Origin of the sequence: Oculatella sp. LEGE 06141, assembly GCF_015207605.1 — a bacterium.
GTDB lineage: Bacteria > Cyanobacteriota > Cyanobacteriia > Elainellales > Elainellaceae > Oculatella.
In genome coordinates, this window is the sequence record NZ_JADEWO010000008.1 from 115,343 (window position 1) to 168,257 (window position 52,915).

Genomic DNA, 52,915 nt, shown 5'->3' on the forward strand with positions numbered 1-52,915 from the left:
CAGCGCTCTGGGTACAAGAGCCTATGAATACATTTTCGTGCCGCTATTAGATGCAGATGGCGCAGTCGAAGCCGTGGCAGGTACGGGACGTGATATCAGCGATCGCAAACAGGTAGAAATTGCCCTGCGCGAAAGTGAGCAACGGTTCCGTACGCTGACCGCCACAATGCCACAGTTGATTTGGACGGCAATGCCCGACGGCAATGTAGATTACCTCAGCCAACAATGGGCAGATTACATTGGTTTGCCGCCCGAACAGCTTTATAACTGGCGGTGGCAGGATGTCGTTCATCCAGCGGATCTGCCCACCACTCTGCGTGATTGGGGACACAGCCTGGAAGTGGGCGAACCCGTGGATATTAAACATCGTTTTCGCTTCCGCACCGGAGAATGGCGCTGGCAGTTGGTACGCGGCACTCCCATTAAGGATGAGGCTGGACAGATCACGAAATGGGTGGGAACCTGCACCGACATTCAAAGTGAAATTGATGCTCAGGCAGCGTTACATCAACGAGAACAACGCCTGACCCTTGCCACCGAAGCGGCTCAACTGGGTGTGTTTGAGTGGCTCGTGTCAGAGGATGTTGCCTTTTGGGAAAACGATCGCGTATACGACATTTTTGGGCATACCCGTGCTGATGGCACCATCTCCCGGCAAGCCTTTGTTGAGAACTATCTGCACCCAGATGATGCCGCAACCTTTGCCACAAACCTTTCAGAGGGAATGCAGACGGGCAAATTACATCAAACGATTTGCCGGATACACCGTAAAGACGGGGAAATGAGATGGCTTGAATTTAACGGACAGTTTGAATTTGCCACCGATGGCTCACCATTGAGACTGGTGGGTGTGATTGCTGATATTACGGAGCGCAAACTCAGCGAGCAGGCAGCAGCGGATGATTTAACCGACACGCGAAGACTGCATGACTTGAGTACGCGATTAATCTTTGAGAGCGATATTCAGGTGCTGTATGACGAAATTCTGGCTGCCGCGATCGCCATCATGCGAGCAGATGCCGGAACCATTCAACTGCTCGATCCCCATACCAACCATCTAATTTCCCTTGTTGCGCAGGGCTTGGAACCAACATTAACGCATCATTTCCAGTCCGTAAGTGCAAGTTCTAACACCTCTTGCGGCATTGCCCTGACCAATGGTGTACGAACCTTCGTTGACTTTGATGCCCCCGACGTTCCTGATCCAGACGGCTCTCTCAAACGACACCTTGATGCCGGGTTGCGATCGGCGCAGTCTACGCCTCTGATCACGCGTTCAGGCAGAGCGATCGGCATGCTATCAACCCACTGGCGCGATCGCCACAAACCCAGCGATCGCGAACTGCGGTTTCTGGATCTCCTTACTCGGCAGGCGGCTGACCTGATGGAACGTCGGCAAACCGAAGCCGCCTTGCGAGACAGTGAGGAGCTAAAGCAACGCATTTTAGAGAGCAGTAAGGATTGCATCAAACTGTTAACGCTCAACAGCGAAATTGCCTATATCAGCACAGGCGGGTTAGGTCTGCTGGAAGTTGATGATCCAACGTCCGTTCTCAACACCTGCTGGCTTGATTTCTGGCAAGGCGAAGATTATGAAAATGCTAAACAGGCGATCGCGGCTGCCAAAGCGGGCAACATAGGACAGTTTCAAGGCTATGTTTCCACCCATAAGGGCACACCAAAATGGTGGGATTGTATCATTACGCCCGTGCGGAACGGTGCAGGGCAGATCACGCAACTGGTTGCCGTCTCCCGCGATATTACCCGGCAAAAGCAGGCGGAGGCTGAACGGGAACAACTGCTGGCACAGGAACAGGCTGCACGGGAAGCGGCTGAAACCGCTAACCGCAGCAAAGATGAGTTTTTAGCTGTACTGTCCCACGAGTTGCGATCGCCCCTCAATCCCATCCTGGGTTGGACTCAATTACTCCAGAACGGCAAACTCGATGCTACCCGTCAACGAGAAGCTTTGAACACGATCGAACGGAATGCCAAACTCCAGACGCAACTCATTGAAGACTTGCTCGACATCTCCCGCATCATGCGAGGCAAACTCTCTCTAACAGTAGCTCCTGTGAGTTTAACCTTTGTGATTTCTGCTGCCCTGGAAACCGTGCAATTGGCAGCCGCCGCAAAAAATATTCAGATCATTCTAAATCTGGCTTCAGAGGTTGCCTCTGTGTCTGGGGATGCTGCCCGTTTGCAGCAGGTGGTGTGGAATTTGCTCACCAATGCCGTCAAGTTCACACCGAATGGTGGACAAGTAACGGTTGAACTGCGGCAACTCGCGCAACTCGCGCAAATTCGAGTCATTGATACAGGTAAAGGCATCAATCCGCAGTTTTTGCCGCATGTGTTTGAGTATTTTCGGCAGGAAGATGGCTCAACCACTCGCAAGTTTGGCGGATTAGGATTAGGGCTGGCAATCACCCGTCAAATTGTCGAAATGCACGGAGGAACCGTATGGGCAGAGAGCCAGGGTGAAGGGCAAGGCGCAACCTTCATCCTGCAATTGCCAACGATACAACAAACAGTATCGATCATCCCTAAGCCAACTCGAACTCAACCAGACATAGAATTGCCGCTAGAAGGCATCCAGGTTTTGCTCGTAGACGATGATCCAGATACTCGTGAAGTTCAAGCATTTGTGCTGCAACAAAGTGGTGCAACTGTAACAGCGGTTGCGTCAGGGTTCGAGGCATTACAAACGTTGGCTCAGTTCACTCCTGATATCTTGGTGAGCGACATTGGCATGGCGGAGATGGATGGCTATATGCTGATGCAGCAGATTCGATCGCGCCTACCTAACCCAGGGAAAACAACTCCAGAGGGAGGTTCACTGTTGAAGGCGATCGCCCTGACCGCTTATGCCACAGAGCTTGATCAGCAGCGGGCGCTTCAAGCAGGATTTCAGGCTCACATCACAAAGCCTGTAGAGCCAGAGGTGTTGGTGCAAACGATCGCCCGTCTATGTGGCCGGAATACATGGGGAAGGGCATAATTCAAGATCATCAGAATCATCACGATTATTCAGCGGCAGAGCAACTTTTTGGGTTGTGTTGCAAAAATGACCAACGGTACGTGGGAAGGCTTACAGCCATTTTCATTTGCATTCACCACACTCCAAAGCCTACACCCCACACCCATCTTGGCCAAACTGTGCTTACTCGATTGAGACCTGCTGTAACTCCTTGCTCCTAACTCTTCATGTCCACTCCTTCCCTATTCAAATGGCGGCTTTTTGACCAGAGATTATGTTGAATGTGCGGTGGTACTGCCCTTATGCTTCGGGTTTGCGAGATGGGGATATTGCATCAAGACTGGCGTTTATTCTCGACGATCGCCCGGAGAGCCTGATCCCCATCTTTTGGTTTACGCTTTTTTGGGGCTTAATCTTCTTTGAGAAAATCCAGCAGCACAGGGTTGACCTGATCAGCATGAGTCCAGTTAATGGCGTGCGGTCCGCCAGGAATGACCACAAGTTGACTGTTTTTAATCAGCTTTGGGAGTCTTGCTGCGGTAGACTCAAGCGGCAACATACGATCGGCATCGCCATGAATGATCAAGGTTGGCACGTCAATGCGGGGCAGATCGTCGCGGAAGTCAGTCACCCAAGACGGTACACAATCCAGTGTTGCTTTAGCAGAAGCTCCTGCTGCCACATTCCAACTCATCTGGATAGCCTCATTACTGATGCGATCGCCGAGAAACACATCCGCGTTGAAGAAGTCTTTGAGGAACATGGATAGGTAAGCTGGACGGTCTTCAGCAATTGCTTTCATAACGCCGTCAAAAACATTCTGAGGAACTCCCTCTGGGTTATCATCGGTTTCCAGCAGAAAGGGAGGCACTGGCCCCATTAGCACTGCTTTACTGACACGCTCTGAGCCATATTTGCCAAGATAGCGAGTGACTTCACCTGTTCCCATTGAAAAGCCGACCAGAACGGCATTACGCAAATCAAGTTTGGTCATCAGCGTGTCTAAATCTGCCGCAAAGGTGTCGTAGTCATAGCCAAACGAAGGCTGACTGGAATCACCAAATCCACGGCGATCGTAAGTGATGACTCGGTAGCCTTCCTTTAGCAACACTCCAACCTGTTTCTCCCAGGAATGACCACTGAGTGGAAAACCATGAATCAACACCACAGGTTGACCCACTCCGAAGTCTTCGTAGTAAATATCAATGCTGGCAGAGTTTTCTTGACCGACAGTAACGTAAGGCATGAGAGTTTCCTCTTTGTGAATTTGAATTGGTTTATTGGTTGATTTCGATCAGCACAAGAACAATCTCAGTCTTTATAAGAATTGGTTGCACGCCGGTTTCGACCTCCCATAGGAAACGTTCGCTACAGTGGGCGGCTCAGCCAGTCGCTTCCACAACCTGGTAGGACGTCATCCGGTGTGCCTGCTTGAGGATATCTGCTGCTCGTTCGCCGATGACGACGCAGGGAGCCATCGTATTTCCACTGGTGATCTCAGGCATGATAGAAGCATCCGCCACGCGCAGCTTATTGATGCCATAGACCTTCAGATTGCCATCGACTACAGACATGGAATCTTGCCCCATCTTGGCAGTACACGACTGATGCCAGTATGTAACCGCCGCGTTGCGGGCGAAGGTCTCCATTTCGCTGCGACCGAGTTTGCCTGGCAGCGCTTCACGTTTCACCAGCTTCTCGAAGACACTACTATTGCCGAGGTCACGGCAAAGTTCAATGTTGCTGAATGCAGCTTTCAGGTCATCGGGATGCGACAGCGTGTTTGCATTGATTAGCACTGGATCGTTTACGTCAGGGCCGGAAAGCCTCACCGTGCCCCGGCTTTTAGGGTGCGACAGACCCGCAAACATCGTCCAACCGTGCTCTGGAACCCCAAGGTGAGCCGTCTCCGCGCTGGGCACCGGAAACTCAACCTGGCAGTGAAACATATCGGGCTGCTTCAGGTTGGGATCACTCGTCCAATAAAGAGTAGCTTCCGAGCCGCCATTGCTAATCTTCTGAGGCTCATGGTATTCAAAGATGCAGCCAAACGAAACGTGATCCTGATGATTTTGGCCAACCCCAGGAAGGTGCTGAACAACGGGTATTCCGTGCCTGCGAAGTTCCTCTTCCGGTCCGATGCCAGATTGGAGGAGAACCTTTGGCGTATTGATTGCGCCGAGAGAGAGGATGACTTCCTCCGAAGCGTAGTACTGATTGCGTCTGCCATCCTGGATCACCTCAACTCCGATGACCGACCTGCCATCGAAGATCAGTTTGCTGACCATCGTGTGCGTCAAGACCGATAAGTTCGGCTGATTCAGGAGAGGATAGACATACGATCGAAAGATGGAAGAGCGACGTCCGTTTTGGATAATGAGATCGTTGATCGCAGCGCCGCCGCGCCCTTCCATCATTTCGCCGTTGGGACTCTCGAAACGCGGAATACCCATGCTGTTTGCGGCCTCAACCATAGCCTGTGCAATGGGCTGGGGATTGGCGGCGGATTCCACGTGAACGGGGCCACCTGTTCCCCGACGCACAGGGTCACTCGCGCCCTGCCAGTTTTCGATGCGGCGATAGATCTCCAGAACGGATTCATACCCCCACGCCGGATCGCCGGAAGCCTCAGCGAAGTAGTTCCAATCATTCTTGTGGCCTCGTGCCCACACCATGACGTTGATACTTGAGCCGCCTCCCAGTACCTTGCCCATATTCAGTGGGATTGAGCGTCCATTCAAATGCGCGTTGGGCTGTGCAACGAAGGCCCAGTCACGTTCTGATCCAAGATTCAACGGCCATTGTGCTGGAGTCATCACCTCTGGCACGTCATCCGTTCCACCTGCTTCGATTAGCAGCACATTAACTTGTTTGTCTTCGGCAAGCCTTGCTGCTATGACTGAACCCGCAGGGCCTGCGCCGCAGACGATGAAATCGTAGTGTTGGTTCACCATGAGAGAAGTACCTCCAAATTTCGTAATGTTGATTGGTTCTCGCTTGTGCGTCAGACGGTCGGGATCGTGCCGCCGTCAATGACATATTCAACGCCTGTGATGTAAGAGGCGCGATCGGACACCAGAAAAGCGACTAGCTCCGCGACCTCTTCGGGGCGACCCGGTCGTCCCATCGGGATTCCTCCGAGGGAGTCCATCAGCCCTTGACGTTGAGTATCAAGATCAGTACCAGACTGCTGAGCTAACCTCTCGATCAATCTCTCAGCCGCCTTCGTTTCAATGAAGCCAGGTGCGACGGCATTGACACGCACCCCCTGAGGCGCAACTTCGTTTGACAGCCCTTTGCTGTAGGTTGCCAGTGCCGCTTTTGCCGCCGCATACGCTAATGTCGCGTCGTAAAGCGGGAGCCGACTCTGGATCGACGAGATATGGATGATGACACCTGACTTCTGTTCAAGCATCCGGGGCAGAAACGCCCGATCCAAACGGACGGCGGCAAATAAGTTGTCATTGATTGTCTGCTGCCAATCCCCATCTGTCAGAGCAAGCGCGCCGCCGCTTGGCGCAGAGGAGCCGCCGACATTGTTAATCAGGATATCCACACCACCGAAACGAGCGAAGACTTCCTGCACCACTTTGTTCACCCCATCGGGCGTGCTGAGGTCAGTCCCGATGAACAGGTCAGGCGATTGCAGGTTTTCGGGCATTGAACGAGCGGTCGTCATGACCGTTGCACCGGCTTGCCTCAGTCGTGAAGCGATCGCTTCACCGATGCCTTTTGTCCCGCCTGTCACCAAAACTTTTTTGCCGAGCAGCTCGGTGGAATCAGTTCGTATGTTTGTAGTTGTAGTTGTGTTCATGTTGAATGTGTTTGTAGTTGTGTTCATGTTGAAATCATCAAGCAGTGGTAACAGGAAAATACTGATAATGAAGTCCAAAGGAGATGAAATTATCCCTATGACAACTTGATACAATGAGTTTTGTTTAAGGACTTCTGAGAAGCATCAACTATCACTCATGTATTAGTACCTCAGCCCCCCCCGCAGAGTTGGGGAACTCCCTCAGTACGGGGCTGAACCAGAAAAGTAGTTAGAGGCTAGTAAGTACCCATTCTCAATACGTAGCCAACACTTCGCACTGTATGAATTAATTGTTTTGCACCTTGTGCTTCTAGCTTGATTCGCAAATATCGAATATAGACCTCAATCACATTTGAAATGCCGGAAGCGTCGTGACTCCAGACATTAGCTAAAATCTGCTCACGGGTTAATACCTGTTGGGGATGTCGCATCAAATATTCCAGCAAATCGAACTCTTTAGCAGTCAGTTCAATCTCCCGATTGTTGTAGTGAACCTGTCGTGCTTTTTGATTGAGTACAAGCTGCTCAAATTGTAGAAGATGAGCTTCTTTCGTTCCTTGCCTTAAATGTGCTCGAACTCTGGCGGTCAGCTCTTCTACCGCAAAAGGTTTACTCAGGCAATCATTCGCACCTGCATCTAAACCCATAATTCGTTCAAAAATTTGCCCTTCGTGGGTTAATACAATAATGGGTACATCATTGTAGGTTGAACGCAGACGATGGCAAAACTCTACACACGAAACTCCGGAAAGCGCCCAACCCACAATAATTAAATGGGGGTTCGTTTGCCGAGCCGCTAGCAATCCACTAATGCCATCCTCTGCCAAGCTGACCTGATATCCTTCACAGCTCAATTCCTGCGCGATTAGCTGAGAAATCTGATTGTCATTTTCGACTAATAGAACATGTGATGTGACTGTTTTCATCACAACTTTGTTGGCACGATCTTTAGCACTAAATTGAGGAGTAGTTTGTAGCATCTTGAAGCTCTGTTTAGAGTGCGTCTATGAACTGATTTCTGAATTAACCAGGGGCATATAGAGCCATAAAGCATCTGAGCAATGATGGAAATTTATCGTCCCTGACAATGAGAGACTTCTTCGGGGTAAATATCCAAGAGCTTTAATAAATGGCAGCATCAATAGCTGCCATTATTTGTTCCACAGTCCAGCGATCGCTATAGCGAATCCCATTAATGAACAGTGCTGGGGCAACTGTTACTCCACTTTGGTATCCACTCTCGATATCTTGATTGATGCGACCAATGTGAGCTTGTGTCGATATAGCTTGCAGGAACTGAGAAATATCAAGTCCTAAACTATCGGCATACTCTACAAGGAAGCCATTTTCCAGTGCTTGTTGATGCGTAAACAGTAGGTCATGCATTGCCCAAAATTGACCCTGTGAGGCGGCAGATTCTACGACCTCCGCCGCCTTCCGCGCATGGGGATGGAGTGTATTCTCGATAAAATGACGGAATACGACACAAATCCAATTCTCCCCAGGAAAAACCGAAGCGAAATGCTGTTGAATGACCTGAATTGATCGATGCAGTTCTCCGCACTGTGGACATTGGTAGTTCCCGTATTTCACAAGTACCACTGGAGCATCGAGCCTTCCCTGGTAGTGATCACGCTGTGAAGGTAAAACAAGAAGTTGGTTGGAATAGCTATCTTGGTTCATCGGATATTCTGACAAAAGAGTTTCTCATGGCATGAGTGCTGCCATGACTGATATTTATTTCCTCCTACAATCGTTGCGCCTTCTAATACATCCTGATCAAGGAGAAAAGAGGAAAAAGGATGAAAAGCAATTTGTCTTATTTTTACTCTTGACCCTTTGTTCTTTCCAAAATATTGGAATTTCGCTCCTTCATTTCGATAGCTCTAGCTTACAGAGTTGACAATACTTTGTCGCCAACTCAGCGTTGAGTCTTGAAAGGAACGAAAGGATGGGCACTATCTATCTCTGCGGCTAATCCGCAACCGAACTTAAGTTCAGTCACAACTTAGCAAGCCCTCGTTTCAATGCTGTAACCACCGCCTGAGTGCGATCGCTCACGCCCAATTTGCTCAAGATGCGATTGATGTGGAATTTGACCGTACTTTCAGTAATGTTCAAAGCCACACCAATGTCATGATTGCTTAAACCATCGACCATGAGATGAATGACTTCTCGCTCGCGATCGCTCAACTCTGGGTTGTTCATGCGTTGCACCAGCTTGGCAGCAACTTCGGAAGGGATATATTGTTGCCCGCTATGAACGATATGGATGGCGTGGAGAAGCGCATCGGGTTCAGCATCCTTAAGTAGATAGCCTTTAGCACCCGCGCGTAAGGCACGATAAATATCTTCATCACCATCGTAAGTGGTGAGCACAATGATCCGAGCCTGGGCAAATTCAGCGCAAATGGCGATGGTCGCATCTACACCGCTCATGTGGGGCATACGTAAGTCCATTAAGGTGATATCGGGTTGTAGCTGTCGATAACAGGCGATCGCCTCCTGCCCGTTGCCCGCCTGTCCCATCACGGTCATATCTGGCTCATTTTCAATCATGGCAGCGAGTCCCTGCCGGACGATCGCGTGATCATCCACAAGTAAAACGCGAATGGTTGTGGACTGGCTCATACTGCTGCCTCCCGGTTCACCGTGACAAGCACTTCTGTTCCCTGCCCCAGTTGACTTTCAATTGAGAGCTGTGCCCCAATGTGCTCGGCTCGTTCAGTCATCCCCAGTAAGCCAAATCCCTGGCTGAGCGTGGTAGTGGTGACTTCAAACCCTTGTCCATTGTCTTTAATTCGTAAACAGCATAAGGTTGGCTCATAAACCAACTCCACTCGAATTTCGCTTGCATGAGCGTACTTGATTGCATTCGTAAAGGCTTCCTGTGCAATTCTCAGGAGATGATTCTCAGTTTCAGGCGGTAGCACATAGGGTATGCCAATAATGTCATAAATCAGGCGGGTTTCGGTTGAGGATGACATGGTGGCGATAAATTGCTCCAATGCCGTCCATAGGTCGCCATCTTCTAGTAATTGGGGACGCAGTGCCGCAACCGATCGTCGAGCCTCTGTTAGCCCACTACGAGCCAAATCTCGAACCGTATCAATATGGGTCTGCACGGCATCTGGATTGGTCGCGACTAAGCGAGAGACGGCTCCCATATGAACCAGAATTCCTGTGAATGCTTGCGCCAGCGTGTCGTGAATTTCTCGCGCCATGCGGTTGCGTTCCTCCAGAATGGAGGCTGCTTCGGCACGTTTTTGTTCTCGCAGTGCAGCGTTTCGCTGTTCGCTAATGTCGAACGTTACACCCAACATTCGCACAGGCTGTCCGGCTTCGTTATAGATCCCTCGACCTCGACTCACAAGCCAGTGAATACTCCCATCTGGGTAAATCACTCGATGTTCACCTTCATAATCAGTACGAGTTTCCAGAGCGGTTTTAAGCGCTTGCTCAGCCCGATCGACATCTTCTGGATGAACCCGATCGCGCCACGCTCGATAGCTAACCTCAACTTCACCAGGTTCTACCCCCAGCAGTCGAATGTTATTATCATCCCAATGCACGGTATTGTCTAAGATGTTCCAACTCCAACTGCCGATATAGGCGAAATTCAGTGTCAACCTACGTTGCTCTTCACTCTGGCGCAGGGCGTTTTCAACGTGTTGACGCTGTTCAATCTCTTGTGAAAGCCGCAACGTTCGCTCAGTCACTTGTTGTTCTAACGCTTGGTTGTAGTCGGCTAGCAGTTTCTCTGATTGCTTACGCTCGGTAATGTCTTGAAAGGCCACGATCGCATAAACCACCTTACCCTGTTCGTCAAAAACTGGAGTGCCCCACCCTTCAACGGGAATAATGGCGTTGTTTTGGTGAATATCTACATCGTCAACTCTGGTGCATTCGCCGCTCAACGCTCGGATAATTGGCAGTCTCTCACTCGGATAAATTTGATCGGTTCCCGTTACATAGAATTGATACACCTCTGAAAGTTGCTCCGATGTAGCGGCAGGATCAACGCCTTTACCCATCAGCTCAATGCCCCGCTGATTGACATAGTAAGGGCGACCCACCGCGTCAATAATGCCAATGCCTACGGGAATCGCTTCGAGAAATTGAGTCATCTGACTTTCGCTAGCGCGGAGCCTGGAGTAGAGTTTGGTATTTTCGATCGCGATCGCTGCCTGCGTAGAGAGTAGATTTAGAACTTGGGTTCGATCGGGTGTAAAGGCTCCAGCCGCTAATTGATTTTCTAGATACAACACGCCAACCAGCTTGTTCTGATTCAGCAGCGGCAAACAGAGCAGCGACTGAGTTTGATGATTCTGAATATAGGGATCATGGATGAAATGACCTTCACGCGTTGCGTCATTTAAGAGAACGATTTCATGGGTTCGGATCACATATTGAATGATTGACTCAGGTAAACGATTCGTAATTGGAGCCGATTGCAGTACCTGGGTTGTGCGGACGCTTTCACCTTCAACCAGTTCACAAGCAGCGTCGATTCTCCATTCGCCTGCGTTCTCTAACAGCAAACATCCGGTTTGCGCCCCGGCATTCTCGATCAGGATCTGCATCAACGAACTGAGCAACTGCTCCAGTTCAATCTCGCTTGAAATGGCTTGAGCTGCTTTCATCACTGTTGCTAAATCGAAAGCAAACTGCGAGGTATTAGAGGTGGTTCCAGTGGTGGTGAGGATTGAAGGAGCGTTCACACCCGACGACTGAGCAAAGAACTGGGGATAGCGCGTTTCTAAATTCTTGACTTTTGCGGTTGCACCCCAGCGTTCGTAGCAATAATGAGCTTCTTTCATGTAGAGTTGAGCAATCTTGTCTCGACCTCGCCCTAGATAGAACTTGGCAGCCAATTCATAGGCTAACGCTTCTTCTTGGATATATGCGTTTTCTCTCGCCCCTTGAATCGCTTGCTCGTAGAACTCCTCTGCCTCAAGCAATTGACCTGAGACTCGTGCTTTTTCTGCTTCAACTAAATGATATTTATGTAAGTAATTCATGGGTGCATAATGTGCCCATTGCTTCATCTTGTCCTGACTAACTGCAACTTTCTTGAGAATTTCCTCCTGCACCTGGGTACTGCTATCAAGATAGGTTGCGAGTCTTGCCAGAGAATCATAGAGATAGTACAAAGGCTGAAGGAAGGCACCTGTTAGTCGGATCAAATGAGTTTCTGCTAGGGCTGCATTTTTAACGGCTTGAGCATAGTCAGAAAAGAGGTAGCATAGGCAAAGTTTGTTGAAATGGACAGTAAAGATAGTACTTCCATCATTTGCTGCTTCATATTTTGGCAGTTCATTTTCCTCATTGTAGAATTCGCCAATGAGTTGAGTTGGGCTAGTCGAGCGTCCCATTAAGTTTACGACAACCTGCCGAAAGATTTGATTCCAAGTTAGTGCCGTTTTCTGTTTGATTTGATGGATGGCGTCGCCATAGATCGCCATATCGCGTTCAACCTCTGCGAGTTCCTTTCCATTGGCGTAGGATTGAAAACAGTGGGTATAAGCACAGTAGGCGGCAGACTCTAAATCTCCATTTTCTAGCCCAATGTGATAGCCTTCCAGTAATGGCTGCAATAATTCTCTAGCATGTTCTTTCCGATGAATGATGAAGTTATTGACGCTCAGCAATGTTCTAGCCCTCAGTGTGTGGGTACGAGGCTGTGATAATAGCCGTAGAGCAAGCTGTCCAAATTGGTAGCCAGCCTCGATGTTTCCGATCGTTCCACAAAGGACTAACCCAAAGGTGGCGTAGGCAAAGGGAGATACAACAGCATTACCGTACTGAATGGATAAACTTACTTGTTTCGTCACAAGCAGAGGCATTAAATTAGGAACCGTAACATAGGCAGCGATCGTAATGCTTGATAGGATTTTCATCGCCGCTAGCTTGTCCGGTTCAGTCATCTCTGGCAAATGGAGCAAGCTCTCAATCTCTTTGTCATGGAGGAGAGCAGTGATTGTATTTAGTTCAAGGTGAATATCGGATTGACTGGGCGTTTTTGGGAAATTGATTTCCAATTGTTGCAGAACTTGAAATGCCGTATTGATTGCTTTTAGGGGTTGGTTCTGTGCAACATCGGTTTGAATTTTGACTTCGTAGGTTTTCACGCTATCAAGAATCGTCTTAGCTTCTTGTAGAACGATCGCTACCCAGTATTCCACCTGCTCAAAATTGCCACACAGGTACGCGACTTCAATTGTTTCTTGATATAACTCTAAGGTCAGGTCATAGTTTGTTTGCCAGCTAGAAGCGGTTAGCCATGCCCTGCCTGTAGCGAGATAGTCTTGTGCCGTACTGTAGGCGATCGCCCCTTTTGCTTTCTGCCCTGCCATCAAATTCAATTTAGCAATCTCATCTCGTTCTACTTGGTCAGTAACAAGCTCAATTCCATGATTGAAATGATCGACAGTTTCAAATAATCGATCCGATTGGCGCTCTGGTAACGTCTTTTCAAGCAATGTCTTTTCAAGCAATGTCCGACCAATTTGAAGATGAACAATTTGCTTTTGCGACTCATCAATTAAGGCATAGGCCGCTTGCTGCACACGATCGTGCAAGAATTTGTACTCTTGAACCAACAAGTTCTCATCTAATTCAGAAACAGGCTGAATCAATTCCGCTTGAATCGCTGCTAGCAAATCTAGAGAAATCGCTTGAGGAGCCTGCTTACAAACGATCGCCAACGTCTCTAGATCAAATTCTGCCCCAACACAGGCAGCTAAACGAAGTACCTGCTGAGTACCCGCTGGTAGTTTCTGCAACTTGAGCAGCAGCAGCTCCACCACATTATCAGTGATGGTCCGAGCTTGGATCTGTTCCATGTTCCATTGCCAGCTTAAGCGGGTTGCATCAAAGGTCAATAGGTTTTCGCGATGCAGCATTCGCAAAAATTCGTTGACAAAAAAAGGATTTCCCTTCGTTTTACGCAATACCAATTCAGCTAAGGAATGCACAGTGTCAGTGGTTTGATGCAGCGTTCCAGCGAGCAACTGGCTTAATGGCTCTAGTGTTAAGGGTGCCAGATTGATTTCTTGAAGCACGGTTCCTTGTTTTCGCAATCGCTCCAACAGGACTGTCAATGGATGGGATGAACTCACTTCATGATCGCGATAGGCTCCAATCAGAAACAGGGATTGGGTTTGCTCGTCAAGCATGATTAGCTCAACTAATCTGAGTGTGGCTGAATCTGCCCACTGTAAGTCATCAAGAAAGATCACGAGTGGATGCTCTGCTGAGCAGAATACTCGGATGAACTGCTGGAAGATGCGATTGAAGCGATTTTGAGCTTCCGTGGCTCCCACCTCTGGAACGGGTGACTGCTTGCCGATAATCAGTTCTACTTCAGGAACGACATCAATGATGAGCTGTCCGTTGTTGCCTAAGGCTGTGAGTAGGCGCGATCGCCATTGCTGCAATTGTTCTTCTGGTTCACCCAGCAGTTGTTGTAACAGTTTTTGTAGAGCATGGGCGATCGCGCTGTAGGGAGTATTGCGCTGAAACTGATCAAACTTACCAGAGATAAAGTAACCACGCTTTGCCGTGATGGGTTTGTAGAGTTCCTGTACCAGGGCTGACTTCCCAACTCCAGCGTAGCCAGAGACGAGCATGAGTTGACTATGGGTAAACGGGTGAATGGGTGGCTGGGCAGCTGAGGAAATGGTTTCTCCTGCCATCCCCCTCTCCCCCTCTCCCACTCCCGCTACGCTCTCAAATGCTGCCCACAAGGTTGCAATCTCTGCTTCCCGTCCATATAGTTTTTGGGGAATGTGAAACCGATCGGAAATATCATGCAGCGCGAGTGGGATGGTGTTGATTTGCCTGGTTGTGTTGAATTGTGCTGCCAAGTTTGCTAAATCTGCTTTGATGCCCCAGGCACTCTGGTAGCGATCTTCGACATTCTTCGCCATCAGTTTCATGACAATGTCTGAAACGGGCTTGGGAATGGTTGCATTCAGTTCGTGTGGCGGCACAGGTTGTTTAGCAATATGACAGTGAACTAATTCCAGGACATCGGTTGTTACAAACGGCAACTGTCCAGTCAGTAATTGGTAAAAGGTTACTCCAAGTGAATAGAAATCGGTGCGGTAATCGAGCAGCCGATTCATCCGCCCGGTTTGTTCTGGAGACAGGTAAGCAAGCGTACCCTCTAAAACATGTGGGCTTTTGAATGTGGGATTGGTGCGGTTAAATCGGGTGGCAATCCCAAAGTCAATGATTTTAACAACACCAGTCTCTAAATTGAGGACGATGTTTCCAGGATTAATATCTTTGTGAATGATAGTGGCGGCATGGATTTTGTTCAGAATGTCGGTGAGAGCGATCGCCAGCCGCAGAAATGTAGCTAAGGGCATGGGGCAGAAATCTGAGCGCTGGCGCATCCATCGTTCCATGGACTCTCCACCAAAGTCTTCTAAGAGAATAAAAAGCGTGCGCTGATAGTCTTGCTGACTATATGCCTTGACCACGCCTTCCAGCTTGAGGGAGCGGGTGATTTCATATTCCTGCCGATAGCGCGTTAGTTCCTGGGCAGAGGGATAATCTTGCTTGAGCAGTTTGACTACGATCGCCACCCCATCATCTCGAATGCCCCGATACACCAGAGAATTAGAGCTTTCGTAAATTTTGCTTTGGATAGCAATCCCTGGCAAAGCAACCATGCAGCTTTTTTAGAGGAGGACGAGGGTATACCTCAAACTATAAAAGACTCATCACAATTTTTGGCGATCATACCCATCCAAAATACATCCTTTCCATTTTTAATCTCAGCATTGCATGTAGAAAGTATTACAGTGCAAGTTGGACCGGTCAGGCTCGATCGCCCCTCCTCCTCATCCTCCGTATTGACTCTGCCAGACAAATCCCGTACCGTGATGAGCTACTATTCTTTGGGGGTTTTAAAACAGACCCTAGTTTTTCTCTCAAGAAGGTGACACGCACCCGGATTAAAGAGGGGTAAATCAAACTTATTAGACAACCTTAAAAACAGGAGATTTTTGTCGTTGGTTATGGCTTACAGCTTCGCTTCAATTATCCCTTCAAGGGCATCACAAAACAAGGGCGATGTATCACACCGCCCCTACAATCGCCCCTACAGTTAATGAACCGGAGCAGGAAGCCGATCTGCTGGTGAGAATGACGCTAGGCGATCGCATCACCGTATGGACGGGCATAGTGTTGAACGTAGCTCGGTGTTGCAATAGTGGGGGGTAGCTGTGGATCGGCGATCGCCTCTCCTGCCTTGAGATGCAGCGGCAAAACGCCTGCCCACACTGGCAAAGAATAATCATCCTCATCATCCACGGGTGGCCCCATTCGCACTTTGGCAGACGCTTCAGTAAGCGGCAGCGACAGTACCAGGGTTCCAGCCAACTCCTGCCGATTGGGATGCCGAACCTCATCCCAGCGCTGCGGCACAACCTGTTCAGTGAAGGCGCGCAACGCTTCCAGTTTTTGCTCTGGGTTCTGAACCGTGGTTGCGGTGCCAAATACCACGACTGAGCGGTAATTCATTGAATGATGAAAGGCAGAACGAGCCAGAACTAAGCCATCGAGCAGCGTTACAGTGACGCAAACATCAATGCCCTTTTGCAGCGATCGCAACATGCGGCTGGCGGGGGAACCGTGAATATAAAGGCGATCGGCAACTCTGCCATAGGCCGTTGGGATCACAAACGGCTGGTTTTCAATGGCAAATCCCACATGGCACACCAACCCTTCATCCAGAATTTGATAAATCAAGTCCCGTTCATAATGTCCGCGTTGGGCAACTCGCTTAACCTGCGTCCGGGGTGTTATTGGGAGTTGATCTGGATTCTCATCAAGGCTGGTGCTGTTTGTTTCTGGTTGCAGGGTCATAGGGCAAAACAGAGTGGAGTGGAGTGGATAATATATGCTGCGAAGCTCGGTCGATTTAATTGATTTCAACGTCATTGGTGGGTTAAGTCAAGCTGCATTTCATTGCTTTCTAAAAAGCCAAGCTTTGAGGGAAATACGCTCGTTTAATACGTTTAAAACAACCTCTAAAGTTAGACTATTAACTAAACTGGACTTGCACAATAGCCAATTTTGATGCATTTAACCAGTCCACTTTGGTACAAGGCAGCCACAACGTATGGATTTTGTGATTACGCTCAACCGTGCTGCGGCAACGCCATTACATCGACAGCTTTATGAAGAACTGCGGCAGGCGATTCTCAATGGACGACTGTTGCCGCAGCAGCGGTTGCCATCCACGCGATCGCTAGCCACCTCATTAGCCGTCTCCCGTACCACCGTCACCCAGGGATATGACCAACTGCTGAGCGAGGGATACTTAGAAACCGTTGTCGGTTCAGGCACATTTGTTTGCGCTCGCCTGCCAGATGATTTGCTGCCCACGGCTCCAGTTCTGTCATCACCTGCCATCGCTGATTCATCGCCTCCACTCTCTGCCTACGGGTTGGGGCTGGCAGATATCGAACTTCCAGGAGCCACAGAGCCAACTGCTGCGATTAATTTTCGCTATGGCCGACCTGCCCTCGATCGCTTTCCGATTAAACTATGGCGCAAGTTACTGTCTCGTCACTGTCGTGCTGAACTGGACTGGTTAGACTATGCCACTGACCCGCTAGACGATCGACGGCTACGAGAGGCGATCGCTCGTTATCTGGCTAAAGCCCGAGCGATTCAGTGCACAGCAGAACAGGTCATGATTACAAACGGCACCCAACAATCGCTCGATCTCATTACGCGGCTGTTTATTAATGTGGGAGAGGCGATCGCCCTGGAGGAACCGAGCTATTTGGGCGCAAGGCGGACGTTTTTGGCCAACGGGGCGCGGCTGGTTCCAATCCCGGTCGATACGGCTGGGCTGGCTGTGGATCAACTCACCGTCCATGCATCAGCCCCAATCAAACTCGTCTATGTCACACCGTCGCATCAGTTTCCCACAGGCGCTATATTGTCGTTGCCGCGTCGGCTTGAACTGCTGGCCTGGGCACAGCAGGCCAGGGCGCTCATTATTGAAGACGATTACGACAGTGAATATCGCTACGGTAGCCAGCCCATTCCAGCATTGCAAGGATTAGACCGCAACCATACTGTCCTTTATATCGGCACCTTTTCAAAGGTATTGTTTCCGTCATTGCGAATGGGTTATTTAGTCCTGCCCGATCGTTTAGTTTCAACGTTTGCCCGCGCTAAGTGGCTGAGCGATCGCCAATTGCCGCTATTAGAACAAGCCGTTCTCGCCGATTTTATTGATGAAGGGCATCTAGAGCGACATATCCGGCAAATGAGACTGCACTACGATCAGCGACGGCAAACATTAGTCCGTGCTTTAACCCAGCAGTTTGGTCAGCAGGTCACCATCCTGGGAGAAAATGCTGGCATTCATTTAATGGTACGGCTGCACAGCCCCTTGAGCGATGCGGAAATTTTGCAGCGAGCGGCTGCGGTCAACGTTGGCATGATGAGCGCTCAGCCTCACTATTTATTAACCAAGCCGCCAGGTGAATTCATTTTTGGCTACGGAGAACTCAGCGATCGCCAGATTCAAGACGGCATTATCCGTTTAGCAACAGCGCTTCATCCCAAATCCAGGCTAGAAAATTAGCGCTCTGGGAACCAGTTGGATGACTGAGATTTCACTTCATCCGTTGCATGTCCACCGTCACCCGCACCATACAGTAACGTCGGATACCGAAAGGTGTTGTAGCTTGATTTATTCCGTAGGATCACTGGCAATTTGAACTACATGCCTTACTGAACAAGCTGTTGTAAGTGGTATCACTCTTGGAGTTGAAGCCTTGAATACACTGGAACTTTATAAAAGGTTGAACTAGTTCAAAGATTAGGCAAACACACGCAATTTCACTACCCACCTCTAGGAGTTGCCCCGTATATTTGCAGAAGAACAACGGATTCAACCCAACACCTGAGATTGACTTACCTGTAGAGGAGTAAACGGCGAGCTGTGATTACCACTTCCAATTTCCCAAATCTCTCTGTCTCGACTGCCCAGTCTATGACATTTATCCCAGAAATTGCTGCACCTGCACCTGCACAGGAAGTGCATCCATCTGTCACCAGCAAAGCAAAGCGTTTAATCGACATCGCAGGTTCGCTGGTTGGTCTAGCGATTACCGCCTTGATTTTTGTACCGCTGGCGATCGCCATTCAACTAGATAACCCTGGTCCAATTCTCTACAGCCAAGTTCGCTGCGGACAAAACGGTCGCACGTTCCGAATTTGGAAATTCCGCTCAATGGTGGTTGATGCTGACCGCCTGAAGCATCTGGTGCATAACGAAGCCAAGGGCAGCATCTTCAAGAACCGCAACGATCCAAGAATTACAAAAGTGGGCCGCTTCTTGCGCCGCACCAGCCTGGACGAGTTACCTCAGTTTTGGAATGTACTCCAGGGTGATATGAGCCTGGTTGGGACTCGTCCTCCTACTGTTGACGAAGTGATGAAGTACGAGCGCCACCATTTCCAGCGTCTCCTTGTGAAACCTGGCATCACCGGCGAATGGCAGGCAAACGGTCGCTCTGAAGTAGAAGACTTCGAAGATATCGTCAAGATGGATGTGGCTTACCAACACAAATGGTCTGTAACTTACGACATCATCCTAATCTTGAGAACGATTAAAGCGGTTTTTGGCAAGAGCGGAGCCTACTAATAAAGTTTGGTTGGGGTAAAGTGCCTAGTGGCGCGTCCTGTAATGGGGCGCGCCTTTAATCATTTGTGCCTCATCTTCAGTTGTTTTTGGGAGGTTGCCGCACGAAAAGAAGTAGGGTCAATCTATGATGTAAAGTCTAATACTCAAAAGCTCATGCGTACCTCGCCCGAAGATATATAGAAAAATTCTAGCGATCCACCCAGCCGAGAGTTGATAGTGATATTGCAACGGTTATCGGCGGCGGGTAATGGGGCAACGTTACAAATTAAACGCGATCGCCCCCATCACCTTTGCCAATAGGCAACGTAAAGTAAAATGTACTGCCTTCCTCTAACGTACTCTCAACCCAAATGTGTCCTCCATGCTGTTGCACAATATTGCGGCAGATCGCCAAGCCTAAACCAGTGCCGTCCTGATTACGAGAGTCGGAGGCATCGACTTGCTGAAAGCGTTCAAAGATAGTTTCCAGTTTGTCGGTTGGAATGCCTCGTCCCTGGTCTTTGACCTGCAATAAAACATGATCTTTTTGATGAGTTGCCGATAGCCAAACGGTTGTACCTTGAAGCGAAAACTTAATCGCATTACTCAACAGATTAGTAATGGTTTGAATGATGCGATCGCTATCTGCCCATACTTCAATTGCTAAAGGCATTACAGATAGGGTCACGCCAAACTTTTCTGCCATTGCCTGCATTACATTTGCGGCGTTCGTCATCAAATTAGCAACATTGCAGGTATGTTTGTCCATCGTGACTTTGCCTGATTCAATGCGTTCGACGTCCAGAACGTCATTGAGCAATCGAATCAGCCGCTCGGTGCTATCAACCGCGATTTCCAGCAAGCGTTTTCCAGTTTCGGGTTCGGCCTCCAGTAATCCGCTCGCCAGCATTCCCAGTGAACCGTGAATCGAAGTTAAAGGCGTACGGAGTTCATGGCTGACGATGGATATAAATTCATCTTTCATCCGTTCAATTACTTTGCGATCGCTCGTGTCTCGTAAGATCACCGTAAAGATTGTTTCTCCTCTCAATTGCAGCTTAGAAATCGAGGCTTCCGCCGGGAACTCTTCCCCATTTTTGCGGCGAGCAAAGATTTCTCGGCGTTCCCCCATACGGCGCGCTTCACTAGACGATTGACCAAAGTCATTCACATGTTTCCGATGCACGTCTGCAAAGCGTCTCGGCAACAGCAAATCCAGCGGTTGACCGATCGCCTCCTGTGCGGTGTAGCCAAAAATCTTTTCTGCTCCTTGATTGAATAGAGTGATCTGTTGCTTTCTATCCACCGAAATTACGGCATCATCAGCAATATCGAGAATGCTGGAAAAGCGTACCTGCGATATTCTCAGCGCTTCTTCAATTTGCTTACGCTCGTTAAGTTCAGAGCGTAACTGCTGATTGACATTGACCAATTCAGCCGTTCGTTCTGCCACCCGAATTTCCAGTTCATCTTTTACTTTTCGTAAGGTCGCTTCGGCTTTCTTTCGCTCTGCCACTTCAGTTTGATGCAGCGTGGCGACATTCTTCAGCAGTTTAATGCGCTCTAGGCGATTGATGATGCGAGTTATCAGTTCTGGACCCACGATCGGCTTGCTGATAAAGTCATCAGCACCCGCCGCAAACACCTGATTAACGGTATGAGCATCGGTGTAAGCCGTTAAAACAACAATGGGTAAACCGCTCCAGCGCACATCATTACGCACCACCTGACATAGCTCAATGCCGTTGATATCAGGCATTTTGACGTCTAAAATTAATAGGTCTGGTGCAGCGGCTTCCAGCGTTTCCCAAAACTGATTGGCGTTGCTGAGCGTGGTGACGTGAAGCCCCCAGGGTTGTAGTAACGTTCTCACCGTTGATAACAATTGAGAATCGTCGTCTACTACCATCACTCTGGCATTTACCGGATCGGTTTGATGCAGAATGCGAGTTACCTCTTTGAGCACTTGAGTTGCAGGCAGCGGTTTTTGTAGAAATGCTCGTCCACCTAAACGGGCAGCCTCCAAACGATGCTGTAAATCTTCCTTGGATGTGAACACCAGCATCGGCAAGGAAGGAGTTTGCTGCAATTCAGCGAACAGATTGAAACGGTCTGTTGTGTGTTGAGAAACTGTTAGATCCAGCAGAATAACGTTTGGTTGTTCCTGCTGAATCAACTGTTTAGCGATCGCCAAATCCACGGCTAACTCGGCTCTAAGCCCCCAATTTGAGGCTTCAGCCTTAATGGATTCAGCCGTTGTGCGATCGCAATCAATAATTAACAGCAACGGAAGTTTTTCTGGTTGAGCAGGCAATTGCTCCTGTGTTTCAGACCCTGCGATCGCCTGTCGCAAGCTTACGATAAGCTGTTGCAACTGATGAATCTGGTTAGACTTCAAGCGATTGCTGGACAGAAATTGCTGTTCAAGCGATCGAGCCAATTGGGAAGCCTGTTCAAAGCCAAACGTTCCTAGAGAACCCGCTAACGTGTGTGCCTCTTGCTCTGCCTGCTGCCGCAACTCATGGCTTAGCGTTTGGTGGCTCAATGCCGTAACCGCCTGCTCCAACACAGCGATCTGTTCATGAACTCTGGGTTGAAATCGTTGCCACACCTCGGCGATCGCTGCCCAAGTTTGCTGCCCAACCTCTTCGGCACTCACATCAGCAGATTCAGATGACGAGTGCTCCAAGGATTGTTTCTGGCCTGTCTGTTTCTCTTCTGTCCTTTGCCTTCTGTCTTCCGCCTTCTCCAACGGTTTAAGCCGATAGCCAATGCCATAGACCGTTTCAATTAAATTAGTTGGAGCACCGGCAGTTTTGAGCTTCTGGCGCAATCCTTTGATATGCGTTCTCACCGCCTCATCACTGGGGATATCCTCAAACGACCAGAGGTTTTCCAGGATGGCCCCACAGCTAAATACCCGCTGATGGTTTCGTAAAAACAGTTCCAGTAGGGCATATTCTTTAGCCGTCAATGCCAGAAGCCGCGTTGCGTAGGTTACTTCGCAACTCCTTGGGTCAAGGCGTAAGTCGCCCCATTCCAGCACCGATTGAACTGTTGCCTGATTGCGGCGCAAAAGTGCCCGAATTCGAGCGGCTAACTCCTCTGGATCGAAGGGTTTCACAACATAATCATCGGCACCTGCATCTAGTCCGATCGCTTTGTCGTGGCTACTGTCACGAGCGGTCAGCAGTAGAATGGGCATCTGATACCCGTACGATCGCAACCGTTGACAGAGGCTAATGCCATCCAGCTTAGGCAGGGTCACATCCAGCAGAATTAAATCGTAAGCAAACGTCTCTGCCAGTGCCCATGCTGCCTCTCCATCCGGGGCAACCTCAACGGTATAGTTTTGATGGCTTAACGTGGCAATCAGTGCTTCAGCAGTCAATCCATCGTCTTCTACGACTAGAATCTTCATTGTTACTGGCTTACAGCAATCTCAGGCTTACAGCAATCTTACAGCAGTTCTCAACCGAGTCAGCCACAGTCTCGCCAAGATAGATGTGGGGTGTATGGTTTGAGGCGTGGTGAATGCAAATAAAAATGGCTGTATTATGACTCTTGAGTATAAAGTGGTAAGTTTCAATGCTGGATTGCTTTCAGCTTCCTGTGGCAGTGCTGCTGGTTTCATCCTCAACTCCGGTTTTTGATGACGAAAGCCCTTAATTCGACCATCTTACCGCCGCGAAAGCGCCAGACATCGCAGTACGAGTAATGAGCCGCCTTCCCGTCTTCGTCCTTCATGGTTATATCGCCAACTGCCGTGACGAAATCACCTTCAGCGATTAAGTGAGTAACCACAAACGTTGGTGGCTCTACGTAGGTCGTTGCCATCCACTGGCGAACGGCTGCTTTTCCGTTCAGGGTTCTGTCACCTACAAATGTCCAGTGCGTGTCGTCGGCGCAGAATGACAAGAATCCTTCGTAGTTGCCTTGGGCGATCGCCGCGTTTGCCGCTTCTAAGACGGTTTTATTGTTCTCTGACATCTGAATCTCTCCCCTGGTTAATTCGTAAACCGCTTCTTCTCAACCATTTCGCGGGTATTACCAGTTCATAGTCGATCCGCCTGTAAAGATCGCAGATCCGCCGCAGATAAGTGCTGAAATCTGCTGGATTTTGCTATCTCAATTATTCACTTTCATCGTAGAATTGCCCTTCGTCAACTGCCGATGCAATACTTGCCTCGCCCTCAACGTTCAGCCGATCGCGTGCTGAGAACATCGCTCCGCGTGCCGCTTTGACCGGAGCAAAACGAAGAAAGCCGACTGACGTTTTCATGTCGTCATAGACCGCTTCCATCCCTCCGCGCATGAAATATGTTTCATGCCAAAAACCCGTGCCGCCTGAATCCCGCAAAAAATCCAGCCACCATTGCTTGTGCGGATCACTACGTGCCCAGGCTTCTAAAGTCTCAAAATCACGCCAGTACTGTCGCATACCAACGTGCGGCGGAAACAGCGAAAACAAAATAGTTTCGTGTAACAACAAGCCGTCAGGCTGCGCTTCAACAGATTTGGCAATTTTAGGTCCAAAACCAAGCAATGTTTTCAGTCCTGTTAAGATATTGACCCGCATACCAAGATAAATGACAACCAAATCGGGATATGCAGAAAGGTCAACGGTACGACGCTCGACTTTATCTTTCATCTTGCTCCTTTACCCGGTTTATCATTGTGCACCTCTAAATGTTACATGGGCGATCGCACGGCTTACAGCAGTTCTCAACCGAGTCAGCCACAGTCTCGCCAAGAGGGGTGTGGGGTGTAGAGTTTGAGACGTGGTGAATGCAAATGAAAATGGCTGTAAATCAGCAGACAACTAGCTAATTTGAGTGGAGTAGTTTCAACACTGGACTTCTTTCAAATTCCTGGGCTGTTAGCGAATCTGCTTTGGTTTCATTCCAGTGAGGCGTTTGAACTAGTGCGTCAGATGGCTTTGACTGGAGAAGCCGACTTGTAGAGCAGCGTCTGCGATCGCTAATGATTAATCTACTCCTTTCGAAAGATAGGAAAGGTTCTGCTAATCAAACTTAATGTGGTATTTGGTTTCTCAGAAGTCGGAAAAAGAAAACATGATAAAAAACAGGAAATCACGACATGCTGAACCGCTGGAGGCATATTGCACCTGCGATCGGACTGTTCTTTCTCTCACCTTGGATTGGGGAATTTCTGCTGGGTAATTTATCAATCGATGCCCTGCTCAGCGGGCTATTTGCTGCGCCACTATACGGCGGTGGGGCACTTTTGATCCGCGAAGTGACTCGTCGTACGAAGCGGGGTTGGGCAACGATGATCTTACTTGGATTGGCATATGCTGTGGTGGAAGAAGGACTCGTTACCCAAAGCCTATTTAACCCCTCGTTTGTCGGCTTGAATCTGCTAGATGTTGCCTACATTCCAGTAATCGGGATGGGAGCCTGGTGGACGCTGTATGTCCTAACTTTACACACAGTTTGGAGTACCAGTGTAGTGATCGCATTGGTAGAAGCATTAGTGCCCAACCGAAGAACTACACCCTGGTTAGGCAAAGCTGGTTTAGCTATCACAACTATTCTGTTTATCTTTGGTGCAGCAATCATTTTCTTTGGTATTTATTCTCAGGAAGGTTTTCTAGCCTCTCCCCCTCAGTTGATTGGAACCCTGGTCACGATCGCAGCACTAATTGCTTTTGCCTTTAAAGTACGTCAATCGCCGCGATCGCAGACCACAACCAAAGCACCTATTCCGAGGGTTGTAGGTTTTGTTTCGTTGCTTGCGTCAAGTTTATTCATGGCACTAAGTCTGGTTATTGATGTTGTAGCGGGCTGGGTGATTGTCGGTGTTTACCTTGCACTCTACGTCCTGATGACCAAACTCCTTTTCAAGTGGTTGCAATCGGCAGGGTGGGGAGATGCTCATCGACTAGCGCTCGCAGGAGGGGCACTGTTGACCTATGCGTGGTATGGGTTTCCTCAACCTCCAACTGCTGATTCCAGTGGCATCGTTGATCTGATCGGCAACGGAATCTTCGCGATCGGAGCGATCGCTCTGCTGGCGATCGCTCATCATAGTGTTCGACAAGCTTCTCAGAACGCCTGACTTTTTCAAAGCGTCAGATTTTGAAGTGTTAGCGCACTTGTTTCAGTGTCATTCCAGTGAGGTGCTTAAACGGTTGCGTTAGATAGCTTTGACTGGAGAAGCCGACTTGTAGGGTGATGTCTGCGATCGCCAAATTCGTTTTCGACAGCATCAATTTCGCCTGTTCCACGCGCTGTTGAATCACGTACTGATGAGGCGAAATCCCCATCGCTTGTTTGAAGAAACCAGCAAATAAGTTGGGCTGATGTTAACCACGTTTGCCAGTTCAACCAGGGATAAAGCTCGATTCAGATGAGCCTGGATGTAATCGATCGCTGCTCCTAAACCGCGTGAACTGCCCGTAACCAGTGCAACTTTGCCTGCAAGTGTGGTCGTCATGGTGGACTCCTTTATGAGTGAAATTTTTGATTCAATCTTGTGCTTCGATCAGTTTGCCGACGGCATCTGCAATCATCGTTTGCCCCCTCACTGTTTGAACGTGACTTCCCCCTTCAAAAACAATGTGACCAGAATTAAAGCCGCGCATCATCTCGCTATAACTGTTGACGGCTTCAGGCGAAAAGCCGAATCTGGAAATCGTTGCCTGCCACTCGCTCTCGGGTACAGCAACGGCCTGCACGTCGCGTCCGAGAGCGGCGGCAAAAGCGGCAGCAACATCGTTTGGCGAATAATCTGCTGCGCCGTGCAGTTCGATGATGCGCTTGCCCGTCCAAGCTTCGGTCATCGCTTGGGCAGCGGCACGTCCGATATCGGCGGCGCAAACCATCGGAATTTTGCGCTCAAGCGGCGTGTAGAAGCTCGGCAAAATGCCTTGCTCAGCGGCAACCTGCACCACGCTGCCCCAATTTTCCATAAACGCCGATGCTCGCAAAAAAGCGACGGGGATTTCCAAATCGCCGAATATCGTCTCCAAAATGTGCGTCGTCAAGATGTTTCCTGTACCTGAAGCGTGTTGCGAGCCGACCGAAGACAGCAACACGACTTTATGCGCGCCGGATTTTTCAATGGCAGCCACGTAACGATCACCAATTCCTCTTGCAACTGCGAACATATCGGCGACGTTATACGCAGGCGGGTTCATTGCGTAAACAGCGTCCGCATTCCGCATCGCGTTGGTCATCGCTTCTAAATCGCTGAGATCCGCAAAAGCAACGTCTGCGCCTTTTTCCCGCCAAGCAGCGGCAGTTTTGTCCGATCGCAAAACGACCCGCACCAACTGATTTCTCTCAAGCAAAGCGTCAGCAACCGCAGAACCCGTTTGTCCCGTTGCACCGAAAACTACATACACAAGATTTCCCCTTGGCTCCATAATGTGGTTACATCATCGTCTGGCTGATCGGGCGGACAATCACTTCATTAACATCAACATCGTCTGGTTGGGAGACAGCGTATAAAACGGCTCTGGCGATCGCCTCTGGGGCAAGGGCAGTTTTGCGAAATTCTTTTAGCAAGCCCTTGGATGACTCATCGGTGATATCAGAGCCAAGTTCGGTGGCAACGACACCCGGAGATATGATGGTGACGCGAATAGTTTGTGATTCCTGCCGCAGTCCTTCAGAAATTGCCCAAACCGCATACTTAGTTGCACAGTAAACTGCCGCAGTGGGTACTACCACATGGGCACCAATGGACGCAGTATTGATGATTTGCCCGCCCCCTTGCGCTTCCATAATTGGCAGCACCGCCGCGATACCATTCAACACGCCCTGAATATTTACATTAATCATGTTGTCCCATTCCTCGACTTTCAAAGCATTCATCGGAGATAGGGGCATCACGCCTGCATTGTTAAAGATGACATCGACGCGACCAAATTTGTCTTTGGCAAACTCAACAAATGCTTTCACGTTTTCGCGATCGGTGACATCGACTGCTTTAAATTCTGCTGTACCGCCGGATGCGTGAATTTCCTCAACTAGCTTCTCTAACTTGTCTGTCCGGCGTGCTCCCAAAACGACTTTTGCACCATTTTGGGCGAGCAGCTTCGCGGTAGCTTCCCCGATACCGCTACTGGCTCCAGTAATAACAATCACTTTGTTTTCTACATTCAACATGGTGAGTTTTCCTTTTGGTTTAGTTTTCTTGTGCTTTAGTCAGTCTGAATTAAAGAAACATACCGCCAGAGACTTCAATTCTCTGAGCATTTACCCAGCGGTTGTCTTCTGAAAGTAAAGATGCGATCGCCCCGCCAATATCATCAGGAACACCCACTCGACCTAACGCGGTTTGCGAAGCGAGGAAGTTGTTAATTTCTGAATTGTCCCGCACTGAACCGCCCGCAAAATCGGTTTCGATCGCGCCTGGAGCCACAACATTTACGGCAATCTGTCGGTGTCCCAATTCCTTTGCCATATATCGAGTCAAAACCTCGATCGCCCCCTTCATTGCTCCATAAGCGGCATAACCTGGTAGAGCAAACCGGGCAAGACCAGAGGAAATGTTGACAATCCGCCCGCCATCTTTAAGTAAAGGCAGAAGTTTCTGCGTCAAGAAGAATACTCCCTTCACATGGATATTCATTAAGCGATCGAATTCTTCCTCAGTTGTCTCGGCAAAAGGGGCATAAACGCCAATTCCGGCATTGTTGACGAGGAAGTCAATCTGCTCGGTCTGCCATTTATCCTGGAGTGATTGTTTGACTTGTTCTACAAAACTCTCAAACGTTTTGGTGTTAGAAGTATCCAGTTGTAGAGCAACCGCTTTACTGCCCATTGCTTCGATCTCAGATACTACACTGCTCGCTTCTGCCTCACTACTGCGATACGTCACGATTACATCAATTCCCTTTTTAGCAAGTGCCAAAGCCGTATTTTTTCCCAGTCCTCGGCTCGATCCTGTGACCAATGCGATCTTTGTATTGTTTGTCATGATTATTCTCCTTGCTAAAGTTAGTAATTCACTTTCCTGTACTATTCAATGGGCTGAAGGGATCATCTTTCTCGGTAAAAAATATAGCCGCCGTGATAAAGTACGTCGTCACGAAACTCGCCATCGGCAGTAAATCCAGTATCGTCCCAGTAATTAATGCGATTTCCTGTGATTTCATAGCGTCCCTGATACGCGCTCTCTCGGTCGCCGCGAGCTTCGTCGTAACGGTTGTTTGGCAGAAGTTCATGGCGGATATAACCATCTTCCGTCACCCACATTCCGACATAAAGATTGCTGGTTTGGGAGGCTTCCGTGTTAGCTTGATTTGGATTCATAGTTTCGCGATTACTAGAGGTTTGAGCAGATGAATCAACTGAAGATTCAGTCGCAGAAGCTTCCACAGAGGATTCTGGCGCAGGTGCTTCTGCCGTAGATTGAGAAGTACAGCTTATTAATGCAAAAGCTCCCAAACTGATCGTCACTGCCAATGTTTTAGGCATCGATTGTGTTTTCATACAAGACCTAAGTTTGTATCAATAGTGCAGGGGCACGATCTGATTGCCGAACCGGAGTTAGAGACTGCTGTACTCGAATGGTTTTATCCTATAAGCAAAAATTAGGAGGTTAAATACACAAATCTTGCAGATGATTGCCTAATCCTCTCAAAATCCGCAGACAGAGAAGAAAGATTTCCTATAATGACTGCATGAGCAGGGTCGATATCAATCAGGAATCCAATATGACGATCAATACACTGAGCCATGAAAGCGCGATCGATAAATGTGAAGAACTGGCGGCATTGGTTGATCGGCATACCGATAGCCAGGGAAACGGTATCCATGCAACTGCGATCGATTCCTTAGAGTTCACGCGAGAATGTAATCCTGCCGCAACAATGCCCGGTGTCAGCGAACCGCTTCTCGCGATTGTGGTACAGGGACAAAAAGAATTGTGGTTAAACGAAGAAACGTTTCGGTATGGTGTCGCTCAGTATCTAGTTTTGTCGGTGGATTTGCCGGTGAGTGCATGTGTGACCCAGGCGACTCCTACTCAACCTTATCTCGGATTCAAGCTGAAACTAGACCCAGCCCAATTTTGTGAAATCATTGCTCATACACAGCCATGCGTTAGTCAAAAAGAACCTGTGAAAGGCTGGTTTGTCAGCGATGCTGAGCCATCTTTGATTGACTGCGCTCTGCGGCTCACAAAACTTTTAGATACACCGCAACATGTTTCATTTCTGGCACCGATGATCATTCGCGAAATTTATTACCGTCTTTTGATGGGTGAACAAAGTGAAGCCGTTCGCCAAATTGCTGCTGCTGGCAGCAATATGCAGCGCATTGCTGAGGTAATCAAAGACATCAAAGCAGATCTTACGAAGCCGTTGCGGGTTCAGGCTTTCGCTGAGCAGGTGAACATGTCCGTTTCCTCTTTTCACCGCCACTTCAAGACAGTCACCTCAATGAGTCCGCTGCAATATCAAAAACAATTGCGACTCTTGGCTGCGCGACAGATAATGCTTGCTGAAAACGCTGATGCCGTGCAGGCGGCTTATCAAGTTGGGTATGAGAGTAATTCGCAGTTCAGCCGCGAATATGCCCGCATGTTTGGTGCGCCTCCTATCCGGGATGTTGAACGTTTACGAACAGCCGAAATAGTAATAAGGTAACTTCTGGAAAATAGTTTTTCCTTAGCGATCAATGTTTCTCTCATTGGAGAGACTTTGCTCACTCAGCGAGGGATCGATCATTCAGTAGAACTCTCCCCGGCTATTAATTTTCTGCTATCAATTTCATTTGCTTGCACCAAATAGGATTGTTTCAGTAACTCAGCGACTTCTTGTGCGATCGCAATTAGAGCATGACTAACTGAAGAATTATGGAGAGAACCAGTCTCGTTTGAGACAAGACCAACAACGATCTTTACTTGGGCAACCCCGGACGCGAGACCTTACTCAACCGAGTCGAGGACACCGCAGAGGACTTTCCCGGCTCCTGCGGGGAAGTAGAAGACACTTCAAACATGGGCATTAGCTCCTGGATTTTCCTTGTCTTAGCTAACTTGAGTGTAGTAAGTTCCGACACTCAGCTTCTTTCAAATTCTTACGGTTAGTTATCAGATTTTTATTGTGTTAGCGAACCTGTTTCGGTGTTACTCCAGTAAGTCGCTTAAAATGCTGTGTCAAATGGCTTTGGCTGGAAAAGCCGACTTGTAGAGCGATGTCTGCGATCGCCAAATCCGTTCCCTTTAGCATCATTTTCGCCCGTTCCACCCGCTGTTGAATTACATACTGGTGGGGTGAAGTTCCGATCGCTTGTTTGAATAAACTGGCAAAGTAAGTTGGGCTGATATTGATGATGCTGGCCAGTTCGGTCAGCGATAAATCTCGATCGAGGTGAGTGTGAATGTAATCGATCGCCTGCTGCAATTGACTGTGAGTTAAGCCTCTATTTTCAGGCGTGATAAGTTGTACAACCTCAGAATAGTGGCGCAAGAGATGAATCACCAACGCTTGAGACAATGATTCAACATACAATTTCCCCATCATGCTATCTGAGCGCAATTCATCTAACAGCAGCATGGCGATATACTGAAGCTGCAAGTCTTGCTTGGCGAAATGGTTCACCAGATTGAGTCGTCCTGTATCCATTTCAGCGGCTTCAGCAACTTGTTTAACGAGCCTCGGCTGTAGGTGAATATAGAGTTCTGTTTGGCATATCTCGCTTCCTGGACAACGCCAGCAGCTTGCTTGCCCAGCCGGAACCAAAAGGCTATCCCCCTGCTGAAAGATGGATTCATGTAAACGATAGTCTGATTGCTGACTGAGATAAACAGGATGCCCCAAAGGTAAGATCAGCCAATGATCGGACAGGGCAGGAAGTTCCTTTTCTTCTGTTTTTCCCAGAGAAGAATATTGATGCTGCTCAACCAAGATGCCATTCCAGCCCATTTTCTGACTGGATAGCACCGTAGTTCGATTCAACCGTCGGCTGAGTTCGCTCGGTCTAAGCAGGGTACTTGCCATCAGCTTTGTCCTCAGAACTTAACTCGTTGATTTGCAGAACCCTGTCCAGGGTTAGCGTGTGAGCCTGACTCAACGAATGAATCACAGCGTTTTTTCATCAGCCAGAAATGTAGCAGGTTATTGATTATTCCTGTTGAAGAAAGTCCATTAACACGGGATTGACTTGGTCAGCGTGAGTCCAGTTGATGGCGTGCGGCCCACCAGGAATGACCACAAGTTGACTGTTTTTAATCAGCTTTGGCAGTCTTGCTGCGGTGGACTCTAGTGGCAGAATGCGATCGGCATCACCATGAATAATCAGGGTGGGTACATCAATGCGGGGTAGATCATCGCGAAAATCGGTGAGCCAGGACGGTACACAATCTAAAGTTCCTTTAGCAGAAGCCCCCGCTGCCACGTTCCAACTGGCTTGAATGGCATAGTTGCTAATGCGTTCACCCAGCAGCACATCCACATTGAAGAAGTCTCTGAAAAATGTAGAAAAGTAGGCTGGACGATCTTTAACGATCGCGTTCATAATGCCATCGAAAACGCTCTGATCAACGCCTTCAGGGTTATCATCGGTTTTCAGTAAGAAGGGCGGCACGGGAGCCATCAGCACGGCTTTCTGTATCCGCTCTGAGCCATATTTGCCAAGATAGCGCGTGACTTCGCCCGTTCCCATTGAGAAGCCGACCAGCACAGCATCCTGCAAGTCAAGCTTGGTCATAAGGGCGTTGAGATCGTCTGCGAATGTGTCGTAGTCATAGCCGATTGAGGGTTGGCTGGAGTCTCCAAAGCCTCGGCGATCGTAGGTGATCACTCGATACCCTGCGTTTAGCAGCACTAAGACCTGTTTTTCCCAGGAATGACCGTTGAGGGGAAATCCATGAATGAGAACAATGGGTTGACCTGTCCCAAAATCTTCGTAGTAGAGATCAATGGTTGCAGAATTTTCTTGACCGACAGTAACGTAAGGCATTGAAATCTCCTATGGATACCGCATTGGATTATCGTCAGATTTAACCGAAGTGTAATGAGTTCTAATGCTCGGTTTCCTTCAGATTCTTAGGGCAGCTTGTTAGATTCTTATGGTGTTACTGTGCGATTGATGAAGCTTTCCATGACATTGCTCTGAATGCCCACAACGTTCTTAGAAATCTGGTTTACAGCAACTCAAGTTCACTCTGATGACGACCCGTGGTAAAGACATCGGCACCTTTAGCGACAACTCACTTGGTTGTGGCAAGATCAATGCTGCTAGTGCCGCCAGTGACAAGTGCAACTTTTCCTGAGAGTTTTTGTGCCATTGTGCTTTCCGGGTCGGGTTCAGGGATTATAAATTTGATTACGTCTCGTTTAAGCGGTAAAACCGCCATCAATTTTGAGGTTTGCGCCCGTGACAAATGCGGCTTCAGGACTGGCCAGATAAGAGACCATGCCAGCCACCTCGTCGCCCTGTCCGTAGCGACCGAGGGCAGTCACCCTGGTCATGACTGCAGCCAGGTCTCCATCGGCGGGATTCATATCGGTGTCAATTGGGCCAGGTTGGATGTTGTTGACCGTGATACCGCGAGATCCCAGATCGCGGGCAAGACCACGGGTAAAGCTGGCGATCGCCCCCTTCGTCAACGCATAGACCGAGAGACCGGCAAAGGGGCTGATGAGATCACTATTGACGCTGCCAATCATGATGATCCGTCCCCCCTCACCCATGTGGCGAATGGCCTCTTGAGTGGCGACGAAAACGCCTTTGACATTAATGGCGACGAGTCGGTCAAACTCCTCGATCGAGAACTGGTCGATCGGGGTGACGACAGCAACTCCTGCGTTATTGACGAGAATATCAAGACGACCGAGGGTATTGACGGTTTCAGCGACGGCATGTTTTACCGCTTCTACATCGGCACTGTCAGCCCGGATGGCCAGAGCTTTTCCCCCTGCTGCTTCGATATCTCGAACCACCTCATCCGCTTTTTGGGGCGAACTGGTGTACGTGAGGGCAACGGTTGCCCCATCGCGGGCGAGACGCTTGGCGATCGCCGCTCCCAAACCACGTGAACCGCCCGTAACCAGTGCAACTTTGCCTGCAAGCGTTGTCGTCATGATCTATTCCTTTGGGGTGTCATTTTTGGGTTGTCATCGCCGAATCAGTATTTATTTACTGATTGGTACAGAATAGCGCAGGGCTTCTCAGACTGTCAAGGAAGTTTTATACTGAATGGTATGGAAACGAAATCTCATAGTGTGCAGGGTCGTCCTCGCGCTTTTGACATCGATGTCGCTTTAGACCAGGCTTTGCTTTTGTTCTGGCGCAAGGGCTATTTGGGTACATCGCTCACCGATCTGACTGAGGCGATGAGCATTAACCGTCCCAGCCTTTATGCCGCCTTTGGCAACAAGGAGACTTTATTCCGTAAGGCACTCGATCGCTATCGCGATCGGCATACTCCATACCTGCGAGATGCCCTTGAAGAACCAACGGCTCGGAGAGTGATTGAGCGGATGATGCAGGGCGTTGTGGACTTAGTGACCCAACCAGACACCCCTTCCACCTGTCTGGTTGCACAGAGTTTGCTCGCCTGTGCCGATCCAGATGATCCGCTCCATCAGAAGTTGGTAGAATACCGAGCGGCAGACGAGATTGCCATCCGCGATCGCTTCGAGCGGGCGGTATCTGAGGGAGACTTGCCGCCTGATGCTGACACTGCTGCCCTTGCCCGCTTTGTGCTCACGTTTAACTTTGGCTTGTCCGGGCAAGCAGCAAGTGGAGCCAGTCGCACGGAACTCCTGCAAGTTGTTCAAACGGCATTACAAGCCTGTCCGGCATTGAATTCCGACATGGAATGAGGAATAGATTATTTGCGATACAACCTTTGATAGTTATCTGATAGTTACTTGATAGTTAGTAGAGACCATCACGAAGAACACGAGTTAGGTTAAACGTTTGCGGCGCGGAGGAACGCTCGCCACTAAACCGGACGGTTCGGAGTGGTGCTGCACTCACATCAAAGCAATCGGTGAGGCAGTTTAACCTTTCATTAAACTCATTAAACTCATCCGGCAGCGGTCGATTCGTCAGTTGGAGTCACCGTTGAAGACTTGATGATGGTCAGATAGGTTCGTTTCAGGTGAGGGCGATCGAAACTGGAGCCAGGGTGACAGTCGATGTAGCAGATTAACTAACCCACCCTTGTGCTAAGTTGAGCGTTGTCTGCGATCGCTGATTTGAGCGATTATCTGCTTGCGTCCTGGGTGCTTGAAACAACTCTGACAACGTGGAGAAAACAAGGATGAACGGTCCGCTTATCGCCAACATCGTATTGATGTACGGAATCCTTATTGGTGTCAATCTCCCGGCTCCTCTGCTCGGCCTTGACTTCCAGGAAGACAGTGTGCGCCAGCGTCTGTGGTACGAGCCACCTGGATACGTTATTCCAATCGTCTGGTTTGTCCTCTTTACGCTGTTGGGGATCGCGCGATACGAGCTTGCCAGGAGAAACCCAGGTGGAAATATTCACTGGTTGATCACTGGACTGGCAATATTGTGTGCAACCTACGCCTACTACACGCTTGGCTTATCCAAACTGACAGGTGTGTCGGCACTGTGGTTTGGACTGGTGGGGAACGTAGCGGTTATTCTATCTGCTCTGCTAGTAGCGTATCAACTCGGAACTGCTTCAATGACCGCTTCTCTTCTGGTTGTACCTGTAGCTGTATGGACGGTATACGCTACCGCGATCGTGATCGGAGAGTTGATGCAACTGAAATAGGCTTCCGCCAGATATACTGTAGAGTCGGATTTACAAAGGTGTTTAACCTTCTCCCTTCATGGAATGAGGCTGTAACAATCCGGGCTTAAAGACGCACAAGCACCTTGTTCATAGAAGAAATGACTTGAACCCGGCATCGAGGCGACCCGCTCCAGTAGGCAGTTAGAGAGCGATCGCACCAATTCTGCAATGTCACCTCTCAAGGACGGAGCAATGAAGCCATTTACAGCGCTGTTTGCCTTCGATCAACTGATTACGTTTGATACCATTGATTCCGTGACAAGCAGGACATTGAACGGGTTTTAGTAGCATCAAGGGGCGCAAAAAGCATAGTTTTAGCTCTTATCATTTCCACAGATCTCTAATATTGCTTAGCGAAAGCTACACATAGTAGAACTTTGAGCCAAACCAACACAAGAGCACAAATCAACTCAAATCGCAGCTTCACCACCTTAAGGCTTTGTAGTCTTTCTTAAACTAACTTGTAGTATTTTTGTACTATAATTCAAACACAGGCACACCGTTTTACATCATTCCTGCCCCTGTGGAGTGGTGCTTATGGAATGGAGTGGCATAAAGCGCTAGTACATTAATCCTTTGTTTCATTTAAGGAGGACACCATGCAATTGAACTCTTATTTGATCTTCAATGGTCAATGTGAAGCAGCATTTAAGTTCTACGAACAGTGTCTGGGTGGAAAAATTACAACAATGATGACTCATGCAGAATCGCCAGATTCTGAAATGGCACAGGTGCCGCCGGAATGGCGCGACAAAATTTTGCATGTAGGGCTGATGGTAGGCAACCAGGAATTGATGGGTTCGGATAGCCTCCCTGACTACTATGAAAAACCACAAGGATTTTCTGTATCCATTGGCATTGACGATCCAGCAAAAGCAGAGCGTATCTTTAATGCACTGGCAGAAAACGGAAAAGTGCAAATGCCATTGCAGCAAACGTTTTGGGCTTATCGTTTTGGGATGCTGGTTGATCAATTTAGCATTCCGTGGATGATTAACTGCGAAGTCGTGGCTGAATGAGCTGGGATGAAGCAACGAAACAAATACAACGCAATAGGAGACAACAATGAAAATTGAACCACAACATGAACACCAGTGGCTACAAAAACTCGTTGGCGAGTGGACATATGAAATTGAAGCAGTGATGGGATCGGATCAGCCGACCGAGACGGCTACTGGAACTGAAAGTGTGCGATCGCTCGGTGGACTCTGGATTCTGGCAGAAGGACAGGGCAACATGCCCGGTGGCGATACGGCAACAACAATGATGACCATTGGATACAACCCACAAAAACGGCAGTATGTGGGGACATGGGTTGGATCAATGATGACCTATCTCTGGCTATACAACGGTGAATTGGATGCATCCGAAACGGTGCTGACGCTCAATTCCGAGGGGCCCGCAATGTCTGCGGAGGACAAGATGGCGCAGTATAAAGATGTGATCGAGTTCAAGAATGACGATCACCGGGTGTTAACTTCGCATGTACTGGGGGATGACGGGAAATGGCATCAATTCATGACCGCACACTATCGGCGCAAGCAGTAGCCGCATAATCCGACAGTTTAATTAGCTCCAATGTCTATGGTTTTCTGAGGGGTGCTGCTGAGCTGAAAAGGTAGAATAAGGTTAAACGCCTGCTGTAGGGGCAATGCCATGCCCCTACACATTCATACATGCATTCCGGGCACGGCTGAATACAAGATGAATCGCTGAGAGGGTACGACTCTGATCACCTCCTAAAACTCTCAAGTTTGCGAAACCTTGAGGGTTCAACGTTTCCTAGAATCGGGGGGCAAGTTCATACTGTACAGCAACGCCCTTTTACTGATCCAATGAGAACTTTAATGTAAAGGTGGTTTGCTCTACAGAGCTATCAAGCTGAATGGAAGCACCTAAACACTTGACTAGTTTCTTAACCAGTGCCAACCCTAACCCAGTGCCACCGTGCTTCCAGGGATCGTTGTTAGGAATTCGGTAGAACTTATCGAAGACTCGCTCTCGTTCTTGCTCAGGAATTTCTACCCCGGTATTGGTTACGCTGATGGTGAGTAGTAAAGAAGCATCCGGTTGATTGTTTTCATGTAATTCAACTGCCACAATGATTTGCTCGTGGGTTGGGGTATACTTGCAAGCATTATGTAGGAGTTCAGTCAAGATACGTTGTAGGTATGGTTCGTCCACCCGGAGCAGGGGTAGGTTATCAGGCAGACGATAAAGCAACAACTGCTGCTGGTTGCGGGCACGTTCTTCAAAGGGTTCTGCAATGGCAGGGAGCCAATCTTTCAAATCGAGCGAGGTTGGTTCTAGTTCAATCTGTCCTGATTCTAGCCGGGATAAATCAAGCAGGTCGTTGATCAAATTAGTTTCTCGATCGCACTCTTCTCGCAAAATTTGGAAGTAACGGTTCACTTGAAAATCTTGATGATTCTGCGATCGCAAAACGATCTCCAGCATTTGAGCCGCCATTTTGATATTGGCCATGGGCGATCGCAACTCATGGGACACCGTACTCAAAAATTCATCTTTAAGAATACTCAGGCTTTCTAACTCCCGAGCGTGAGATTGAATTTCTTGATAAAGGCGAGACTGGCGTAGCGCGATCGCGCACTGGTTAGCCACCTGTTCTATTAAACCGACTTCCGATGGATCAAAGATTTGCTCGGCGGGCTTAACCAAACACAGGTCGCCCAACACATCCTGATCGCTGACAATCGGGCAGGCTAAGATCGTAGATCGTGCTAAGTCAAGCTGAGGACTGAGCAAACATACCTGAAACGGTTGGCCGCTCAACAACTGCTGAAATTCCTCAGCATAGTCACTCATAACTACGGTTCTCCCGCGAACAGACGGAAACAGGAGCGTGTAGTCATCACTAATGGTGGCCAGAGTATAGTCCGCGTTGTACAGTGCCGCCGTACAGCGCAGCACGCTAAGCGCACGACCCAATTCCTGCACCACTGTTTGTAAAATTTGAGCTTCGTCCAGCGAATAGCGAACAGCATTTGTAATTCCTTTTAACGCGGCTTCACGATGTAAGGCATGTTGCAACTCAGCCGTACGCGCTTCAATCTGCTGTTCTAAATTGGTATTAAAGGCTTGAATTTGTTGATACAGTTCAGATTGTTGAATGGCGATCGCTAACTGGTTGGCAATGGTCACCATCACCTCAACTTCGGCATCCTGCCAGGTGGATGGAGGTTGTGATTTTGCCAGACTCAACGCACCCCACACCATTGACCCAATTTGCAGCGGTATTAGCAACCAACTGCCGGGAACCATTTGTGCTGCTTGCAGATTAAATTCATCTTGAATCTGGCTGGTATCGTCCACACGGATCACTTCAAGGCGCTTTAACTGAGCCGCGATCGCATTACCTTCATCCGGAATGTCTACGCCCAACCTTTCTGGCCTATCTGAAGTGCGCCGATAATTGGCAACCGTGCGCCAAAGTTGTTGATCGGGATGATACTGCACAATTTCCATCCAATCAATTTGAGACAGCTCCAGAATTTCTTCAGCCGCTGTAGAGAAGACAGCAGACAAATCTAGTGAGTTACGAATTGCTTGAATGACACGATTCAGTCTTTGCTCTTTCTCAAGTTGATGGTGTAGCGCCAGTTCTGCCTGTTTGCGATCGGTAATATCCGTATCCGTTCCAATGATCCGGTAAGGACGACCATCGCCATCTCGGATGGCATGTCCCCGAGCCAGCAACCAGCGAATACTGCCGTCTTTGTGCAGCATTCGATGCTCCAGCTCAAAGATAGGAGTTTGTCCCTCAATGTGAGACGCGGCGGTTTGTTGCATAATGGGCTGATCATCAGAGTGAACCAATGAAGCCCAATCCTCCAGACGATTGTTGATTTCAGCGTCATCATAGCCCAACAGGCTTTTCAGCATGGGATCAACGTAGATGTCATTCGTCTCAAGATTCCAGTCCCAGACTCCTACCTTGCCCGCATTGACCGCCAGCGCATAGCGTTGTTCACTCTGACGTAGCGCTTCCTCTACCTGTTTCAGTTCCGTGATGTTGCGAATACTGGCAACCACTCCAGAAATGGTGCCATTCAGCTCAAAGTAAGGCGTATAGGTAATGCTCAAGGCTGTAGAAACACCCGTTGCAGACTCATGGTATGTTTCGTATCGAAGGGTCTCTCCTGCCAACGCGCGATCGAGCATTGGTTTAATCGTGGTTGCAAAATCGTCCTGATCAATGACCTCACTCATGGTATGTCCAATGATGTCGTCATACGATTTCCCGTGCCGCTCCACATAGGCTTGATTCACAAACCGATACCTGTAGTTGCGATCGACCAGAGCAATCTCATCACTAGTAGCAGACACAATGCGTTCATACTGCCGCAGCGCCTCCTCAGCCCGTTTACGTTCGGTGATATCAATATCAACTGAACTAACACGCCAGCCGTTCAGGGTTTCATCCCATTGAGACGTGCGGGTACTCTCAATCCAGCGCAGGCTACCATCGTTGTGGCGGAAACGATATTCAATCCGGGCAACACCCTGCGAAACGATCGTCTCCGTCGCTGGAATAATGACTGCTTGCAGGTCATCTGGTAGAACGTGCGACCACCAGACTCCTTGCATCATCTCTTCGGGGGTGAACCCAAAGATCGCCATGCAGCCAGCGGAGTAGTAAACGGGTTCCCAGGGGCGATCGGAAACAACATGAAAACTGGCAATGGCTGCACCTGCACTGTTCAGAATATCGTTCAGTTTAGCTTCTGCCGCCTGATAGCGGGATTCACTCTGGCGCAAATGCTCTTCCAGCAATTTCTGTTCGGTTACGTCAAATTCAACCCCATCCCACACAATGCGCCCATCGGGTAAGCAACGAACAGCGGAGCGTAAATGACTCCACACCAACCGCCCGCTGGGAGTGCGTTTACGAATTTGCAGATCGATAGGGGACTGGTATCGTTTAGCGTTTTCTATCGCTTCGTCTAGCTTGGCCTGGTCTTCCTCAAGAACCTGGCTAAAGAGCACTGCCGGGTTTTGCAGGATCTCTTCGGGTTTTACTTCAGAAATGCGTTCAATTCCAGCGCTGAAGTAGGTGAAATGATGTAAGCCGTCCAACTCCTGACAGATTTGATAGATCGCCCCATTGGGCAGGTTATCGCCAATGGCACGAATGAGTTCTTCTTGCTGTTGTAGCACCAGCTCTGCATCTTTACGCTCGGTGATATCAATTGCAGTTCCCAAAATTTTAATGGGTCGTCCGGTGTCATCTCGTTCAAAAATGACATCTCGCGATTGCAGCCAGCGCCAGCTTCCATTCTGGTGACGCATTCGATATTCCAACTCCATGACGACACCATCTGCCATGCTCTCCAGACGTTGAACATTTTGTTGAATGTGGGGCAAATCGTCTGGATGCCAGCGGTCAAGAAAAAAAGCGGCTCCCTGCTGGTTAACCTCTTCCTGGGTGTAACCCAATATGGCTGCGATTTGGCGGTTGACGTAAGTGTTACGCTGGGCCACCAGGTCGAAGATGTAAAGCAAATGCGGCGAATCATCAGTGATGCGTTGCACAAAATCGCGGCTGTGGCGCAGCGCTGCTTCGGTACGTTTGCGATCGCTAATATCCGTTGCCATCGTAGTAATCACCCAGCAGTCTCCCTCCTGCCTCCACTCAGCAGTAAACGTCTCGCTGATCCAGCGCAGGTTACCGTCCTTGTGCTGAAATCGATATTCTACTTGAGCCGTTTGCTTCTCGTCGGGGGACGGGGTTTGAACCGCAAAAATCGCTGCGATGGCCGGAGTGATGACCGTGTCTAAATCTTTGGGAAACACCCGCGATCGCCACAGGTCGGGATAGCTTAAAAACTCCTGTACGGTGTAACCAAACACCACTTCGCACCCTGCCGAGCGATATTCATATTCCCATTGCCGATACTTGTAGGCTCGAAAGCTAGCAATAGCGGCGCTCGTGTTGTTGAGAATGCCATTGAGTTTCGTTTCAGTTGCCTGACAATAGGCTTCCCGTTCAGATAACGCCTGAGAGGTCTGTTCTAGTTGCCGTTCTAACTCAGCATTTCTGGCTTGCAACACCGCAATATCTTCTAAAACGGAGTCAGAAGATAAATTGTCACCTCGATCGCGTTGCGGAACAGAGTCTTCGCTGGATGTCTGTGAGTTAGACATAATTAGAATCAGGTCGCTTGGAAAGACGGTAGCACTGATGCCATCCTACTCGCTAATCTAATGCATCCAGCCAGGTCTAACCCAGTAATCTAGGATATCTCAGAGAGTGTTTGAACCGTAGCCAGTGGGCTGCATTTGCCCACTCCGTTCCCTCAAATTGGGAGATTTCCGAGCCACTGTTGTTTCAAGGTGCCCGTTCGGCTGAGCGCTCACGTCGAAGCCTAACCGCAGGTGATTGAAGGGGTTATGCAGCTATTTGCACACCTATGGATCAACAAGCTTCAATAACGAGACATTATCTTGTACTACTGGTTCAACAGTGAATGAGTTGGCCTGTAGCGCTTGCAATAGAGCATCAGTAGGATAAAACAGAAAGCGATCGCCCCCATCTGGCAGATCAGGCACCATTGGGTCAATGACTAATTGAAACTGAACCTCATCCTTAACCAGATGGCTCAGGGAAATCACATTGCCAAGCGTGTTATCCCACAGGCTGCTGATCACAACGGCTTGGTCAAGCTGGTTGAGAAACCTCGCGTTACTCGCATTACTGTAGCTAACGCCCTTAGTCCACCATGTTTCGGCGTGCCAACTCAGCCCGCAGGAAATCACCCCCAGTGTTAACAGCAGCAACAGCAGGCCACGACCCAGCCGCCGCTGTAAAGAAGCACAGTGCTGGAGTAAATGAGTGATGAGATAGGCGATCGCCAGTTGTACACCCACCAGAGTTGGCACAAAGTAACGGGTAGACGACGATCGCTGTCCGCCTAAAACCAGATCGGGTAAGATCAGGGCGATCGATGGCAACACCACAAGCAGCACAACCAGCAGCCGGGAGCGGAACGGCGCACGGCGGCAGAGTAGCCAAAGCGCACATCCCAACATCATTAAAACAACAGGCGGCACGATATAGGTGTAAACATGTTCCAACGGCACCCCAAAATCAATAAAATCGCTGCTGAAATGAAGCCCCCACAGTTTGACTAAAACGGACTTGGGTGGTGATGCAGTAGTCCACGCTGTTTTAGAGCGCAAGGCCAGCCAGTTGCGAATTAGCACAATAATCCAGGGGACAAAGGCCAGGGAGCCAACCAGAAGCGAGACCAGGAAGCGGCGAAGACGTTGCCAGGTGAACGTATGCGGCGCGAGGACAACTAACCCATGCGCGAATAACGGCACAACCGCCAGCAGAGAAATGTTGAGATTGAGAGCCACTGTTGCCGCATACAGACCCCAACTCCCTTTAGTATTAAGGCGCAGCGATCGCAGCAGGGCAGCAGCAGCAAGCAAGGTAGCCAGCGTCCACAGGCTGTATTGACGGGCTTCCTGAGCATAGAGGACATGAAAGGGCGAGACGGCAAAGAGGGCGATCGCCACCCAGGGAACGATAACCGAGTCAAACAATTCACGGCAGAGCCAGTACAGCGCTGGAAAGGCCAGTAAACTAATCACAACCGACACGCTTCTTACCGCTGCCACCTCGCTGCCAAACTGCTCCATCCAAAAGCGGGTTAGCAGGTAATAAAGGGGTGGATGTTCTGGATGGGTTGTAAGAGCCTGCCAGGTCTGCGCCCAGCCATGTTCAGGGCTTAACCGTTGATACTGCAACAGGCTCTCTGGAGAAAGCAGCCGACCCGAAAAGACAGTAGGAACGATTTCATCGGAGAGATAGCCTGCCGAGCGAATAGAAGTAAACACTTCGTCGTGCCAATATACTTTTTGGCCGATGTGGGTGACCCGAAAGAAAAGTCCCAACACCAGCGCCGCCACGACCACAAACATCAGCCTGGAGCGCGAGGAAATGAGAGGATGTTTCATTTCATTTCGTTTCCAAACGAGCAGAAGCAGTGTCCAGCGTAACCGTTGATCGTCCTCATCGCCAAAATCAGCCACTTGAACCGCCATGCCAGGTCAACGATTTCCTTAAAAAGATGTAAACTTTTATTAATAAACAACTTATCAGCGCCATGACTAACCACCTCGGATTTGGAAAACCGCAGCCGCAGCCAAAATCGTCAACCCGGTCTACAAAACGGGCTGAAGCCGCCAAGCAGTATGATCAGATGAAGGCAGACGGTATTCCAGAGTTTGAAGTCTATATTCGTATTGCCGGGAAGAAGAACTGGTATCCAGTGGGGGCGATCGCTGTAAAACGCTCCAGCCAAATCAATCACGCCATCTTTGATAGTCAAGAGCAACTGCTTCAGGGAGCCTTTCGGCTATTTCCGGTCTTGCGGAAGCACCAGCAGCAATTAGAATACGGCTACCGACTCAAGGAATTTAAAGACGATCCGATTCAACTGGCAGAACCCTCTAAAGCCAGGAGCGCTGGCGGCCTTCAGGCGGCAGTGTCCCAAATTCAATCTGGTATTTCGGCTCTGTTCAAGCGGCGCTAAGCCTAGAAGACGGACAATAAAACTGAGTCTCTATACAAAAGAGCGTTGCCGATTCAATGTATGAATTTCGTAAGGGTATGCCCTACCATACCCCTCAAGTAGCAATGTCTGTGAATCGTACTTGTATTTGGCAATATCGGGAATTTATAAAAGAGTGAGACATGGGACAGTTAGAACGCTTAGTTTTGATGGCAGAAGATGAATTGACGCAATACAGCACCGACGCTCGCAAGATCGAGAAGTTGCGGCAAAAGATTGGGCTATCGGTGCCGTTGCAAGAGCAACGCCAGGTTAAAGAAGCATTGCTGGCAGAAATGCCTACTGACTTTGTGAGTCAACTCATTGAAACTCAACGGCAAACAGTAGCGCTACCGTTTTGGGGAATTGCCGGACTTGGTCTGCTGTTGGGCATTTCGTTTACCCAACCGTTGGACTTCATTGCTACGGTAGCAGGAGGCTTCATTGCGTTCAAAATTCAAAAACGGGGCTGGAGGCTACAGGCCAAGCGACTGGTGTTACAGACGCTAGAAGAGATTGAAACTCGAATGACGGCCTCAACCTGAGAGAAATTCAGAGGGTTAGGGCGCGATCGCGCAACGGGTCAGAGGTCTGAGTTCAATCTGCTCGTGTGAAGGCAAAAATGGGTGTAGGGATTGAGGCAGGACGGAAACGTTTCAGTCTGTGAAAACCAGGCTTTGATTCCTGGAAAATGATCAGTCTTGTAAATAGGGCTGACTGACTTGAGGGCGATCGCCACTCAAATTGATTTTCGGCGGTGCTGAATCGTGATATGAATCTGCCTCTATCTGCCCAACTCTAGGGAACGCCCGAACCTTCAAACTTCCTCAGAATTGGGGATGTAGGGGCCAATTAGAGCCATGACCGCTCAACGATTCATCCATTTGGCAACGCCTGGTTTTCCATCATTAACAACAATTAGCTTAACTGCAGTTCCCAGGCGGCTCGTTTCAAGCATACCGACTGGTAGTAATCACTTGATGAGCTGTTTTAGCAGTCAATTACAGTGGAAAGAGGGTAGTACATACCGTTTTATAACAGCTTCTAACAACTACAACCAGCGTCTCCGTTCAGCCATATTGCTCAAAATCTCAGTTTTTTGATGAGCAAAAACGTACTTCCCCACGGGAAAGATAGTAGCTATAGAGAGTTTTCCTATTCGTTAAAACTATGCAACAAAATCTTTCGGTCTTTCTTGTTAAATTCGCTTAGGTAAAGGATCGTCTTAGAAGATGTTTGAAACGTAGCAAATGTGTTGCATTAGCCCTCGTTTTTGTTACATCCAAAGGGCTTTAAGCCTCTCGATTCTGCGGACTTAAAGCCAATTCGGGTTGAAAAGATCAGTGAGATGAAGGCTCCGTCAAAGCCCACCATTGGGGAATTTAAGGAGCAATTCAAGGCGCACTCAGCACGTTCAAAGCATTCTCATAATCATTCATTAAGACCGAAGCATTTTCGGCTTCAATATATCAATTTTGGATGGAGCAGATAAACCTACTTCATCCAAAGATAGCGTATGCGTCGTTGTATCAAACGGTGCCTTGGTTTAACCGTACCCATCAAGCCACTAAGAGTAAGCCTCGGAAATCTGTAACATGCTTTACCCATCTATTCTATTCATTGATTCTACTGTTGATAATTATCAGAGCCTTTTAGCTGAGATTGAATCAACAACGCAGTCTTTCATCTTAAATTGTGAACAAGATGGTGTTCAGCAAATAACCCGTGTGCTTGCCGAGCATCCTGATTGCAAGACAGTGCATATCATTTCCCACGGTTCTCCGGGTTGTCTTCATCTTGGGCAAACACAGCTCAGCCTGGATACCCTCGATCGCTATGCCTGGGATCTAAAATATTGGTTCACTTCGCTTCTTTACCCTGCTCCATCGCTCCTCCTCTACGGCTGTAGTGTTGCCGCTGGAGATGCTGGAGCCGAGTTTGTTGAAAAGCTTCACCAGTTGACTGGCGCGCAGATCGCAGCATCTACCTCTCTCGTTGGTGCTGATTCGCTAGGTGGCAGTTGGCAGCTTGACTACAGGCTGGGATCAATTCAAGCCATCCTTCCGATCGCCCCATCTGCTTTGGCAGCCTATGAAGGAGTGTTAGCACCGCCTGTTATTAATGACAGCGTCACGCTCCCCCGTACTGTGGATGAAGATCAAACTCTGTCCATTACAGGGCTTTCGGTGAGTGATGCAGATGTAGCAGATATTCAGACTGTTACTCTCTCGGTTGCTCAGGGCATCTTAAACCTTGCTTCAACCACTGGTTTGAGTGGCATTACAGGAACCGGGACAGGTAGCGTTAGCTTTTCAGGTACGGTATCTGCGGTCAATGCTGCTCTGGCTGGAGTCTCATATACACCGGGGCTAGACTATAGCGGCAATGAGACGTTAGCCATTACGGTGAACGATGGAACGCAGTCGGCTTTACGCAATGTGGCGATCGCTGTCACTCCAGTCAACGATGCCCCAACCATCGCCCCATCTGGGATCAGCATTGCAGAAGGAAGTAATGGCTTCTTTACCCGCAGCAACTTTGGTATTGCTGATGTTGATAATGAAGATGTACAAATTATTGTCAAACTCGGGAGTCTACCTGGCAAAGGGTATCTGACGTTCAACGGCAATTTCCTGGTGGTCGGTTCTACCTTTTCCTACGACCAGATTGCCCAATTGCGATATGTTCACGATGGTACTCAAACGACAGCACCAGGAGGGACGAGCGACAGCTTCACGATCACCGTTGACGATGGTGCAGGTGGAACCCTTCCAGCAACCACTATTCCAATTACAATTACTCCAGTCAACCAATTACCAACAGTCATTGGTACAAATACTCTTTATGAAGGAGAAACCAACCACCTAATTTCGATTTCCATTAGCGATCCCGACCAAACGGCGGCTAACTACACGATTGAAATTCTCAGTCTACCTGTAGACGGTGTGTTAAGACTGGGTGGCACAGCCGTTACAGTTGGGCAAACGTTGAGTTCTGCCGATCTGGCAAATCTTACCTATAGCCACGATGGCAACGACAAAAACTTTGGTAATCCCCCACCCGACAGCTTTACCGTTCGGGTTACAGACGATGGTGGTGGCACTGGGACTCCAGGGTCTACCACGGCAACCATCAACCTCAACATTCAGCCCAACAATGACGATCCCGTTCTTGTCACTAACACAGGCTTAAGCCTCAACACTCTTGATGGCTTAACCAAAATCATTACCTCTGCTGATTTAAGTGTCACCGATCCAGACTCAGCAACGACTCAACTCACTTATAACCTCACTGCTGCTCCCAATCCAGCCATTGGGGGATTGGAACGGAATAATGGCGCTGCCTGGGTAAGCATCGGTGTCGGTGCCAGCTTTACGCAAGACGATCTGAATGACGGTCGAGTTCGTTACCGATTTCACAAAGACTCCACAGGCAACGAAAGCTTTACCGATAGTTTTAGCTTTCAGGTGCGCGATGGCGAAATTCGCGAATATCCTTCGACACGGGAAGGTGGTATCTGGACAACGGATGGTTCTAGCCTACAAACCCTCACCTTCAACATCAGTATTGATGTTCCACCTACTGCGACTGGGGGTAGCGGCGGCATTCAGAACCCAACTATTGTGGGTAATGCTCCTCCCGTCACCGATTTAAACACAGGCATTGCTGGCCTAAATGAAGGTAGCTCGACCGTTATTACGAGTGCCCTGTTGCACACAACAGATACCGATAATGTCCCCAGTGGCATTGTCTATCGTATTACCAGCCTACCGACCAGTGGTGTAATCAAGCTTAACGGTGTGTCTCTGGGTTTGTACGGTTCGTTTACTCAAGCGGATATTGACAGCAATCGAGTCACCTTTGACCACGCAGGTAACGAAGACTTCGTCGATAATTTCCGCTTCACGGTTAGCGATGGCACCAACGTCACCTTTGAGCAAACTTTCACCATTGATGTCACCCCAGTAAACGATGCACCAACGGTTACTACCAGCGGTTCGCCGTTTCTGTCTGAAGCAGGTACGCTCATCATCAATAACGCCTACCTCTCGCTTGGTGATGTTGATGGCACAGGCGAAAAGTCAGGAATCGGCTTTGCCACTCCCAACGTTCTGACATTTCAGATTGTCACGTTGCCGACTCATGGAGTGCTGCAAGTCGATCAAGGCAGCGGCTTTGTGACGGTCACATCCAGTACGATCCTTACCAAAGCGCAGTTGGATGGCGGTAAACTGCGCTACATTCACGATGGTACAGAAAACTTTACCGATAGTTTCGCGGTTCAGGCAAACGACAATACTGGTACGCCCAACAATCTCAGTACCGTTAAGACAGTTAATCTTACTATTGCCTCTCTCAACGATGATCCTGCCTTTGCCTCCTCTACACCATTGACGGTTGCAGAAGCTGGGAGTGGCACTATTAAAGGTTTAAACGGAGTTGCAGGTAATGAACCCCACCTGCTTTATACTGACCCTGATAACACCACGATCCAGCGGCAGTATCGCATCACCAGTGCTACCGGGTATGGTACTCTCTTTCTAAACGGGAAGGCATTATCGCTAGGCAGTGTCTTCACTCAGGCCGATCTGGATAATAACCGCATCACCTATACCCATAATGGGTCAGAACACTATACTGATGGATTTAAATTTACGGTAAGTGATGGCGGTGGTGCTGCTGTTCCAGGAACCTACAGTATTGCCATCACACCAACCAATGACCCGCCGACCCTGACGGTACCAGGCACTCAAACCTTTGGAACAACAACACCCCTCATCTTCAGCACGGCTAACGGCAATGCGATCGCCATTGATGATGTAGACTTAGCAACCATCGATCTCGGTGAAACCGACATCATTAAAGTCACACTTGACCTCCAGGCCGGCGGTGCCACCTATGCAAGCAGTAGCTTAACGCTGGGTTCAATCGCTGGAGTGACGATTGTAGAAGGTACCAATGGTACAAGTGGCAAGATTACCATTCAGGGTACGTTGGCAAATGTCCGAACGGCGCTGGAAGGACTTCAGGTGCAGGTGCCAACAGACGAAGATCGGACTCTCTCTCTTGTCGTAACGGTCGATGATTTGTTGAACGGTGCGCTTGGCTCCCCTGCAATCACTGGGGAAAAGGTAACAAAGGCGATCGCCATTCAGGCTAGCAACGTCAACGATGCGCCCGTCATCACTAACCCAGCAACCGTGACAGTCAATGAAGATACTGTGCTGGCTTTTACAGGTGGCAATACCATTTCGGTAAGTGATGCAGATACCTTTGATTCCACCAATAATACTGTCATCCTGACGGTGACAAGCGGCAGACTATCGCTAACCAATACCAGCCTGATTACTGGTGGAGCCAACAACAGCAGCACAATTACCCTCAAGGGTAGCCTCATCGCTATCAATACCGTTCTGGCAGGGTTAACTTACCAGGGCACTAGCAACTTCAACGGTAGCGACACGTTGACCATTGTCACGAATGACCAGGGAAATTTGGGGACGGGCGGCGCGCAGACTGCAACACAAACCGTTGGCATTACTGTTACCCCCGTCAATGATGCGCCATCATTGGTTGCCCCTACAGTAACGCAGGTGATTGCTGACATTAATCCACTGATCTTTAATACAGCTAATGGCAACGCTATCACTATCGATGACATTGCCGACCTCAACAACAACGGGGTAGACACGTTTACTGTCACGCTAAACGTATCTGATGGCATATTAACGGCTGCTTCGTCGGGTGCGGTTCTGAGTGGAAATACTACAGCAACACTCACCATTACAGGCACGAAAGCTCAAGTCAATGCGGCTCTTGATGGTTTAAGCTACTCGCCAAGCAACTTCAACTCTGAGCAGGTGGTGAACCTGGGCATTACCGTCAACGACAATGCCAATGGCGGCACAGCCGTTGGTGGCGTGGGTAGTGCCCTCACAGTGACTCGAAATGTCACCATTAATGTCAGCGCTGACAACGACGCTCCAATCATTACGGCACCCACTAGCGTGGTTGTCGCAGAAGAAGCCCAAATTATCCTTTCTGGTGCTAATCTGATCTCCTTTGACGACCCAGACGACTTCGGCGGTACGCTGGAAGTCACGTTGGGAGTGGCAAAAGGAACGCTAACCCTCGGTTCAACCGCAGGCATCACCTTCGTTAGTGGTAACGGTACGGGCAATGCCTCGATGGTTATTCGAGGTACCGAATCGGCGCTTAACGCGGCACTGAATGGGCTGCGCTATCAAGGTAACCTCGATTTCAATGGTCCTGATTCGTTATCTATTCAGGTCAATGACTTGGGGAATACAGGCAGCGGCGGCAATAAAATTGTGACCCGACTTGTAGGAATCACAGTTACCCCAGTTAATGATGCACCGACGCGTACCAGTGCGACGACCACACTGTTGGCAGTTGCGGAAGATACTTCGGCTCCTGTAGGTAGCACCGTTACAAGCTTGTTCAGCGGCAACTTCCAGGATGTTAAAGATAATCAAACGGCTGTAGGGGGTTCATCTGCCAATGGTTTAGCGGGTGTCGCCATTACAAACAATACTGCCACAGCCGCTCAAGGGGTATGGCAGTGGTCTACCAATGGTACGACCTGGACTACGATTGGTGCTCTCTCAACGACCTCTGCGTTGGTGCTATCTGCCAGCACTCAAGTGCGCTTTTTGCCTGCTGCTAATTTCAATGGCACGCCTGGAAGTTTGACGGTACGCCTGATTGATGATTCCTCTGGAGCTGTAACCTCTGGTACTACAGTCAACGTCTCAACCAGTGGTGGCATCACGCAATACAGTAATAGCAGCAATGCTGTCACCCTTAACACCAGCGTCACTGCGGTTAATGATGCTCCGATCGCCACAGGCTCTTCAACGTTAGACGCTATCAATGAAGATGCGGTCAGCCCTCCAGGGCAAACGGTATCGGGCCTGTTCACAGCAAGATTTTCAGATATCGCTGATCAGGTAGCAGGCGGTTCATCTGCTAATACATTGGCCGGAATTGCAATTGTCAGCAATCCCACAACCCCCACCCAGGGAACCTGGGAATATTTCAATGGCAGTATATGGCAATCTGTTGGTAGCCGCAGCAGTAGTAATGCACTACTAGTCACTTCAGCTCATAGCTTGCGGTTTGTTCCTGCTGCTAATTTCAACGGTTCCGTTCCAGCACTCAACGTGCATTTAATTGACAACTCTGCTGGAGCTGTGACAACTGGGACAATTGTTGACCTGAGCGGAGCTGGGTCAACCGGGGGCACGACCCGCTATAGTGCCAATACGGTACCGCTCAACAGCACCATTAATGCAATTAATGATGCACCTACACTAGGCAATCTCGGTGGTACCGTTGCGTTCACTGAAAACGGGGCGGCAGTGATTCTAGATGGAGATGCGATCGCTAACGATATCGAACTGGGAGGGCTAAACAATTGGAATGGTGCCACCCTGACCCTAGGTCGTCAAGGAGGAAGCAATAGCGAAGATGCATTCGGCAACAGCGGCACGCTCGGCACCTTAACCCAGGGGGCTAGCTTCGTTGTGAACGGAATCACCATTGGTACGGTCACAAGCAACAACAATGGCACCCTTGTTCTGGCTTTCAACGGCAATGCCACCACTGCTCTGATCAATAGTGCCCTCCAGCAAATTACCTACCGTAACACCAGCGAAGATCCCCCAACCTCGGTGGCGATCGCCTACATCCTTAGCGATGGCAATACGGGTGCTCAGGGTATCAGCGGTGCTTTGACGGCTACTGGAACAGTGACGGTCAACATTACACCTATTAACGATGCACCCGTAGTCGGTGCTGGAGCAACACTGGCCTATACCGAAAACCAGCCAGCTCGGGTGATTGATAACACTGTAACCTTGAGTGACGTAGACGATACTCACATCGCATCAGCCACCGTCACTATTAGCAGTGGATTCACAGCAGGCGATGTTTTGGCGGCTGTCACTACTGGCACCAATATCACAGCAAGCTATAACAGCAGCACAGGGGTTTTGACGCTCTCTGGCACAGATACCTTAGCGCGTTACCAACAGGTTATGCGTTCAGTGACCTACCTCAGCACTAGCGAAACTCCAACCGTAACGGCAAACACTCGTACTGTTACCTGGCAAGTTACAGATGCTAACTCAGATGGTGCTGGAGCTGCGAGTAGCGCACCTGCCATTAGCACGATTACTGTGAATGCTCTGCCTGATCCGGTCAATGACACCTTTAGCGTCAACGAAGATACGCTGTTGAGCGGCAGCGTTGCCGATGCGGATGTTGGCGACGGGCCAGCCACCTATACCGTAACCGTTGCTCCTAATCGCGGTGTTCTCAACTTCAATCCGGATGGCAGCTTTACCTATACACCTAACCCAGATTTCAATGGGACTGATACCTTCACCTATCAGGTGAAAGATGCGAATGGGGATATTGGAACGGCGATCGCCACGATTACAGTAAATCCGGTTGCAGACATTGCCAACGATAACAGCATTACGAAGGAAGATACTCCAGTCACGATTTCAGTCCTCAGTAATGACACCTTTGCCCTAGGAGCAACTGTCTCTGCGGTTACCAACGGCAGCAACGGCACAGTGGTGATCAACCCGAACGGGACGGTTACCTATACGCCCAATCCTAATTTCTTTGGATCGGACAGCTTTACCTACACCGTTACATCAGGCGGTGTGACTGAAACGGCCAGCGTCACCGTTACAGTCGATGCGGTTCCTGACCCCGTTGACGATACGTTCAGCACCAATGAAGATACGCTGTTGAGCGGCAGCGTTGCCGATGCGGATGTTGGCGACGGGCCAGCCACCTATACCGTAACCGTTGCTCCTAATCGCGGTGTTCTCAACTTCAATCCGGATGGCAGCTTTACCTATACACCTAACCCAGATTTCAATGGGACTGATACCTTCACGTATCAGGTGAAAGATGCGAATGGGGATATTGGAACGGCGATCGCCACGATTACAGTAAATCCGGTTGCAGACATTGCCAACGACACGGGTACGACCAATGAAGACACACCCGTTACTATCTCGGTTCTGAACAATGACAGCTTTGCCCCTGGAGCCACGGTTACAGGTGTGACCAATGGCAGCAACGGCACAGTG

34 protein-coding genes (1 of these 34 only partly in view) are annotated in these 52,915 nt (G+C 49.2%); 12 read left to right on the forward strand and 22 right to left on the reverse strand.

All coding sequences use genetic code 11. From position 1 onward, the window contains the following. Positions 1–3,001, forward strand: partial view of a PAS domain-containing protein gene (locus tag IQ268_RS08250; protein WP_193877353.1) — the 3' portion only. The gene continues 2,513 nt to the left of window position 1, outside the view; only the last 3,001 of its 5,514 coding nucleotides appear in the window; its start codon lies beyond the left edge, outside the window; its stop codon occupies positions 2,999–3,001. 388 nt (positions 3,002–3,389) lie between these two features. Here IQ268_RS08250 and IQ268_RS08255 read toward each other — a convergent pair whose 3' ends face one another. The 8 genes from IQ268_RS08255 to IQ268_RS08290 all read right to left on the reverse strand — a co-directional run bounded on the left by IQ268_RS08255 (position 3,390) and on the right by IQ268_RS08290 (position 16,673). After that, positions 3,390–4,226, reverse strand: coding sequence for an alpha/beta fold hydrolase (locus IQ268_RS08255; protein ID WP_193877356.1), 837 nt, complete (start codon positions 4,224–4,226; stop codon positions 3,390–3,392). Between the two features lie 136 nt (positions 4,227–4,362). Next, positions 4,363–5,934: a GMC family oxidoreductase gene (locus tag IQ268_RS08260; protein WP_193877358.1), complete on the reverse strand. Its 1,572-nt coding sequence runs from the start codon at positions 5,932–5,934 to the stop codon at positions 4,363–4,365. A gap of 50 nt (positions 5,935–5,984) precedes the next feature. After that, a complete protein-coding gene (locus IQ268_RS08265) occupies positions 5,985–6,794 on the reverse strand; it encodes an SDR family oxidoreductase (RefSeq protein ID WP_193877360.1) in 810 nt (269 codons plus the stop codon). A 236-nt stretch (positions 6,795–7,030) separates the two neighbouring features. Next, complete coding sequence (locus IQ268_RS08270; RefSeq protein ID WP_193877427.1) at positions 7,031–7,720, reverse strand: response regulator transcription factor; 690 nt, start codon at positions 7,718–7,720, stop codon at positions 7,031–7,033. A 196-nt stretch (positions 7,721–7,916) separates the two neighbouring features. Further along, positions 7,917–8,492 carry a DsbA family protein gene (locus IQ268_RS08275; protein ID WP_228035197.1) on the reverse strand — a complete coding sequence of 192 codons (576 nt, stop codon included), beginning with the start codon at positions 8,490–8,492 and terminating at the stop codon, positions 7,917–7,919. A 303-nt stretch (positions 8,493–8,795) separates the two neighbouring features. After that, positions 8,796–9,425: a response regulator transcription factor gene (locus IQ268_RS08280; protein WP_193877362.1), complete on the reverse strand. Its 630-nt coding sequence runs from the start codon at positions 9,423–9,425 to the stop codon at positions 8,796–8,798. Further along, positions 9,422–15,475 (reverse strand): AAA family ATPase, encoded by a 6,054-nt coding sequence (locus IQ268_RS08285; protein WP_193877364.1) that lies wholly within the window; start codon positions 15,473–15,475, stop codon positions 9,422–9,424. The genes IQ268_RS08280 and IQ268_RS08285 overlap by 4 nt, the downstream gene beginning before the upstream one ends. 481 nt (positions 15,476–15,956) lie before the next feature. Further along, the gene (locus IQ268_RS08290) at positions 15,957–16,673 is read right to left on the reverse strand and encodes a pyridoxamine 5'-phosphate oxidase family protein (protein ID WP_193877366.1); all 717 of its coding nucleotides are present in this window, start codon (positions 16,671–16,673) and stop codon (positions 15,957–15,959) included. A 256-nt stretch (positions 16,674–16,929) separates the two neighbouring features. Here IQ268_RS08290 and IQ268_RS08295 point away from each other — a divergent pair, with 256 nt between their 5' ends. Together IQ268_RS08295 and IQ268_RS08300 are read left to right on the forward strand one after the other, a co-directional pair. Further along, positions 16,930–18,411, forward strand: coding sequence for a PLP-dependent aminotransferase family protein (locus IQ268_RS08295; RefSeq protein ID WP_193877368.1), 1,482 nt, complete (start codon positions 16,930–16,932; stop codon positions 18,409–18,411). 411 nt (positions 18,412–18,822) lie between these two features. Beyond that, positions 18,823–19,476 carry a sugar transferase gene (locus tag IQ268_RS08300; protein WP_193877370.1) on the forward strand — a complete coding sequence of 218 codons (654 nt, stop codon included), beginning with the start codon at positions 18,823–18,825 and terminating at the stop codon, positions 19,474–19,476. 265 nt (positions 19,477–19,741) lie between these two features. On the opposite strand, the gene IQ268_RS08305 is transcribed toward IQ268_RS08300, so the two are convergent. The 3 genes from IQ268_RS08305 to IQ268_RS08315 all read right to left on the reverse strand — a co-directional run bounded on the left by IQ268_RS08305 (position 19,742) and on the right by IQ268_RS08315 (position 24,106). Then, complete coding sequence (locus IQ268_RS08305; protein WP_193877372.1) at positions 19,742–22,876, reverse strand: response regulator; 3,135 nt, start codon at positions 22,874–22,876, stop codon at positions 19,742–19,744. Between the two features lie 215 nt (positions 22,877–23,091). Next, positions 23,092–23,445, reverse strand: coding sequence for a nuclear transport factor 2 family protein (locus IQ268_RS08310; protein ID WP_193877374.1), 354 nt, complete (start codon positions 23,443–23,445; stop codon positions 23,092–23,094). A gap of 142 nt (positions 23,446–23,587) precedes the next feature. Continuing rightward, a complete protein-coding gene (locus IQ268_RS08315) occupies positions 23,588–24,106 on the reverse strand; it encodes a monooxygenase family protein (protein ID WP_193877376.1) in 519 nt (172 codons plus the stop codon). 449 nt (positions 24,107–24,555) lie between these two features. On the opposite strand from IQ268_RS08315, the gene IQ268_RS08320 reads away from it, so the two are divergent. Further along, positions 24,556–25,536, forward strand: a complete 981-nt coding sequence (locus IQ268_RS08320) for a hypothetical protein (protein WP_193877378.1) — start codon at positions 24,556–24,558, stop codon at positions 25,534–25,536. Between the two features lie 28 nt (positions 25,537–25,564). On the opposite strand, the gene IQ268_RS32170 is transcribed toward IQ268_RS08320, so the two are convergent. From IQ268_RS32170 to IQ268_RS33340, 6 genes are all read right to left on the reverse strand, one after another. Further along, positions 25,565–25,744: a helix-turn-helix transcriptional regulator gene (locus tag IQ268_RS32170; RefSeq protein WP_228035198.1), complete on the reverse strand. Its 180-nt coding sequence runs from the start codon at positions 25,742–25,744 to the stop codon at positions 25,565–25,567. Beyond that, positions 25,717–25,914, reverse strand: a complete 198-nt coding sequence (locus IQ268_RS32175) for a hypothetical protein (RefSeq protein ID WP_228035199.1) — start codon at positions 25,912–25,914, stop codon at positions 25,717–25,719. The genes IQ268_RS32170 and IQ268_RS32175 overlap by 28 nt, the downstream gene beginning before the upstream one ends. Before the next feature lie 31 nt (positions 25,915–25,945). Next, the gene (locus IQ268_RS08330) at positions 25,946–26,824 is read right to left on the reverse strand and encodes an NmrA family NAD(P)-binding protein (RefSeq protein WP_193877380.1); all 879 of its coding nucleotides are present in this window, start codon (positions 26,822–26,824) and stop codon (positions 25,946–25,948) included. A 28-nt stretch (positions 26,825–26,852) separates the two neighbouring features. Next, a complete protein-coding gene (locus IQ268_RS08335) occupies positions 26,853–27,590 on the reverse strand; it encodes an SDR family oxidoreductase (protein ID WP_193877382.1) in 738 nt (245 codons plus the stop codon). A 49-nt stretch (positions 27,591–27,639) separates the two neighbouring features. After that, positions 27,640–28,404: an SDR family NAD(P)-dependent oxidoreductase gene (locus IQ268_RS08340; RefSeq protein ID WP_193877384.1), complete on the reverse strand. Its 765-nt coding sequence runs from the start codon at positions 28,402–28,404 to the stop codon at positions 27,640–27,642. 62 nt (positions 28,405–28,466) lie between these two features. Further along, the gene (locus IQ268_RS33340; RefSeq protein WP_193877431.1) at positions 28,467–28,739 is read right to left on the reverse strand and encodes an Atu4866 domain-containing protein; all 273 of its coding nucleotides are present in this window, start codon (positions 28,737–28,739) and stop codon (positions 28,467–28,469) included. Between the two features lie 404 nt (positions 28,740–29,143). On the opposite strand from IQ268_RS33340, the gene IQ268_RS08350 reads away from it, so the two are divergent. After that, positions 29,144–30,076, forward strand: a complete 933-nt coding sequence (locus IQ268_RS08350; protein ID WP_193877433.1) for an AraC family transcriptional regulator — start codon at positions 29,144–29,146, stop codon at positions 30,074–30,076. 462 nt (positions 30,077–30,538) lie between these two features. Here the strand turns inward: IQ268_RS08350 and IQ268_RS08355 are convergent, their stop codons facing one another. The 3 genes from IQ268_RS08355 to IQ268_RS08365 all read right to left on the reverse strand — a co-directional run bounded on the left by IQ268_RS08355 (position 30,539) and on the right by IQ268_RS08365 (position 33,517). Further along, positions 30,539–31,432 carry a helix-turn-helix domain-containing protein gene (locus IQ268_RS08355; protein WP_193877386.1) on the reverse strand — a complete coding sequence of 298 codons (894 nt, stop codon included), beginning with the start codon at positions 31,430–31,432 and terminating at the stop codon, positions 30,539–30,541. A gap of 124 nt (positions 31,433–31,556) precedes the next feature. Beyond that, positions 31,557–32,393 (reverse strand): alpha/beta fold hydrolase, encoded by an 837-nt coding sequence (locus IQ268_RS08360; RefSeq protein ID WP_193877388.1) that lies wholly within the window; start codon positions 32,391–32,393, stop codon positions 31,557–31,559. A 377-nt stretch (positions 32,394–32,770) separates the two neighbouring features. After that, positions 32,771–33,517, reverse strand: coding sequence for a 3-oxoacyl-ACP reductase family protein (locus IQ268_RS08365; protein WP_193877390.1), 747 nt, complete (start codon positions 33,515–33,517; stop codon positions 32,771–32,773). 120 nt (positions 33,518–33,637) lie between these two features. On the opposite strand from IQ268_RS08365, the gene IQ268_RS08370 reads away from it, so the two are divergent. From IQ268_RS08370 to IQ268_RS08385, 4 genes are all read left to right on the forward strand, one after another. Further along, on the forward strand, positions 33,638–34,261 hold the full coding sequence (locus tag IQ268_RS08370; RefSeq protein WP_193877392.1) for a TetR/AcrR family transcriptional regulator: 624 nt from the start codon (positions 33,638–33,640) through the stop codon (positions 34,259–34,261). Positions 34,262–34,704: 443 nt separating this feature from the next. Further along, positions 34,705–35,184: a tryptophan-rich sensory protein gene (locus tag IQ268_RS08375; protein WP_193877394.1), complete on the forward strand. Its 480-nt coding sequence runs from the start codon at positions 34,705–34,707 to the stop codon at positions 35,182–35,184. A 620-nt stretch (positions 35,185–35,804) separates the two neighbouring features. After that, positions 35,805–36,224, forward strand: a complete 420-nt coding sequence (locus IQ268_RS08380; protein ID WP_193877396.1) for a VOC family protein — start codon at positions 35,805–35,807, stop codon at positions 36,222–36,224. A 46-nt stretch (positions 36,225–36,270) separates the two neighbouring features. Continuing rightward, positions 36,271–36,753 (forward strand): DUF1579 domain-containing protein, encoded by a 483-nt coding sequence (locus IQ268_RS08385; RefSeq protein WP_193877398.1) that lies wholly within the window; start codon positions 36,271–36,273, stop codon positions 36,751–36,753. A gap of 276 nt (positions 36,754–37,029) precedes the next feature. On the opposite strand, the gene IQ268_RS08390 is transcribed toward IQ268_RS08385, so the two are convergent. Together IQ268_RS08390 and IQ268_RS08395 are read right to left on the reverse strand one after the other, a co-directional pair. Further along, positions 37,030–41,370: a PAS domain-containing protein gene (locus IQ268_RS08390; protein ID WP_193877407.1), complete on the reverse strand. Its 4,341-nt coding sequence runs from the start codon at positions 41,368–41,370 to the stop codon at positions 37,030–37,032. 264 nt (positions 41,371–41,634) lie between these two features. Continuing rightward, entirely contained in the window at positions 41,635–43,275 is a 1,641-nt protein-coding gene (locus IQ268_RS08395; RefSeq protein ID WP_193877409.1) for a glycosyltransferase family 39 protein, read from the reverse strand. 62 nt (positions 43,276–43,337) lie between these two features. Here IQ268_RS08395 and IQ268_RS08400 point away from each other — a divergent pair, with 62 nt between their 5' ends. The 3 genes from IQ268_RS08400 to IQ268_RS08410 all read left to right on the forward strand — a co-directional run. Beyond that, positions 43,338–43,766, forward strand: coding sequence for an HHL1-like protein (locus tag IQ268_RS08400; protein ID WP_193877411.1), 429 nt, complete (start codon positions 43,338–43,340; stop codon positions 43,764–43,766). 161 nt (positions 43,767–43,927) lie between these two features. Next, on the forward strand, positions 43,928–44,329 hold the full coding sequence (locus IQ268_RS08405; protein WP_193877413.1) for a hypothetical protein: 402 nt from the start codon (positions 43,928–43,930) through the stop codon (positions 44,327–44,329). Positions 44,330–45,379: 1,050 nt separating this feature from the next. Beyond that, positions 45,380–52,915 (forward strand): cadherin-like domain-containing protein (locus IQ268_RS08410; protein ID WP_193877415.1); only part of this gene is annotated, 7,536 nt, incomplete at its 3' end.

Bases quoted from the DNA above. Each gene is read 5' to 3' on its own strand.
- IQ268_RS08340 (WP_193877384.1), bottom strand. From the start codon at position 28,404: ATGACAAACAATACAAAGATCGCATTGGTCACAGGATCGAGCCGAGGA.
- IQ268_RS08260 (WP_193877358.1), bottom strand. From the start codon at position 5,934: ATGGTGAACCAACACTACGATTTCATCGTCTGCGGCGCAGGCCCTGCG.
- IQ268_RS08300 (WP_193877370.1), top strand. From the start codon at position 18,823: ATGACATTTATCCCAGAAATTGCTGCACCTGCACCTGCACAGGAAGTG.
- IQ268_RS08320 (WP_193877378.1), top strand. From the start codon at position 24,556: ATGCTGAACCGCTGGAGGCATATTGCACCTGCGATCGGACTGTTCTTT.
- IQ268_RS08390 (WP_193877407.1), bottom strand. From the start codon at position 41,370: ATGTCTAACTCACAGACATCCAGCGAAGACTCTGTTCCGCAACGCGAT.
- IQ268_RS08315 (WP_193877376.1), bottom strand. From the start codon at position 24,106: ATGAAAGATAAAGTCGAGCGTCGTACCGTTGACCTTTCTGCATATCCC.
- IQ268_RS32170 (WP_228035198.1), bottom strand. From the start codon at position 25,744: ATGGGGATTTCGCCTCATCAGTACGTGATTCAACAGCGCGTGGAACAG.
- IQ268_RS08380 (WP_193877396.1), top strand. From the start codon at position 35,805: ATGCAATTGAACTCTTATTTGATCTTCAATGGTCAATGTGAAGCAGCA.
- IQ268_RS08270 (WP_193877427.1), bottom strand. From the start codon at position 7,720: ATGAAAACAGTCACATCACATGTTCTATTAGTCGAAAATGACAATCAG.
- IQ268_RS08305 (WP_193877372.1), bottom strand. From the start codon at position 22,876: ATGAAGATTCTAGTCGTAGAAGACGATGGATTGACTGCTGAAGCACTG.
- IQ268_RS08265 (WP_193877360.1), bottom strand. From the start codon at position 6,794: ATGAACACAACTACAACTACAAACATACGAACTGATTCCACCGAGCTG.
- IQ268_RS08285 (WP_193877364.1), bottom strand. From the start codon at position 15,475: ATGGTTGCTTTGCCAGGGATTGCTATCCAAAGCAAAATTTACGAAAGC.
- IQ268_RS08295 (WP_193877368.1), top strand. From the start codon at position 16,930: ATGGATTTTGTGATTACGCTCAACCGTGCTGCGGCAACGCCATTACAT.
- IQ268_RS08365 (WP_193877390.1), bottom strand. From the start codon at position 33,517: ATGACGACAACGCTTGCAGGCAAAGTTGCACTGGTTACGGGCGGTTCA.
- IQ268_RS08375 (WP_193877394.1), top strand. From the start codon at position 34,705: ATGAACGGTCCGCTTATCGCCAACATCGTATTGATGTACGGAATCCTT.
- IQ268_RS08385 (WP_193877398.1), top strand. From the start codon at position 36,271: ATGAAAATTGAACCACAACATGAACACCAGTGGCTACAAAAACTCGTT.
- IQ268_RS08400 (WP_193877411.1), top strand. From the start codon at position 43,338: ATGACTAACCACCTCGGATTTGGAAAACCGCAGCCGCAGCCAAAATCG.
- IQ268_RS08280 (WP_193877362.1), bottom strand. From the start codon at position 9,425: ATGAGCCAGTCCACAACCATTCGCGTTTTACTTGTGGATGATCACGCG.
- IQ268_RS08290 (WP_193877366.1), bottom strand. From the start codon at position 16,673: ATGACCCTGCAACCAGAAACAAACAGCACCAGCCTTGATGAGAATCCA.
- IQ268_RS32175 (WP_228035199.1), bottom strand. From the start codon at position 25,914: ATGACGACCACACTTGCAGGCAAAGTTGCACTGGTTACGGGCAGTTCA.
- IQ268_RS08255 (WP_193877356.1), bottom strand. From the start codon at position 4,226: ATGCCTTACGTTACTGTCGGTCAAGAAAACTCTGCCAGCATTGATATT.
- IQ268_RS08370 (WP_193877392.1), top strand. From the start codon at position 33,638: ATGGAAACGAAATCTCATAGTGTGCAGGGTCGTCCTCGCGCTTTTGAC.
- IQ268_RS08395 (WP_193877409.1), bottom strand. From the start codon at position 43,275: ATGGCGGTTCAAGTGGCTGATTTTGGCGATGAGGACGATCAACGGTTA.
- IQ268_RS08335 (WP_193877382.1), bottom strand. From the start codon at position 27,590: ATGTTGAATGTAGAAAACAAAGTGATTGTTATTACTGGAGCCAGTAGC.
- IQ268_RS08350 (WP_193877433.1), top strand. From the start codon at position 29,144: ATGACGATCAATACACTGAGCCATGAAAGCGCGATCGATAAATGTGAA.
- IQ268_RS08360 (WP_193877388.1), bottom strand. From the start codon at position 32,393: ATGCCTTACGTTACTGTCGGTCAAGAAAATTCTGCAACCATTGATCTC.
- IQ268_RS08355 (WP_193877386.1), bottom strand. From the start codon at position 31,432: ATGGCAAGTACCCTGCTTAGACCGAGCGAACTCAGCCGACGGTTGAAT.
- IQ268_RS08310 (WP_193877374.1), bottom strand. From the start codon at position 23,445: ATGTCAGAGAACAATAAAACCGTCTTAGAAGCGGCAAACGCGGCGATC.
- IQ268_RS33340 (WP_193877431.1), bottom strand. From the start codon at position 28,739: ATGAATCCAAATCAAGCTAACACGGAAGCCTCCCAAACCAGCAATCTT.
- IQ268_RS08405 (WP_193877413.1), top strand. From the start codon at position 43,928: ATGGGACAGTTAGAACGCTTAGTTTTGATGGCAGAAGATGAATTGACG.